The 56687-nt window shown below is 64.3% G+C and carries 51 protein-coding genes, 2 pseudogenes and 1 riboswitch (2 of these 54 only partly in view); of the genes and pseudogenes, 21 read left to right on the top strand and 32 right to left on the bottom strand.

Annotation, left to right across the window (positions count from 1 at the left end; all coding sequences use genetic code 11):
* Nucleotides 1-1152, bottom strand: the 5' portion of a protein-coding gene (locus RCF34_RS01030; protein WP_308706489.1) for a sugar ABC transporter substrate-binding protein. It extends 156 nt beyond the left edge of the window; 1152 of the gene's 1308 nt are visible here — the first part of the coding sequence; its start codon is at nucleotides 1150-1152; its stop codon lies off the left edge, out of view.
* A 248-nt stretch (nucleotides 1153-1400) separates the two neighbouring features.
* On the opposite strand from RCF34_RS01030, the gene RCF34_RS01025 reads away from it, so the two are divergent.
* Nucleotides 1401-2315 carry an AraC family transcriptional regulator gene (locus RCF34_RS01025; RefSeq protein ID WP_308706488.1) on the top strand — a complete coding sequence of 305 codons (915 nt, stop codon included), beginning with the start codon at nucleotides 1401-1403 and terminating at the stop codon, nucleotides 2313-2315.
* 92 nt (nucleotides 2316-2407) lie between these two features.
* Here the strand turns inward: RCF34_RS01025 and mgrA are convergent, their stop codons facing one another.
* From mgrA to RCF34_RS00985, 8 genes and pseudogenes are all read right to left on the bottom strand, one after another.
* Nucleotides 2408-3445, bottom strand: coding sequence for an L-glyceraldehyde 3-phosphate reductase (mgrA, locus tag RCF34_RS01020; protein ID WP_308706487.1), 1038 nt, complete (start codon nucleotides 3443-3445; stop codon nucleotides 2408-2410).
* 499 nt (nucleotides 3446-3944) lie between these two features.
* Nucleotides 3945-4106 (bottom strand): annotated as a pseudogene (locus RCF34_RS01015) (allophanate hydrolase); the annotation flags it as partial.
* A gap of 295 nt (nucleotides 4107-4401) precedes the next feature.
* Nucleotides 4402-4554: a hypothetical protein gene (locus tag RCF34_RS01010; RefSeq protein ID WP_308706486.1), complete on the bottom strand. Its 153-nt coding sequence runs from the start codon at nucleotides 4552-4554 to the stop codon at nucleotides 4402-4404.
* 235 nt (nucleotides 4555-4789) lie between these two features.
* Nucleotides 4790-5287 (bottom strand): hypothetical protein, encoded by a 498-nt coding sequence (locus RCF34_RS01005; RefSeq protein ID WP_308706485.1) that lies wholly within the window; start codon nucleotides 5285-5287, stop codon nucleotides 4790-4792.
* Nucleotides 5288-6132: 845 nt separating this feature from the next.
* Complete coding sequence (locus RCF34_RS01000; RefSeq protein WP_308706484.1) at nucleotides 6133-6501, bottom strand: hypothetical protein; 369 nt, start codon at nucleotides 6499-6501, stop codon at nucleotides 6133-6135.
* 189 nt (nucleotides 6502-6690) lie between these two features.
* Entirely contained in the window at nucleotides 6691-8022 is a 1332-nt protein-coding gene (locus tag RCF34_RS00995) for an MFS transporter (RefSeq protein WP_308706483.1), read from the bottom strand.
* Between the two features lie 106 nt (nucleotides 8023-8128).
* Nucleotides 8129-9469, bottom strand: a complete 1341-nt coding sequence (locus RCF34_RS00990; protein WP_308706482.1) for an amidase — start codon at nucleotides 9467-9469, stop codon at nucleotides 8129-8131.
* A 5-nt stretch (nucleotides 9470-9474) separates the two neighbouring features.
* On the bottom strand, nucleotides 9475-10152 hold the full coding sequence (locus RCF34_RS00985; protein ID WP_308706481.1) for a DUF2848 domain-containing protein: 678 nt from the start codon (nucleotides 10150-10152) through the stop codon (nucleotides 9475-9477).
* Between the two features lie 320 nt (nucleotides 10153-10472).
* Here RCF34_RS00985 and RCF34_RS00980 point away from each other — a divergent pair, with 320 nt between their 5' ends.
* The gene (locus RCF34_RS00980; protein WP_308706480.1) at nucleotides 10473-11141 is read left to right on the top strand and encodes a GntR family transcriptional regulator; all 669 of its coding nucleotides are present in this window, start codon (nucleotides 10473-10475) and stop codon (nucleotides 11139-11141) included.
* Nucleotides 11142-11643: 502 nt separating this feature from the next.
* Nucleotides 11644-13098, top strand: a complete 1455-nt coding sequence (locus RCF34_RS00975; RefSeq protein ID WP_308706479.1) for a mechanosensitive ion channel family protein — start codon at nucleotides 11644-11646, stop codon at nucleotides 13096-13098.
* Nucleotides 13099-13466: 368 nt separating this feature from the next.
* Here RCF34_RS00975 and RCF34_RS00970 read toward each other — a convergent pair whose 3' ends face one another.
* Nucleotides 13467-14372 carry a LysR family transcriptional regulator gene (locus RCF34_RS00970; protein ID WP_308707499.1) on the bottom strand — a complete coding sequence of 302 codons (906 nt, stop codon included), beginning with the start codon at nucleotides 14370-14372 and terminating at the stop codon, nucleotides 13467-13469.
* 160 nt (nucleotides 14373-14532) lie between these two features.
* Between RCF34_RS00970 and RCF34_RS00965 the strand changes: the two genes are divergently transcribed.
* Together RCF34_RS00965 and RCF34_RS00960 are read left to right on the top strand one after the other, a co-directional pair.
* Complete coding sequence (locus tag RCF34_RS00965) at nucleotides 14533-15282, top strand: SDR family oxidoreductase (protein ID WP_308706478.1); 750 nt, start codon at nucleotides 14533-14535, stop codon at nucleotides 15280-15282.
* 112 nt (nucleotides 15283-15394) lie between these two features.
* Nucleotides 15395-16357 (top strand): quinone oxidoreductase, encoded by a 963-nt coding sequence (locus RCF34_RS00960; protein WP_308706477.1) that lies wholly within the window; start codon nucleotides 15395-15397, stop codon nucleotides 16355-16357.
* A 150-nt stretch (nucleotides 16358-16507) separates the two neighbouring features.
* Here RCF34_RS00960 and RCF34_RS00955 read toward each other — a convergent pair whose 3' ends face one another.
* The 5 genes and pseudogenes from RCF34_RS00955 to RCF34_RS00935 form a co-directional block, all read right to left on the bottom strand.
* Entirely contained in the window at nucleotides 16508-16846 is a 339-nt protein-coding gene (locus RCF34_RS00955) for a hypothetical protein (protein ID WP_308706476.1), read from the bottom strand.
* A gap of 246 nt (nucleotides 16847-17092) precedes the next feature.
* Nucleotides 17093-17245 carry a hypothetical protein gene (locus tag RCF34_RS00950; RefSeq protein ID WP_308706475.1) on the bottom strand — a complete coding sequence of 51 codons (153 nt, stop codon included), beginning with the start codon at nucleotides 17243-17245 and terminating at the stop codon, nucleotides 17093-17095.
* A 156-nt stretch (nucleotides 17246-17401) separates the two neighbouring features.
* A pseudogene (locus RCF34_RS00945) lies at nucleotides 17402-18132 on the bottom strand (methyl-accepting chemotaxis protein); the annotation flags it as partial.
* Between the two features lie 128 nt (nucleotides 18133-18260).
* Complete coding sequence (locus RCF34_RS00940) at nucleotides 18261-19154, bottom strand: DUF1932 domain-containing protein (protein WP_308706474.1); 894 nt, start codon at nucleotides 19152-19154, stop codon at nucleotides 18261-18263.
* A complete protein-coding gene (locus tag RCF34_RS00935; protein ID WP_308706473.1) occupies nucleotides 19151-20467 on the bottom strand; it encodes a cation:dicarboxylate symporter family transporter in 1317 nt (438 codons plus the stop codon). The genes RCF34_RS00940 and RCF34_RS00935 overlap by 4 nt, the downstream gene beginning before the upstream one ends.
* A 577-nt stretch (nucleotides 20468-21044) precedes the next feature.
* Here RCF34_RS00935 and RCF34_RS00930 point away from each other — a divergent pair.
* Together RCF34_RS00930 and RCF34_RS00925 are read left to right on the top strand one after the other, a co-directional pair.
* Nucleotides 21045-22382, top strand: coding sequence for an aromatic acid/H+ symport family MFS transporter (locus RCF34_RS00930; RefSeq protein ID WP_308706472.1), 1338 nt, complete (start codon nucleotides 21045-21047; stop codon nucleotides 22380-22382).
* A 20-nt stretch (nucleotides 22383-22402) separates the two neighbouring features.
* Nucleotides 22403-23662, top strand: coding sequence for a gallate dioxygenase (locus RCF34_RS00925; RefSeq protein WP_308706471.1), 1260 nt, complete (start codon nucleotides 22403-22405; stop codon nucleotides 23660-23662).
* A 422-nt stretch (nucleotides 23663-24084) separates the two neighbouring features.
* On the opposite strand, the gene RCF34_RS00920 is transcribed toward RCF34_RS00925, so the two are convergent.
* The 3 genes from RCF34_RS00920 to galB are packed head-to-tail and all read right to left on the bottom strand — an operon-like array spanning nucleotide 24085 to nucleotide 26626.
* Nucleotides 24085-25173 (bottom strand): 4-oxalomesaconate tautomerase, encoded by a 1089-nt coding sequence (locus RCF34_RS00920; protein ID WP_308706470.1) that lies wholly within the window; start codon nucleotides 25171-25173, stop codon nucleotides 24085-24087.
* Nucleotides 25174-25175: 2 nt separating this feature from the next.
* Nucleotides 25176-25892 carry a 4-carboxy-4-hydroxy-2-oxoadipate aldolase/oxaloacetate decarboxylase gene (locus RCF34_RS00915; protein ID WP_308706469.1) on the bottom strand — a complete coding sequence of 239 codons (717 nt, stop codon included), beginning with the start codon at nucleotides 25890-25892 and terminating at the stop codon, nucleotides 25176-25178.
* Nucleotides 25889-26626, bottom strand: a complete 738-nt coding sequence (gene galB / locus RCF34_RS00910; RefSeq protein ID WP_308706468.1) for a 4-oxalmesaconate hydratase — start codon at nucleotides 26624-26626, stop codon at nucleotides 25889-25891. Before galB ends, RCF34_RS00915 begins: the two co-directional genes overlap by 4 nt.
* Nucleotides 26627-26764: 138 nt before the next feature.
* Between galB and RCF34_RS00905 the strand changes: the two genes are divergently transcribed.
* Nucleotides 26765-27985 carry a LysR family transcriptional regulator gene (locus RCF34_RS00905; protein WP_308706467.1) on the top strand — a complete coding sequence of 407 codons (1221 nt, stop codon included), beginning with the start codon at nucleotides 26765-26767 and terminating at the stop codon, nucleotides 27983-27985.
* Here the strand turns inward: RCF34_RS00905 and RCF34_RS00900 are convergent.
* Entirely contained in the window at nucleotides 27930-28391 is a 462-nt protein-coding gene (locus tag RCF34_RS00900) for an RES family NAD+ phosphorylase (RefSeq protein ID WP_308707498.1), read from the bottom strand. The two genes, RCF34_RS00905 and RCF34_RS00900, sit on opposite strands and share 56 nt — an antisense overlap.
* Before the next feature lie 117 nt (nucleotides 28392-28508).
* Between RCF34_RS00900 and RCF34_RS00895 the strand changes: the two genes are divergently transcribed.
* Together RCF34_RS00895 and RCF34_RS00890 are read left to right on the top strand one after the other, a co-directional pair.
* Nucleotides 28509-28760, top strand: coding sequence for a helix-turn-helix domain-containing protein (locus RCF34_RS00895; RefSeq protein WP_308706466.1), 252 nt, complete (start codon nucleotides 28509-28511; stop codon nucleotides 28758-28760).
* Nucleotides 28757-30043, top strand: coding sequence for a HipA domain-containing protein (locus RCF34_RS00890; RefSeq protein ID WP_308706465.1), 1287 nt, complete (start codon nucleotides 28757-28759; stop codon nucleotides 30041-30043). Before RCF34_RS00895 ends, RCF34_RS00890 begins: the two co-directional genes overlap by 4 nt.
* Nucleotides 30044-30052: 9 nt before the next feature.
* Here RCF34_RS00890 and RCF34_RS00885 read toward each other — a convergent pair whose 3' ends face one another.
* A complete protein-coding gene (locus RCF34_RS00885) occupies nucleotides 30053-30451 on the bottom strand; it encodes a hypothetical protein (RefSeq protein WP_308706464.1) in 399 nt (132 codons plus the stop codon).
* A gap of 35 nt (nucleotides 30452-30486) precedes the next feature.
* Entirely contained in the window at nucleotides 30487-31500 is a 1014-nt protein-coding gene (locus RCF34_RS00880) for a 1-aminocyclopropane-1-carboxylate deaminase (protein WP_308706463.1), read from the bottom strand.
* Nucleotides 31501-31659: 159 nt separating this feature from the next.
* Here RCF34_RS00880 and RCF34_RS00875 point away from each other — a divergent pair, with 159 nt between their 5' ends.
* Nucleotides 31660-32130 (top strand): Lrp/AsnC family transcriptional regulator, encoded by a 471-nt coding sequence (locus tag RCF34_RS00875; protein WP_308706462.1) that lies wholly within the window; start codon nucleotides 31660-31662, stop codon nucleotides 32128-32130.
* Nucleotides 32131-32179: 49 nt separating this feature from the next.
* Here RCF34_RS00875 and RCF34_RS00870 read toward each other — a convergent pair whose 3' ends face one another.
* From RCF34_RS00870 to RCF34_RS00840, 7 genes are read right to left on the bottom strand one after another with little or no spacing between them, the layout of a single operon-like run.
* The gene (locus RCF34_RS00870; RefSeq protein ID WP_308706461.1) at nucleotides 32180-33334 is read right to left on the bottom strand and encodes a M20 family metallopeptidase; all 1155 of its coding nucleotides are present in this window, start codon (nucleotides 33332-33334) and stop codon (nucleotides 32180-32182) included.
* A complete protein-coding gene (locus RCF34_RS00865) occupies nucleotides 33334-34728 on the bottom strand; it encodes a M20 family metallopeptidase (RefSeq protein WP_308706460.1) in 1395 nt (464 codons plus the stop codon). The genes RCF34_RS00870 and RCF34_RS00865 overlap by 1 nt, the downstream gene beginning before the upstream one ends.
* Before the next feature lie 14 nt (nucleotides 34729-34742).
* Entirely contained in the window at nucleotides 34743-35705 is a 963-nt protein-coding gene (locus RCF34_RS00860) for an oligopeptide/dipeptide ABC transporter ATP-binding protein (protein WP_308706459.1), read from the bottom strand.
* Nucleotides 35702-36697 carry an ABC transporter ATP-binding protein gene (locus RCF34_RS00855; protein WP_308706458.1) on the bottom strand — a complete coding sequence of 332 codons (996 nt, stop codon included), beginning with the start codon at nucleotides 36695-36697 and terminating at the stop codon, nucleotides 35702-35704. The genes RCF34_RS00860 and RCF34_RS00855 overlap by 4 nt, the downstream gene beginning before the upstream one ends.
* A 14-nt stretch (nucleotides 36698-36711) precedes the next feature.
* Complete coding sequence (locus RCF34_RS00850; RefSeq protein ID WP_308706457.1) at nucleotides 36712-37614, bottom strand: ABC transporter permease; 903 nt, start codon at nucleotides 37612-37614, stop codon at nucleotides 36712-36714.
* Between the two features lie 8 nt (nucleotides 37615-37622).
* A complete protein-coding gene (locus RCF34_RS00845; protein ID WP_183630022.1) occupies nucleotides 37623-38540 on the bottom strand; it encodes an ABC transporter permease in 918 nt (305 codons plus the stop codon).
* Between the two features lie 48 nt (nucleotides 38541-38588).
* Nucleotides 38589-40109: an ABC transporter substrate-binding protein gene (locus RCF34_RS00840; RefSeq protein ID WP_308706456.1), complete on the bottom strand. Its 1521-nt coding sequence runs from the start codon at nucleotides 40107-40109 to the stop codon at nucleotides 38589-38591.
* 173 nt (nucleotides 40110-40282) lie between these two features.
* Here RCF34_RS00840 and RCF34_RS00835 point away from each other — a divergent pair, with 173 nt between their 5' ends.
* The 8 genes from RCF34_RS00835 to atzF all read left to right on the top strand — a co-directional run bounded on the left by RCF34_RS00835 (nucleotide 40283) and on the right by atzF (nucleotide 51148).
* Nucleotides 40283-41188 carry a LysR family transcriptional regulator gene (locus RCF34_RS00835; RefSeq protein ID WP_308706455.1) on the top strand — a complete coding sequence of 302 codons (906 nt, stop codon included), beginning with the start codon at nucleotides 40283-40285 and terminating at the stop codon, nucleotides 41186-41188.
* Between the two features lie 178 nt (nucleotides 41189-41366).
* Nucleotides 41367-41466: riboswitch (guanidine-I (ykkC/yxkD leader) on the top strand.
* Between the two features lie 51 nt (nucleotides 41467-41517).
* Nucleotides 41518-42582 carry a putative urea ABC transporter substrate-binding protein gene (locus tag RCF34_RS00830; protein ID WP_308706454.1) on the top strand — a complete coding sequence of 355 codons (1065 nt, stop codon included), beginning with the start codon at nucleotides 41518-41520 and terminating at the stop codon, nucleotides 42580-42582.
* A 23-nt stretch (nucleotides 42583-42605) separates the two neighbouring features.
* A complete protein-coding gene (locus RCF34_RS00825) occupies nucleotides 42606-43421 on the top strand; it encodes an ABC transporter permease (protein WP_308706453.1) in 816 nt (271 codons plus the stop codon).
* Nucleotides 43418-44176 (top strand): ABC transporter ATP-binding protein, encoded by a 759-nt coding sequence (locus RCF34_RS00820; protein ID WP_374941129.1) that lies wholly within the window; start codon nucleotides 43418-43420, stop codon nucleotides 44174-44176. The genes RCF34_RS00825 and RCF34_RS00820 overlap by 4 nt, the downstream gene beginning before the upstream one ends.
* 11 nt (nucleotides 44177-44187) lie before the next feature.
* Complete coding sequence (locus RCF34_RS00815; RefSeq protein ID WP_308706451.1) at nucleotides 44188-44898, top strand: urea amidolyase associated protein UAAP1; 711 nt, start codon at nucleotides 44188-44190, stop codon at nucleotides 44896-44898.
* A 9-nt stretch (nucleotides 44899-44907) separates the two neighbouring features.
* The gene (locus tag RCF34_RS00810; protein WP_308706450.1) at nucleotides 44908-45543 is read left to right on the top strand and encodes an urea amidolyase associated protein UAAP2; all 636 of its coding nucleotides are present in this window, start codon (nucleotides 44908-44910) and stop codon (nucleotides 45541-45543) included.
* A 191-nt stretch (nucleotides 45544-45734) separates the two neighbouring features.
* The gene (uca, locus tag RCF34_RS00805; RefSeq protein WP_308706449.1) at nucleotides 45735-49334 is read left to right on the top strand and encodes an urea carboxylase; all 3600 of its coding nucleotides are present in this window, start codon (nucleotides 45735-45737) and stop codon (nucleotides 49332-49334) included.
* Nucleotides 49335-49345: 11 nt separating this feature from the next.
* Entirely contained in the window at nucleotides 49346-51148 is a 1803-nt protein-coding gene (gene atzF / locus RCF34_RS00800) for an allophanate hydrolase (RefSeq protein ID WP_308706448.1), read from the top strand.
* A gap of 54 nt (nucleotides 51149-51202) precedes the next feature.
* On the opposite strand, the gene RCF34_RS00795 is transcribed toward atzF, so the two are convergent.
* From RCF34_RS00795 to fmdA, 4 genes are read right to left on the bottom strand one after another with little or no spacing between them, the layout of a single operon-like run.
* Nucleotides 51203-52237 carry an AAA family ATPase gene (locus tag RCF34_RS00795; RefSeq protein ID WP_308706447.1) on the bottom strand — a complete coding sequence of 345 codons (1035 nt, stop codon included), beginning with the start codon at nucleotides 52235-52237 and terminating at the stop codon, nucleotides 51203-51205.
* 24 nt (nucleotides 52238-52261) lie between these two features.
* Entirely contained in the window at nucleotides 52262-53305 is a 1044-nt protein-coding gene (locus tag RCF34_RS00790) for an aliphatic amidase (RefSeq protein ID WP_308706446.1), read from the bottom strand.
* 33 nt (nucleotides 53306-53338) lie between these two features.
* Nucleotides 53339-53686 carry a zinc ribbon domain-containing protein gene (locus RCF34_RS00785; protein WP_308706445.1) on the bottom strand — a complete coding sequence of 116 codons (348 nt, stop codon included), beginning with the start codon at nucleotides 53684-53686 and terminating at the stop codon, nucleotides 53339-53341.
* Nucleotides 53687-53734: 48 nt separating this feature from the next.
* Nucleotides 53735-54964: a formamidase gene (gene fmdA, locus RCF34_RS00780; protein ID WP_308706444.1), complete on the bottom strand. Its 1230-nt coding sequence runs from the start codon at nucleotides 54962-54964 to the stop codon at nucleotides 53735-53737.
* 257 nt (nucleotides 54965-55221) lie between these two features.
* Between fmdA and RCF34_RS00775 the strand changes: the two genes are divergently transcribed.
* Both RCF34_RS00775 and RCF34_RS00770 read left to right on the top strand, forming a co-directional pair.
* Nucleotides 55222-56013, top strand: a complete 792-nt coding sequence (locus RCF34_RS00775; RefSeq protein WP_308706443.1) for an IclR family transcriptional regulator — start codon at nucleotides 55222-55224, stop codon at nucleotides 56011-56013.
* Between the two features lie 203 nt (nucleotides 56014-56216).
* On the top strand, nucleotides 56217-56687 hold the beginning of the coding sequence (locus RCF34_RS00770; protein WP_308706442.1) for an ABC transporter substrate-binding protein. The gene runs 1203 nt beyond the window's last position; only the first 471 of its 1674 coding nucleotides appear in the window; it begins with the start codon at nucleotides 56217-56219; the stop codon falls past the right edge of the window.

The following is a 56687-nucleotide window of genomic DNA, read 5'->3' as shown; positions in this document are numbered from 1 at the left end:
GATGCCGACATAGGGCACCGGCTTGGCCGAGGGATGGGCCGGGTCCGCGTGCTGCATCATCTCCAGGGTGATCCTGGCGAAGGGCGCAGCGCTCAGGTAGGCCTGGCTGTAGGTGGACTGGCGAGTGCCCGGCGGTACATTGGAGATGCCATCCTGATCGGCCACCAGCTGGATGTATTCCTTGGAGGTCGCCCAGGTGATGAAGGTCTTGGCAGCCTCCTTGTGCTTGGCGCTCGCCGGGATCGCCAGCGACCAGGCATACAGCCAGGACGAGCCCTTGTCGGTGACCTCATGGGGCGAGGCGGCGAAGCCGACCTCGTCGGCGACCTTGCTCTGGCTCTTGTCGGTGGTAAAGGAGCCGGCGACGCTGGCATCCACCCAGAGGGCGCACTTGCCGCTGTTGAACAGTGCCAGGTTCTCGTTGAAACCGTTGCTCGAGGCCCCCGGTGGGCCATACTTCTTCATGTTGTCGACGTAGAAGTTGGCCGCTGCCGTCCACTCGGGGCTGGTCAGCTCGGGATGCCACTGCTCGTCGAACCAGCGTGCGCCGAAGGCATTACCCATCAGGCTGAGCAGCGCGACGTTTTCACCCCAGCCGGCCTTGCCTCTCAGGCAGAGACCGTATTGCTCCTTGTCCGGCTGGTTGAGCTGGCTGGCGAACGCGGCGAGTTGCGACCAGGTCGGCTTGTGGGGCATCTGCAGGCCGGCAGCCTTGAACAGGTCCTTGCGGTAGTAGGTCACGGTGCTTTCGCCATAGAACGGCAGGGCATAGAGATGGTTGTTGACCGACAGCCCCTGGCGAACCGCCGGAAAGATGTCCTCGATGTCATAGCTGGCAGGCAGGTTGTCGAGCGGCTCCAGCCAGTTCTTGGCCCCCCAGAGCGGTGTTTCGTAGGTGCCGATGGTCAGCACGTCGAATTGGCCACCGCCGGTGGTGATGTCGGTGGTCAGCCGTTGCCGCAGCACGTTTTCTTCGAGCACCACCCAGTTGAGCTTGATATCGGGGTGCTGTTTTTCGAAGACCTGGGACAGGCGCTGCATGCGCACCATGTCGCTGTTGTTGACGGTGGCAACGGTGACCGATTCGACGGCCTGGGCAATACCGGTCAACCCGAGACCGGCCAACAGCAGCAACGCGATAGGGCGCTTCATCTTCTTCTCTCCGTGACTGCCACGGCGGGCAGCTTGTTGTTGTTATGAATGACTGGCCGCCGATATAAATCTGATCTCGACAGAGCAGCTGGAGAGGATTACAACAGCAGGGCCAAGCCGCTGGCTAACCTGGCATTGACCAGGTGCCGATACATTTTTGACCTGGATCGCTCAGCGCACCGAGGTCAAAAAAGCATCGATAGCCAGGCCTGTGGATGCGGCCCTACAAGAACAAGCAGAGGTACATCATGAAGGCAACCGCCTTCCTCGAAGCGCGGCCAGCAGAGCTGGAAGTGATCCTTGCCGCACCCGACCAGAGCTTTCGCTGGTACGAGCACGACTATCCCTACGCCTTGGCGCGCTGGAATCATCACCCCGAATACGAGATCCACCTGATCCGCCAGGGCAGCGGACGGCTGCTGGCCGGCGACTATGTCGGGCCCTTTGCGGCAGGTCATGTAGCCATGATCGGGCCGGATCTGCCGCATGACTGGATCGGTGATCTGCCATTCGGCGAGGTGCTCACCGGCCGCGATGTGGTCATCCAGTTCAATGGTGAACTGCTGCGCTCGCTGAGCGCTCTGGCGCCGGAGCTGGGTGATTATCTGCCGTTGCTGGAACAGGCTCGACGCGGCCTGGAGTTCAGCGGCGACACGGCCCTGCAGGCGGCTGAATTGATCGAGGCGATCGGCCAGGCCCGGGGCGCCGAGCGCCTGCTCAAGCTGTTCGCCTTGCTAGGCGCGCTGTCGCGGGCGCCGGAAAGCGAAAGCAGCGTTTTGGCCAGTGCCTGTTATGCGCCGGCGCTGGATGCCCGCCGTTCCGCACGGGTGCATCAGGCCTTCGACTACCTGCTGAGCGAACTCACGGAGGATATCCGGCTACCGGTGATCGCCCGTCGCGTCGGTATGAGCGAGGCAGGCTTTTCGCGCTTCTTCAAGAAGGTCACCGGCCATGGCTTCATCGAACTGGCGCGCAAGCTGCGCATCCAGCGGGCCTGTCGTCTGCTGCTGCAGGCGGAGCTGTCCATCGCCGCCATCTGTTTCGAGGTGGGCTATTCCAATCTGTCCAATTTCAACCGGCATTTCCGCAACGAGACAGGACAGACGCCCAGCCAGTATCGCCAGGAGCAGATCGGGACCCGGCGTCAGCAGCCGAATGGGTGAGGGCGGGCGAGGGTGGTTGTGCCCTGGACCGGCCAGATCTTGTAGAGGTAGGCGTACCTGACCCTGGAAAGCCAGGTACGCCGAACGGAGCCTTATTCCGCGCTGGACGGCTTGGCCCAGAGGTTGATAGCGCCTTCGACCGCATGGGTGTCGATCTCGGCCAGTTCCTCGGCGGTAAAGGTCAGGTTATCCAGGGCCGCCACGTTTTCCACGATCTGTTCGGGCCGGCTGGCGCCGATCAGGGCGCTGGTGATGCGCGGATCGCGCAGGGTCCAGGCCAGGGCCAACTGCGCCAGGCTCTGGCCGCGGCGCTTGGCGATGGCATCCAGGGCGCGTACCCGGGCCAGGTTCTCGGCAGACAGATGACCTTGCTGCAGCGACTGGCCACCGGGCTGATTGACCCGGGCCTCGGCCGGAACGCCATTGAGGTACTTGTCGGTCAGCAACCCCTGGGCCAGTGGCGTAAAGGCGATCACGCCACTGCCGATGTCCTCGGTCGCATCCAGCAGATCCTTTTCGATCCAGCGATTGAGCAGGTTGTAGGCTGGCTGATGGATCAGCAGCGGGATCTTCCAGTCGGCCAGCAACTTGGCCATTTCCCGGGTCTTGGTCCCTGAATAGGAGCTGATGCCGATATAGAGCGCCTTGCCTTGCTGGACCGCCGTGGCCAGGGCACTGGCGGTTTCTTCCAGTGGCGTGTGCTCGTCGAAACGATGCGAATAGAAGATGTCGACGTAATCCAGGCCCAGGCGCTTGAGGCTCTGGTCAAGGCTCGCCAGGACGTATTTGCGCGAGCCGCCACCTTGGCCATAGGGGCCGGGCCACATGTCCCAGCCGGCCTTGCTGGAGATGATGAGCTCGTCGCGGTAGGCGGCGAAGTCTTCGCGCAGCAGCCGACCGAAATTGATCTCGGCGCTGCCATAGGGTGGCCCGTAGTTGTTGGCCAGGTCGAAGTGATTGATGCCAAGATCGAAGGCGGTGCGCAGCAAGGCGCGCTGACGATCCAGCGGCGTGGTATCGCCGAAGTTGTGCCACAGGCCCAGCGACAGCGCCGGCAGCACGAGACCGCTGCGACCCACGCGGCGGTAAGGAATACGGTCATAGCGATCGGAAGCGGCTTGATAAGCCATGCAAAACTCCTCGGGATGGAATACTTGTTGAAAACCCAGGGCGCCAGAGCGAGACCCGGCGAAAAGACGCCATCCGATTAAAGCCGCCAGCAACGTCTTGTACAAACGGGTACTGCGGAATTTGCGGTGCAGGTGTGTGGCAAGCGGCGATCTGAATCCTCGAAGCCGTAATGTCAGGCAAACTGGCCAGATCACAGGAAATGGGAGAAAGCAGCCAGCGTGAAAAAGCAGGCGCTCGGTGCAGCGCTCCATAACCATAACTTCGCATAATGTATATTATGTTAAATGAGATATGGGCTTAGGCTAACAACTGCCCTTTGCCATCCCTCCAGTCTTTGACCTTATCCCTAATCCGGTCACCTGCTTCGACTCCGGCTTCCCTACCCTGGCCCTGTTGATCAGCGATCAGGATCTCCTTGCATGACGATCCTAAAAACGCGTCCGTTACGAACGACGTCTCCAGGATCTCTCGATTGGTCACCTGCTTGGCAACGGGTCCCTAGCTCGCCAGGACCTGCTCCAGTCGCTGCAGACGTTCCCGGTACACACGCCGTGCGGCCAGCGCGTCTTCCAGGGTCACGGCGACGAACCGCGCTTTCTGGTTTGGCTGCAGCTGGCCGATCAGATCCAGGTCACTGCTGATGACGGTGCCGACCACAGAGGCTTCCTTCTCTTGAAAGTGTCAGAAACTGCCAGATACTTCTGACACTTAGGAGATCTCTCATCATGCAGACTCTCGCCAGACAGGTGCTGGAGCACGCCGCAGGATTGCCCTGCTGATGCGCCCTTCCCTCCGTGCTTCAGGCCGCGGCCAAGGCGACCCAGGCGCCGCACTTGGCGCAATTGCTTGAATGCGTGCGAGGGGGACCGCCTCGAAGTGGCCGATAGCCACACGCGCCGCCTCTGCAAAGCTCGCGATGGACTGTGCCACCCAGAAGAGGTGCGGCTCGGCCTCATCATCCAGATAATCGACGGACACCGCGTAGGCGGCGCCCCAGGCGGTAGAGATCCTGGATCTGGATGCGTGTTGGTTTGCCGCAATGCTGAAGCACGAACTCGGGATCGCTGGTATCGGTCCCGGTTCGTTTCTTGAAGCTGTAGCTGGTCATATAGTCGTCCGCTAGTTGGGGGAAGCTGTGTGCTTCAGCAGAACATATCCGACTCTTTAGGAATGCAACTCCGGCTACGGCGCTAAGCACTCAAGCGAGCGCCTCGCTCGCCCCTGACCACATAGGCGATGCCGCGGTCCGATCAGTTGAGGGTGTGAGGAGCGCGGCTTGGTCGTCCTCCTGCGGTGGAGGGCTGTTGATAGGCAGGTAGAGGTTGCGCGCCCAGCCCTCGCCTTCACATTACCCGCTGGCGGCTGCAAGCGGCACGATCGAAGTCACGTAGCGCAGAAACCTGTGCTTCTGCGTCGCCAGCGGGCACGCACAACGGCAGGTTAGCCTTGACGATGGCGTCCCACTTCTCGCCGCGCTCCCCGAACCAGAGCGTGCAGCGGGTGCGGTTGTGCTTGATCAGCACCTTGTCGTCCGCGAGCTTCGCGAGCGTGCGCAGATCCTGGTAATCGGGCGTGTGCTCGATCGGTAATCCCTGCCGCTGCGCCCTACTCTCGTCATGCGCCTGCAGCTGCTCGCGCGCGGTGGCCACCGGTACCTGCTCGTTGCTTATCGTGTGGCCACCCCAGGTGAACTTGATCCGCCGCGGCGCACCGTCGAAGGCGTGGATGGTGCGCTGCAGTTGCTTGGTGGTGACGTCGGCGCCGAGGGCGACGCGAAACGCCTCGATCTCGTCGGTGACCACCTGCTTACTCGCATTGATGGCCGACACCTGCGGCAGCACGCTGGCCTGCGCATGAAGCTGTCGGCAGCGCCGGCAACGAGCGTCGCGGTCCCCCTGGTGCAGGGGCGCACCGCTGCTTCACTTTCCTCCGTGGTCGCCTCGGCAATGTTGTCTCTGGGCAGCCAGGTCTTCAGGTGGGTACGCTTTGCTCGGAGGGCCCTAGGGAACCAAGCGGCGCCTCCGGAAACGTTCGGATTTTCATCGAAGCGCTGCTGCAGCGGGCGCATTTGCCATCTGGGGCGCTTTGAAGCAGCGAAAGGAAGCCAGTGTGTTGACGAATCAAGAGATCAAATGGGCCGCGCTGCTCGTAGTAGTCGTGAGCTTTGCGAGGGTGCAGTTGCGAAAGCGATGGCCTGATCAGATGCGACGGTGGGAGCACCCGATCGATCTGTTGATCTTGGTGACGGTGATTTTTTTGATGATGGCAGCGCTTACCAATTTAGGTAGGGAGCCGGGCAGACCTATGCCGGCAGGGCCGACCAGGATTGCCTCCGTTACGCTGACGGCTATCTCACTCGAAAAGCACATCTGAGCCCAGGCGCTAGACCGGCGACTCGTAGGTGATGCCGCCCAGCCGATAGGTCGAAGGATCTTGAGCGGTACCCGATCACCCTCCTCCATATCCATCCGCTGGCCGCGGTGGGCAGGTAGAGTTTCCGCTCTGCCCATACCTCAGCCCGGGCCTTCACGTCGCCGCGCTGGCGGCCGCGGGCGGCACGATCGAAGCAGTGCAGCGGCGAAACCTTGGCCTTGATGATGGCGTCCCACTTCTCGCCGCGCCCCCGAACCAGAGCGTGCAGTGTGCAGTGTGCAGTGTGGAGGCGGAGCCGCAACCCTGTGCTTGATCAGGACTGGTCATTCGCCAGGTTCGCGCTCGTGCGAAGATCCTGGTACTCGGGCGTCTGCTCTATGAGGACCCCTTGCTGCTGCGCCCTACTCTCGGCCTCCGCCTGCAGCTGCTCGCGCACGGTGGCCACCGGTATCCGCTGGTTGCCGGTGGTGTGGCCAGCCCAGGTGAACGATATCCGCCGCGGCGCGCCGTCGAAGGCGTGGATGGTGCGCTGCAGCTGCTTGGTGGTGACGCCGACGCACAGGGCTCGCCGCAACAGCCGCGGCAGCACCTCGGGGATGTAGCCCAGGGCGACCTGGAGCGCCCAGAGCCCGTCGGTGATCGTCTGGTTGGAGGCGCTGATGGCGAACGCCAGCGGTTGCACATTGGTTAGGAGGCAAGTAGACGCTCGTCATGTCGGATGTCGGCCTTGCGGCGAAGACCGATGTCGAGGTGGCAAGCCTGGTTACTGCTGCCCAGTGGTGAAAAGCAAAGATAGCGCTGGCGCGATTGAGCTCAGCCAACCGGTTTGAACCCCCGGTCGGCTGAGCGCACGTCTCCGCGCCAAGCGGTACTAGGTGCTTTTGCCGACCCTGACGTCCTTGAACAGTAGGAACAACATCGCGGCCGCCAGAATCTCCAAAGCTGCTACGAAATACAGACCCGCTGAGAGACTGCCGGTCAGGGTGCGTAGGAAACCGATCATATAGGGCGCGACGAAGCCCGCCAGATTGCCGATGCAGTTGATCAGAGCGATCCCACCGGCTGCGGCGGTACCCGCCAGGAACGCGCCCGGGATTGACCAAAACACGGGGAAGGCAGCCAGGATGCCGGCCGCTGCCACGGTCAGGGCGATCAGCGCCAGGGTGGCGTTACCCAGGCACAGGCCGGTAGCTATCAGGCCCAGACCGGCCAAGAGCGCAGCGATCGCGCAATGGGCGCGCCGCTCGCCGGTTTGGTCGGAATGGTGGCCGTTCCAGAGCATCGCTAGCGTTCCAATAATGAACGGAATGGCGGCCAGCAGTCCGATAGTCATGTTGTTATCGATGCCCAATGACTTGATCACCGAGGGGGTCCAGAAAGCGATGGTGGCGTTGCCCGAGACAATGCAGAAGTACACCAGCGCGCAGAGCCATACCTTGGGATTGCGGACCAGACTTTTCAGATCGCTATGTTTTTCCGGGGCGGCATCTTCCTGAGCAATCACCCGGCTGACGTGATCGCGCTCTGCCTGGGTCAGCCACTTGGCTTGGGCCGGCTTTTCAGGCAAATAGCGCAACACGGCAATACCGGCCAGTACCGAGGGAATGCCCTCGATGATGAACAGCCATTGCCAGTTGGCCAGACTGCCGACCCCTACCATGCGGCTCATGATGAAGCCTGCGATAGGACCGCCTACCACCCCGGCGATCGCAAACGAGGTCATGAACATACCGTTGATGCGTGCCCGCTGCGCCGCTGGAAACCAGTAGGTGAGATACAACACCACGCCTGGAAAGAAGCCAGCTTCGAACGCACCCAGCAGAAAGCGCAGGACGTAGAAGGACATCGGACTTTCCACATAGGCCATTGCCACCGAGGTAAGTCCCCAAAGGATTGTGATGCGGGCCAACGTACGCCGTGCGCCAATCTTTTCCAGGAGCAGGTTGCTCGGCACCTCGAAGAGGAAGTAGCCGATGAAGAAAATGCCTGCGCCGAGGCCGTAGACCGCTTCACTGAAGCCCAAGTCATCGAGCATCGCCAGTTTGGCGAAGCCGACGTTTACCCTATCGATCCATGCCAGGACGAAGAGGAATACGAGGAAAGGCAGTAGACGCCAGGCGATCTTGCGATAGGTTGCGGCTGCAGCGGTACTGTGCGGGTTCGCGCCTTCGGAATCGGCGGTCAGGACGGGATTCTGATTCATACTGCATCTCCATCGATTCGGCGCCGAGGAAGACCCGGCGGGCCGTCGGGGCGTCAAGGATTCAAAGAGGGCAGCGCTCGCGTTGCTTTGCGAGCGCTAGATTTCGTCAGCTGCTGCGCAACAAGGCCTCGACGCTGCGGGCCACTTGCAGGACGCGCGCGTCTTGGCGGTTGAGCCCGGCGATCGACAGGCCCACAGGCAACTCATCGCCGCGGTGGCATGGCAGGCTCAACGCACAGCCGTCGAGAAAGTTGATTACGCTGGTATTGCGCAGTACCAGGCCATTGGTAGCGAAGAATTGTTCATCGTCCTGCTCCAGGGCGGACAGGACCGGCGGAACGACGGCCACACTGGGCAGCAGCCAGGCATCGGCATCACCCAGGCGCGATTTAGCGGCGGCAATCATAATGTGGCGCTGAGCTTGCAAATGCAGATAGTCGGCTGCGCTCAGGGCTTGGCCACGGCGAATCCTTTGGGCCACGCGCGGGTCGTAGTCGGAAGCCTGGCTACCACTTAGCCACTGACGGTGCAGATACCAGGCCTCAGCAGCGGTAAGGCCTCCCGAGGCATTTATCGTCGGCAGCTGATGAAGTTCAGGGAAGTCGAACCAGCTAATCACCGCCCCGGCATCCCTCAGGTGCTCCAAGCTGCGTTCGAAGGCGCGAGTTACGGTGTCATCCAGGCCATCCAGAACGAAGTCGCGGGTTACTGCGAGGCGCAGTCCGGCAAGAGAGGCTGGGCGGGTGTCGAGCGTCTCGCCTGAAAGAATTTCGTCGAGCAGGATGCTGTCGGCTACCGTCCCAGTGAGTGCGCCGACGGAGTCCAGGCTAGTGGCCAGGGGCAGAGCGCCCTGGAGCGACACTCGTTGTGCGCTGGGCTTGAAGCCCACCAGTGCGCAGAACGCCGCCGGGATGCGTAGCGATCCACCGGTATCGGTACCGAGGCCAGCCACAGCCATACCCCCGGCCACGCTTACCGCGGCGCCAGAACTTGAGCCGCCGGCGATACGCCCTTCGGCCACCGGGCTGGTAGGCGAGCCGTAGTGGGGATTTAGGCCCAGGCCGGAAAAGGCGAATTCGCTCATGTTGGTCCGGCCCAGCAAGATTGCACCAGCGCCGCGCAGGCGATTCACGACGGTCGCGTCGCTACTGGCCGGCTCGGCGTGAGTCAACACCTTGGAGCCGGCGGCCGTGATTTGCCCGCGCACGTCGAATAGGTCCTTGATCGACACCGGCAGACCGGCCAGAGGTGAGGGAACGTAGCCAGCAGCGCGAGACTGGTCGCTAGCTCGTGCGGCCTGCAGCGCCGCCTGGACGTCCACATTGATGTAGCCATGACCGCCCGCGGTGCGGTGCGCCTCAATGCGCTCCAGCGCGTGCGTTACCAGCGCCTCACTGGTGGTTGAACCCAGGGCAAGCTCCCGCGCCAACTCATTGATCGATTTCATCCGAATCACCCCGCTACCGGTAGTGGCTCGACGCTGTAGGCATGGGTCAGGCTGCGGCCAAGCACTGGATCGAACAGTTCCATCTCGAAGGATTCGCCATATCCCAGCTCGCCTATCACCGGCTGGGTGCCGCAGAACATCGCGGTACCGGGCGGCAAGGCGGCGCTGTCGTTGAGCTTGGCCAGCAAGGTGGCAGGCGTCAGCAGCGACGTCACAGGCCCTTCCTGATAGAGGGCACGGATGCCGCCGCGATCACGCCAGGTACGCATTACCAACTGATCCCAGTGCCCCTCGACGTCGGCAAAGCGCCAGGCAGTGGTAGCGATAGGCTTGTCACACATCTGCTTGGACACGGTTACGTCAAAGGCTTCGACCTTGCGGTCGGTGTGGTCTGAGCCCAGGCCCACCAACAATCCGGCGGGGCTAGGAATCAGTACGATTTCGGTCTCGCCGGAAGAATCCTTTCCGGGCACCTGGATGCTGGGCGCCGGATTTAGCAGGCTCGCCGCCACGCGGTAAAAGCAAGGAATTTGGGTTGGGCGGCGCACTCCCAGGGCTTCCAGTTCGCCGATGTGGTGCTCGACTGCAGCGCTATCGCGGCCGGCCCACCCGGCGATGATCAGATGGTCAATATCGACGCGAACTTCACCGTGGCCGATCACTTGTAGGTTGAGTTGAGTCATCGTTTGATCCTTTGACGAGGAGGCATGGTAGCTAGAGGTTGTTACTGATGATCTTCTGATATATCACAGTGATTTCAGTAGGCAACGCGTGTGCCAGTTCGTTGGCAATCTAAAAAATCGCCACGGATCAGTGGGTTGCAATAGGCCTTCGCGGAACCGAGGGAGGCGTGCCGATGCTTGTTGTTACCTTTCTGCACCGTTTGAGCGCACGAATTGCACGCTATTGGCTCGGTATGGCCAAGGCATGGCGAAGCGTGGGGCGACAGATGAAGCCTTTTTTCATACAGTGATATATCAGCAATGCCTCGAGGACATCTTCCTTGCTCGATACCACCGACGCGTCTCGTCCTGTCAAAGGGGCCGCCAGCCTGCGCGAACAGGCCTATGAGCAGATCAAGCGGCGCATCATTACTTGCCAGCTACGTCCGGGTGACGCCATCAATGAAGCGCAACTCACCCAATTGCTAGGATTAGGCCGCACACCGGTGCATCAGGCCCTGCATAGGCTGGAGATGGAGGGAATGGTGACCATCCTGCCGCGCAAGGGTGTGATGGTCACCGCTATCTCGCTCAACGATGTCCTCGACATGATTGATGTGCGGATCTGCAACGAGCAGCTGTGCGTAAAGTTAGCGCTTGAACGCGCGCAGGAAAGTGATTTCAGCGCCATGCGTACCATCATCGATCGGACCCCGGCGCTGCTCAAACAGCGGGACGTTACTGGGTTGATGGAAGTGGACCTGCAATTCCACCTGGCTATTTCGGCGGCCGCGCGTAATCGGGTACTCGCCGAGCTACTTCGCAACTTGCATGAAAAGCAGGCTCGATTTTGGTTCCTGACCATGTCGGAGATGCACCATAGCGAACGCATCTACGAAGAGCATCTACAGATCCTCGCTGCCATGGAAAGCCGTGACAGCGAAGTAGCCTTACACGCCATCCATCATCACATCGACGACTTCCGCCGCGCGATCATTCGCACGTTGTGAAGCTCAGCTACAGGCCGTCCGCCAGGTTCGTGTCTTGCGCAGGTCCTAGTTTGGGGTGTCTACGCGAGCGGTATCCTAAGCTGCGCGCCCTACTTTTCACCTACGCATGCAATGGCTCACGAACGGTGGCCCCGGCACCCGCTGGTTGCTCATGCTGTGGCTAGCCTAGGGGAAGGAGATGCGCCGGGGCGCTCCGTCGAATGCGAGGATCGTGCACTAATGCTATTTGGTGTTCATCCTTCAGCTTCCAGGACACGCCGCAATAGCGGTGGCGGCTTCTCGGCGGTGTAGCTGAGCCCGCAGCGTTCGCTGCGCATGTAGCGTCTTTATAGGGGTATGTCATCAAGGCGTCCCTACTCATTGATAGCCGTTCGGGCGCATGGAGTGTGCGTTACGGTTTCCTGTAATGTGGCTCATCTCGCTAACGCCGGAGGCTACTGCAGCTGCGTCCTTCGGGCGAAATGTGTACTGACCAAGGTTACAGGCGTAAGGGTCCCTGAACATGCTGATCGGTCCGCTTGAGACAATAGCGTTAGGTTTCACTGCGTTCGTCACCGACCTCTCTGTATGGCGGTTGAACAGACGACGTCCGTTGACAGTTCGCGTAGGAATACGAGTACTGCTGTTCGTACTCTATAGCGCCATCTTGTTCCACGGCGGGATCAGTCCTCTGCAAGCAGCCCCATGGCCCCAAAACACCTCCCTTCATATGTCATCGCTCGCGTTGGCAATCATTTGGTGGCTTCTTGGTGCCCGCACGCTTAGCGAGGTACTTGGCGCCCTCCTCGATCGGAGGATCGGTCATAACGGACGCTTGCTAAAAGATGTCGTCGGCGCACTGACATTTCTAGCAGCGGTGGTCGCGGCGGCAGGGTACGTGATAGAGCTTCCTGTAAAAGGTCTGCTCGCGACTTCTGGCGCTTTGGCGATCATCGTCGGTCTTGCATTGCAGAGCACGCTGAGCGACTTGTTTTCGGGGATTGTGCTCAACGCCACCAAGCCGTACCAGGTGGATGACCAAGTGGCAATTGATGGCGCTGAGGGCAAAGTGCTCGACATAAACTGGCGCGCTACCCAGTTACTTACCGGTTCCGGCGCGCTCGCGGTCATTCCTAACTCAGTAGCCGCAAAAGCCAAGATCACCAATTTCAGTAGGCCGGCGCATAGGCATGGCGTTTCAATCACCTTGTCCATACCAAATCATGTGCGTCCCGGAACAGTGCTTGACGCGTTGGAGCGTGCGTTACGCGGTACTCATGCCCTCTTGACCGATCCACCGCCTGGCGCTTCGGTGAAGGACGCTAGCGCGGAGACCACGCAATACGTTGCCAGCGGGTACATCACTGATCTTGAACGCAAGGCCAAGGTCCGCAACCAGATGTTCGACCTAGCCTACCGCCATCTCGAAGCCGCGGGCGTTGCGTGGTCTGGCGAGGTCAACCGCAAGGCTTCTTGGACCCGCAGCCTACTGGATGAGGTGAGGGTCCTCCGAAGCCTGTCTTCGGCTGAAAAGGATCGCTTTGTCGAATCACTCGTGGTCCGAGAGGTGTCGTCGGGCGCCGTGATTCTCGATGTCGGAGAAGTCCCTGAAGAATTGGTCATCATAGCCTCTGGCGTCGTCAGCGTGACGATCCCTGACGGTGACGGTCCTGAGCGTCCCTTTATCGAGGCTGGTCGGATGGGACCGGCTGAGGTACTAGGAGAGCAGAGCGTCTTGGACGATTGCCCAAGCGGTGGTCGCTTTACGGCAATGACCACCTGCCAATTGCTCACGATCTCCAGACCGGCCATCCGCGCGTGTATCGCGGATAGGGCAGAGATCGGCCAAGCCATAGGGAAACTTCACGCCTACCGCGTTGAGAGCAGTCGATCATTGCTCACGAAGCCTGCCAAGACGGCGGAGGCGAAGGTAGGTTTTCTAGCCTGGCTACAGCGACACAGCGGCCACGGGGCCTAAAAGAGGTCGGTATCAGTTTACCCGGGCGATCGTGTCCTACGGTGAGGGATCCGGAAAGATGCAGGTCCGGTAGCCTGCGTAGACCTTAACGTAGGAGCTATCCGTGAGGCTCGCCGGCCATAGCTCTTCAGCCACGAACGATTCTGCAGCACAGTTGCCAATGTGCGGCGCCAGCCGACCTCAGTCGGCGCGTAGGTCGAGCAGATGTCTATATCGTTTCCAGAGGCCGCGGTCTCGGCTACTACATTGATAAGGCTCAGGATGCTTCACAAGGTCCAATGGCGGCTTTGCGAGCATATCCGGGACAGTGGCAAGGAAGGCAACCTTTGAGTTTAAGGGTCGTCAGTGCGATGCCCTTATCAGCACCGTCAACGCAATCCCTTCGCTTCAAACAGCTCTACAAGCCATTCCACGAAAACCCTGACGCGTGCACTGAGGTGCCGATTCGGCGAGTAAACGATGTAGATCGGATTCGGCTCCATTGACCACTCCTCAAGCAGGGGCGTCAGGGCGCCGGATTTGAAATGTGGTTCCGCCATGAACAGCAATGTCTGCAATACGCCCATCCCTGCAAGAGCGGCAGCGAGCAGGGCGTTTGAGTCGTTCACCGAAACGAAGTAGCTCGCGTCTACTGCGATACGCTCCTCCCCTCTGCTGAATTCCACGGGCAAACGCCGATTGGTCCCCGCGAAAAAGTAGCGAACCATCTGGTGGTCTGATTCCAGATCGGTCGGGTGAAGCGGCGTCCCATGCTTGGCAAGGTACTCAGGCGTTGCGCAGGTGACGAACTTGAGGCTGCCCAACCGCCTGGCGATCAGCGATGGATCGTTTAGGGTGCCACCCCGAATGACGCAGTCGACCCGATCGCTAAGCAGATCCACAGGCCGGTCGCTTACGCCTATGTCCAGCTGTAATCCTGGGTAGCGTTTCTGAAAATCCGGCAAGGCGGGTAAGACCAGCATCGTGGCCATCGTCGAGCCCATGTCAACTCGCAGGCGTCCGTGCGGCCGTGCTTGAGCAGTGGCCAGGTCTGATTCGGCTTCCAGCCAATGGTCCACCACACGCACCATGCGTTCGTAGTACGCGGATCCATCGTTGGTGAGTGAAATGCGCCGAGTTGTGCGGTTTAGCAATTTCACCCGTAGATGACTTTCCAGCGACTGGATGTGCTTGGTAACGGTATTGCGCGGGAGGTTTAGCGCTTGTGCCGCCTTCACAAAACTACCGGCCTCGACCACTTGGAGGAATGCTTTGACTGCCGCGAAGTAATCCACGTTATAGCCCATTCAACAATATCAACCCCTAGACATTAGCCCGTCTCTGGGAACAGTGGTGTTGTTTTTAACCGATTTATCCCTTTGTTACTACCTTTTAGAGTGATCTCACCCAAACGAAGCCTCTCCATACCGGAAGGCTCAAGAGGAGATCACAAAGATGACTAAGCAACTTCAAGGCAAAGTGGCACTGGTAACTGGCGGCTCCCGTGGCATCGGGGCGGCAATCGCAAAGCGTCTCGCGGCAGACGGTGCATACGTCGCCTTCAGCTATGCAAAATCGCCAGACCAGGCCCAGAAGGTCGTCGCTGAAATTGAGCTTCACGGTGTACAGGCCTTGGCTATCCAGGCAGACCAAGGGAACACGGCGCAGGTGATCGCGCTCGTCAGACAGGTTCATCAACACTTCGGCCGGTTGGACATACTGGTCAACAGCGCGGGCGTTTTTGTCACTGGTCCTGTTGATGCGCCGGATGCCGACATCTCAGCGTTCGATCGTCAGCAGGCGGTCAACGTAGGTGGTGTCGTCACCGCAGTGCGTACGGCGGTTGGTCTGATGAATGATGGGGGACGAATCATTTCGTTGGGCACGACCGGCGCTGATCACGTGCCATTCCCAGGTGCAGCCGACTATGTTGCAACCAAAGCTGCCGTCGCTGCCTACACACGCGGGTGGGCGCGTGACCTTGGGCCACGCAATATCACCGTGAATGTCATTCAACCCGGGGCTATCAATACCGAGATGAACCCCGAGACTGCCGATCATGCGCCGTTCCTTGCGGGCTTGGCGGCGTTGGGTCGCTATGGTCAGCCAGAAGACATCGCCGCCGCCGTGTCTTTTCTAGCGGGCCCTGAGGCGTCTTACATCACTGGTGCCACGCTGAACGTCGACGGTGGCCAGAGCGCCTGATCGATACCACATCCTTCAGCCCGACCGGCGATGCCGAGCATTAACTGCTTGGCATGCCCTCCCTTCGCGGTTCAGGTTTTTGTAGACGACATTTCTAATCACCGAGGCGGCCATGAGTCAGCGCATCCGGATCTACCAGCAAGGAACACCCGCTGTACTCCGTTATGAAACCTTTGACCTGGAATCACCCACCCGTGAGCAGGTACTGATACGGCACGAAGCCATCGGAGTGAATTTCGTAGACACGATGTTCAGGGATGGCACCTTCAAGGTTCCGTTACCGTTCAGCATGGGCGTGGAGGCCGCGGGCATCGTGGAAGCTGTTGGCGCTCATGTGCAGCACCTGAAAGTAGGTGATCGAGTAGGCTATTTCTTTGCACTCGGCGCCTACGCGGATCGTCGGGTAATTGATTCTAGCGCGCTGATAAAACTGCCCGACGACATCTGTAGCGAACAGGCCGCCGGGCTGTTATCAAAGGGCCTTACAGCGTGGGCTTTGGTTAAACAGGCCCATAGAATTCAGGCCGGTGAAACTATCGTCGTGCATGGCGCTTCCGGCGGAGTAGGTAGCCTGCTCACGCGTTGGGCAAAGTCGTTGGGTGCCACCGTCATAGCCTCTGTCGGCTCCGCCGACAAAGCTCGAATCGTTGGGGGCTGGGGACTTGATCACGTACTGCGGTCTGACGATTCGGACTTGGCCAGCCGAATCATAGCCGCGAATAGCGGAATCGGTGTCGACGTCGTGTACGACCTGGTCGGGTGGGATACGCTGGATGCCTCGATCAGGTCGCTACGCGCTGGTGGCGAGCTGATTCACGTTGGCAACGCCTCAGGCGGCGTCACTGTGGATCCCTTGCTCCTAGCAGCGCGCGGCGTCAGATACGTTCAGCCGTCGACTCCCCAATACGTCAACGCGCAAAACCAGCATATGGCGGCATCGGAGCTATTTGAGCGCTTCCGGGAAGGCGCACTCGGGGAGCTGGAGCTCGCACGCTATAAACTGGAAGAAGCAGCTTTGGCTCATCAGGCCATCGCGGCACGCAAGCACACCGGGTCAGTTCTCCTGATTCCCTGATCGCCTAGCCCCGGTTCTATGCTGTCTATCAGGCTTTAGAGCCCCTTCACGATGATCGACTCGCTCCTCGAAGACGTTGTAGCAGCCGGCAGGCTTATTCGGCCTTCCACTGGTTCGCTATTAACCAGCGTGCTGTCGAGCCGGAGTTATCTAGCGCTGTGTCAGATAAGTAATGCCACCGATGCGATAGGTCGAAGGCGTCTTGAGCGATACCCGATCACCCTCCTCCACATCCATCCGCTGGCCGCCGGTGGGCAGGTAGAGGTTGCGCTCTGCCCACACCTCCGCCCGTGCCTTCACATCCCCGCGCTGGCGGCCGCGGGCGGCACGATCGAAGTCGCGCAGCGCGGACATCTTCGGTACGGCCTCGCCGGCGAGCACGAACACTGGCAGGTTGGCCTTGATGATGGCGTCCCACTTCTCGCCGCGCTCACCGAACCAGAGCGTGCAGCGAGGATGTGGCGCCACGACCTTGTGCTTGATCAACACCTGGTCGTCCGCCAGGTTCGCGATCGTGCGCAGGTCCTGGTACTCAGGCGTCTGCTCGATCGGTAACCCCTCCTGCTGCGCCCTACTCTCGGCCTACGCCTGCAGCTAACCGCGCGTGGTGGCCACCGGTACCCGCTGGTTGCTGGTGGTGTGGCCAGCCCAGGTGAACGAGATCCGCCGCGGCGCACCGTCGAAGGCGTGGATGGTGCGTTGCAGCTGCTTGGTGGTGACGCCGGCACCCAGGGCTCACCGCAACAGCCGCGGCCGCATCTCGGGGGTGTAGCCCAGGGCAACGCGAAGCGCCTCGATCTCGTCGGTGACCACCTGCTTGCTCGCATTGATGGCCAACACCTGTGGCAGCACGCTCGTCTGCAGGCGGAAGTAACCCGGCAGGCGCATGACGGTGCCGGCGGCTTGGCCAACGTCGCGCTGCAGAGGGGTGATTGGAGGGTTCGGGGTGTGAAGGGGTGGTATATTTTTCTAGTAGGATTCGATTAAACCTATGGCGATGAAGCCGGTAGCGACCAGCACCTATCAAGTTTTGCTCGCATAGCCTCATCTCGTTGAAATGAGGCTATGCCGAATGAAAGCCATTAGTCTCGGAGGCGGCTCGCTAGCTTCACTGGCACTCTGGGTACGTTGTAGGTCCTCTTCATTGTGTCGGGCGACGGTAACGATCTCCGCCAGGTTGCGGGCTATGTCCTTGGCCACCGAGGTCTGCTCCTCAGCCGCGGTGGCGATCTGCCGATTCATGTCGCGAATAGCTTCCACGGCCAGGGTGATGCTGCGCAGCCGCTCGCCCGAAGGCACTATCTGATCGCGTCCGGCGCTGCTTTCTGCGGCGCCCGAACGCACCGCTTCGGCGGCTTCGTGGGCGGCGCCCTGCAGCGTCGCGATCAGCTGATGGATCTCGCTGATGGAGCTGGCCGTGCGCACCGCCAGGCTGCGCACCTCATCGGCCACCATGGCGAGGGCGCGTCCGGCGTCCCTGCCCGAGCGGCCTCGAGGGCGGCATTAAGCGCCAGCAGGTTGGTCTGGTCGGCGATGCCGCGAATCACTTCCAGGACACTGCCGATACGCTCGCTGTCGTGCTCCAGGCGGGCGATGACGGCGGCGGTGCGGGTGATTTCAGCATGCATCCGCTCGATGGTGGCGATGGTCTGGGTCATGCCCGTCTCGCCTTCCTGGGCAGCACGATTCGCATCGTTGGCCGCCGAGGCGGCGCTGCCAGCGTGACGGGTTACCTCTTGCGCCGTGGCGTTCATCTCGTGCATGGCGGTGGCCACCATGAGCACGGGGCGCCGCGCCTCGGCGCTCAGGGCTTCGGCTTGGCTGTTGGCACGCGCGTGCAACGCGATTGCCGGGTAGCTGGCTTCATCCCGTACAAAGCCTCTATGCTATCAAAAGGGACACCTCAGCGCGTCGCAAGCTGGTCTATCAGGCTGGTCCAATCGAAGGGCTCGGCATAAGGGATGTCCAGATCCACCATGCGCTCCACCAGATCACGCTGAGACGCGCTGATCGCCAGACTCATGCGTGGCTCCAGGCCCGCATCGGCGACGGTCTTGGCAACCTCTTCCATTTCTTCCGCCCGGCGCAGACCATGCTCCGCCACGCGGCTGATCAGATAGTGCGGCTGGCGAGCATCCCACCCCATGTGCGGGAAGCTTGCGTGCAGTGACGCGAGCACCCTTTCTTCCGCGCCATAATGGCGGGCGGCCGACAGACATTCAGTCGTAAGCGCTTCCAGTCCCTTGATCATCACGCTGCGACACATCTTGATGGCGGAAGCCACGCCTACCTCTTCGGCCACGACCTTCACGTTGAAGCCAAGCTCGCCTAGCGTTTCGGCAAGGGTGGCAGCGTTGGTGCCGCCCAGGAGCAGCGGCGTAGCCAGGCGCTGAGGCGGCACCGGTGCCATAACGGCGACATCCAGGTAACCGGCGCCACTCCTTGTTACAGCGCTTTCACCAGCCTTCTTGGTCGCCGGCGCTACGGAATTCAGGTCAAGAAAGTATTGTCCAGGTATCAGTTGCATGCTTGCTTCCGTCGCGACCTCCCACGCGGATCCAGCGGTCACCGTGGAGAACACCAGGTCAGTGTCCACGAGAGCGTCACTGAGGGTGCGGCACAGTTCGACACCGGCCATCCGAGCCTTTTCCATGAGTCGCTGGCCGCCTTCGAGATCAGCAACCAACAGGTCATACGCCTTGACCGCAATGCCTCGCGAAGCGAGGTCTGCAGCCAGGATTCCACCGGCTTCGCCATAGCCGATAAAGGCCACGCGTGGCAAGGAAACAGAGGTCATTTAGTAGGCTCCAGCTGGGATGAGGAGGCGGTCGCTGCCGCGTCCGGAGTGGATTGAGAGGGATCGCGAAGACAGGCGTCGAAGGCGCTTCGATCGAACAGGCCTTCCCACCGCGAAATGACGAACACGGCAACGCTATTGCCGATCACATTAGTGGTCGAGGTCGCGATGGCCAGCACTCGATCGATGCCAAACAGCAGGCCGAGGCTACCCAGCGGCAGCACCCGGATCGATTCCAGGGTGGCAGCCAGTTTGATGACTGCCCCACCCGCGGCACCAGCCCCACCTTTCGACGTCAGCAGCATCACACCGAGCAGGGTGATCACCTGCGAGGGACTGAGCGCCGTATCCGTCGCTTGCGAAAGAAAGCCCAGGCCGCACGCCATGTACAGGCAGGCACCGTCGATATTGAAGCTATAGCCAGCCGGCAGCACGAAGCCCACCACGGCCTTGTCGCACCCGGCGCGCGCCAGCTTTTCCACCAGCTTGGGAAAGGCCGCCTCGCTCGAGGCTGTGCCCATGGCGATGATGGCCTCTTCCTTGATGACGCGCAGGATGGCGAACAGCGACAAACCGGCCATCGCGCAAACCGCGCCCAAGATCACCAGGATGAAGGTCAGCACGCTCGCGTAATAAGTCAGGATGTAGCCCAGCAGGTAGAGCAGCGTGGCCGAGCCGAAACTGCCGACCGCTGCGGCCATGGCGCCAAAGGCGCCCAGGGGCGACAGCCGCATGATGTAACCAAGCAACTTGAAGGTCAGCGTCTGTCCTTCTTCCAGCAAGCGCAGGGCCAGCCAATCTGGCTTGGCACAATGAGCGAGCGCGACACCAACCAGGATAGAGACGAACAACACAGGCAGGATGTCGCCCGTGGTGAAGGCTGAAGCCAGGGTCTTGGGAATGATGGAAAGCAGGAAATGCTCGAGGCTGAAGCCGCCGCCGGCCAGGGCGCCTTCAACGGCCTGCGCCTGGTTGGCGGCGAGGCTGTCACCCATCTGCGCGTGAAGGCCTTCTCCAGGGCGCACCAGACTGACCACGACGAACCCAACCACCATCGCCAGGGTACTGACCACCTCGAAGTAGATCAGTGTCTTGATTCCGATCCGGCCAAGACGGCGGAAGTCACGGATATGGGCGATGCCCGAGACGACCGTAAAGAAGATCACCGGCCCGAGCAGCATCTTGAGCAAGGAGATGAACGCCGTGCCCAACGGCTTCATACGCTGCGCCAATGCAGGGTCGATTAGTCCCAGCAGGATGGCCAGAAAGATAGCGATGAGCACCTGCACATAGAGTTTGCCCAGTAGCTTCACGGTGGCCTCTTCGATTTGTTGTTATTTGTCTTACTTAACGCTGCCAGCGGCCCACCGCCCAGGACAATGCATTCAGGCGGCACCGGCATACGTTTTTTTTATCGAGAGCTTTAGCCATCGCGGCTTGCCAGCGTGATCGGAGCACACCGGCTGACTAAAAGCGCCTTTCGTTGACGCGTCAGGCACTCCGCTGATCGAGCGGCGCGTACGTGAGCTGTGCCGTATCCGGCTTGCGTTCCTCACCTAACGAGAGCCGCCTGCAACGGCTTTCCGCAGTGTCCGTCACTGAGCAGCTCCACAGCCAACTTTGTTCCGCCGACGGTGCTGCCAGAAGCGCAAGGCTAGCCTGGCAGATCCGCCATCATCACGAGAAGACCCAGCGCGCCTGACGGGCTGTGACCCCGTGGACAGCACTGAGGCAAGAGCATGGCCACAAAAAAAAACAGATACCTCGTTAATGATTTGGCTGAGGTGTCCAACAGCCTTCCTCTCTACATTGGGCGTGCCGCAAAGGCGGAAATAGGTCCTGTGTCGCACTGCAACCGGATCGCCACCAATAAAAAAATAGGGTACTCCCATGAGCCTCAACGCTCCCGTCGATGTGAAGGGCTGGATCGACCAGCAACCCATCACCCGCTACCAGTGGGTCATCCTCGTTCTCTGCTTCTTGATCGTCATGTTCGATGGCTTCGACGTTGCGGTAATGGGCTTCATTGCCCCCTCGCTGATGCAGGAGTGGGGACTGTCGCGCGCGGCCTTCGGCCCCGTGATGACCGCCGCCATGATTGGTCTCGCGGTAGGTGCCTTGACGGCAGGCCCCTACGCTGATCGGTTTGGTCGGAAGGCGGTCCTGCTGGTCGCGGTTAGCGGATTCGCCATCCTGAGTCTGGCCTGCGCCTTCGCAAGGACACCTCTGGAGCTGGGGATCCTGCGCTTTCTCTGCGGTATCGCTTTGGGCGCTGCGATGCCCAATTGCACTACCCTGCTCGCCGAATACCTTCCCGAGCGCCGGCGTGCCCTTCTCATCACCCTGATGTTCACCGGCTTCAACCTGGGCTCTGGCGGCGGCGGCTTCCTCGCGGCCTACCTCATCCCCAACTTCGGCTGGAAGGCAGTGCTGGTCGCTGGCGGCGTCCTGCCCTTGGCGCTGCTGCCTTTTCTCTGGTTGCTATTGCCGGAATCGGCGCGATTCATGGCGAATAAAGGCTTCCCCTCTGCCCGCATCGCGTCTGCCCTCAACAAGCTGGGCGGCCACTTCACCGCGTCGACGCGCTTCCTCGCTCACGCGGTGGACACCCAGTCGAAAGCACCCGTGGGCCAATTGTTCGGCGAGCATTACCGGCTGGGTACCTTCGCGCTGTGGATCACCTACTTCATGGGATTGTTGGTGATCTACCTGACCATGGGCTGGCTGCCCACCCTGCTGCGCGATAGCGGTCTTTCGATCGAGCGCGCTGCGACCATCACCGGCCTGTTCCAGCTCGGCGGAACGGTAGGTGCGCTGGTGGTGGGCTGGGTAATGGATCGTCGCGATCCCAACCGGGTCATTGCCCTCGCCTACGCACTCGGCGGTGCCTGCATCCTGCTGCTGGGCAGTTTCGGCCTGGAGTCCGGTTTACTGGCCGTGGGCGTGGCCTTGGCCGGCTTCTGCATGAGTGGCGCTCAGACGGGCCTCAATGCCTTCGCACCGGGGTATTACCCGACCGCCTTCCGCGCAACCGGGGTGAGCTGGATGCTGGGCATCGGTCGCTTCGGCGCCATTTTCGGCTCCCTGATCGGAGGGACAGTCCTCAGCCTTGGCCTATCAACGGCCACCCTGTTCATCTTGCTTGGCTTGCCGGCCTTCCTGGCCACCCTTGCCATCCTCGCCAATGGCATCGCCAGGCGCCAAGCTGCTCCGGCCCTGGCGCCTTGACCTTTTAAAAGGACCTTCAAATGGCTCGTATTCTTGGCGGTCTCGCCGTCTCCCACACCCCTACCATCGGTTTCGCCGTGGATCATGACAAGCGAAACGAAGCCTCCTGGGCGCCGATTTTCGAGGGGTTCGCCCCGGTCCAGGCCTGGCTCGAAGAGCAACGTCCGGATGTCCTGTTCTACATCTTCAATGATCACATCACCTCGTTCTTCTTCGACCATTACAGTCCCTTCGCGCTGGGCGTGGATGATCGCTACGAGGTCGCCGATGAGGGCGGCAATCCTCGCACCCTCCCGGCCGTGGGCGGGCATGCGGTGCTCTCGCGGCATATCGCTGAAAGCCTCATGGCGGACGAGTTCGATATCAGTGTCTTCCGCGACCGGCCGCTGGACCATGGCTTCTTCTCACCGATGTCGGCCCTGCTCCCCCACGAGAACGGCTGGCCGGTCGAAATCGTTCCGCTCCAGCTGGGTGTGCTGCAGTTTCCCATCCCCAGCGCTCGACGCTGCTACAACCTCGGCAAGGCCTTACGACGGGCTATCGAAAGCTTCCCAGAAGACCTGAAGGTCGTGGTGGTTGCCACAGGTGGCCTGTCGCATCAGGTCCATGGGGAACGCTGTGGCTTCAACAACCCAGAGTGGGACGATCAATTCGTCGATCTCCTAGTCAACGATCCGGAGCAGCTGGCACGCCTGACCCTTGCCGAGTACGCCACCCTGGGCGGTATGGAAGGTTCTGAAGTGATCGCCTGGCTGGTGATGCGCGGCGCGCTCTCCGCAACGGTGAGCCTCAAGCACCAGGACTACTACCTACCGTCGATGACCGGTATCGCCACGGTACTGCTGGAGAATCATGCGCGCCCGGTTCCCAGCGATCTACACGATCAGCACCGGTGGCACATGGCGCATCAGCTGGCGGGTATCGAGCAACTGGAGGGGACCTATCCGTTCACCCTGGAAAGGAGTGCTCGTGGCTATCGCCTGAACAAATTCCTTCACCAACTGATCGAGCCACAGTGGCGCGAGCGCTTTCTCAGTGAGCCTGAGGTGTTGTTTGCAGAGGCCGCGCTGAGCGAGGAAGAACGGGCACTGGTCCGTGAACGGGATTGGCGCGGATTGATTCGCTATGGCGTCATCTTCTTCCTGCTGGAAAAGCTGGGCGCCGTGGTTGGCGTACCCAACCTCGTGATCTATGCCGCCATGCGCGGTCAGTCCCTGGAAGACTTCCAGAAGACCCGCAATCAGCAGGTCACCTATTCGGTGGCTGGCAAGAAGGATTAGAGGGTTTCAACAATCTGAACGCTGTCCAGTGAGTGGCCGCTGGGATATGTCCCAGCGGCCACTTGCTTTTCAGCTGGAAGGTCTGTCTGCAAGGCGATGCCTGCCGGAGGGACTGAAGCCGAAAGGTGAACCGCGGTGATATGGCCATGCGGTGATCTCTGCCGGCCCTAGGTCTGTGACCGACTAACGCGCTCGTGCGGCAGTGGTCAGACAGCAGCCTGGGGGGATTGAGCGAGAAATGTAACAAGAGCTGCCCAAAGTCCGATTCCTACGCTGGGTGCCTATGCCCGTCTGGCTACCAGCAAAGGCAGGCTTCGGCGCTAAGCGCGGTGCGCGTCTGCAGATACGGGCGCGCCATCTGTTACTCACTGATGCGTTATGCGCCAGCATCAGGCAGCACATGGCGGCAGGATAGTCCGACGCTAGGATTCGAGAGGACCGCGCCAGATGTCCGAAGGTATCTGCACCTTTCCTTCGAATAGCAGCCGTGCTGTGCGCACCAGGCCACAACCAACGACCTGGCCGCCGGCGCGACGGATTTCGACGGTGAACTCCCCGGTAGGGTGCTCGACCGACAGCCGAAGGTGCTCGCCTGATGGCACTTCTGCAACCTCGGCCGCAACAGACCCTTCGAGTAGGCAAGCCGTGGCCACGCTCACGGCACCAAACACACCGATGGCGGTATGGCAGCGATGCGGGATGAAGGTACGGGTGGCCAAGGCGCCCCCAGCTTTCGGCGCAGCGATCAAACTCAACTTAGGCACGCTACGTTCCCGCACATCGCCCAGGTGCATGCGGGGTCCGACTTGCAGGCGGATGGCTTCCAGCCGGTCTTTGAGATCCGTATCCGCATCCAGCTGCGCGGGGCTTTCCTCGCCGGTAAGCCCGAGGTCAGCCGCCTTGATCAGCACGACCGGCATACCGTTATCGATGCACGTCACGGCGATGCCACCGATCTCATCGCGGACCGCCCCTGTCGGAAGCAGCGCACCGCAGCTGGAGCCGGCGATATCGGCGAACTCGATCACCAGCGAAGCGGCACTTCCAGGGACACCGTCGATGCGTGCATCTCCGGCATACTCGACCTGCCCATCGGGCGTAGGGACATGGGCTACGGCGAGTTGTCCGGTGTTCTCCATGAAAATGCGAACCGGTGTAACCGGGCCGCTGGCGCCGATGAGGCCCCGCTCGATAGCGAACGGGCCTACCCCGGCGAGAATGTTGCCGCAATTCTGGCCGTAGTCGACCCGCGGCTCGTCCACGACGACTTGGGCGAACAGATAGTCGACGTCAGCGTCTGGACGCTGCGAGGGGCGAACGATGGCCACCTTGCTGGTAAGGGAGTCGCCCCCACCAATCCCATCGATCTGGCGGCGATCCGGCGAACCCAGCGCCGCCAGCAGTACCCGGTCCCGTTGATCCCGCTCTTCAGGCAGGTCAGCCGCCAGGAAAAAGGCCCCCTTGGACGTGCCCCCTCGTATGAGCATGCAAGGTATCCGAGTCTGCGGCATCCTTAGTCCTCCAGATCAGCCAGGTGATCCACATACCGCAAGCCTTTTTCAGCCAGACGGGGGCGCATGGCGTAGATGTCCAGCCCGAGCTCCCCGGCGGCCAGGCGCCGGCGCTTTTCCTCTTCTGCCGCAGCGCGGCGATCGGCAGCCGCCAGTACGGTATCTGCCTCCAGGCGTCTGACCACGACGACGCCATCGTCGTCGGCGATGATGGCGTCACCCGGCTGGATCAGTTGACCACCGCAGAGCAGCGGCACGTTTACCGATCCCAGCGTTTCCTTGACTGTGCCTTGGGCATTGATGGCGCTCGACCAGACGGCGAAGCCCATTTCGCGCAGGGTTCGGGTATCCCGAACGCCCGCATCGACCACCAGGCCCCGAACGCCGCGAGCCTGCAACGAGGTTGCCAGCAGATCGCCGAAGTAGCCGTCATGACAGGTGGAGCTGGGTGCCACCACGAGAATATCGCCTGGCTGACACTGCTCTACGGCAACGTGAAACATCCAGTTGTCTCCCGGCGCCACGAGTACCGTCACTGCGCTGCCCGCGATCCCGACGTCGCGCTGGATCGGGCGCAATCCGGGATTCAACAGCCCCTTGCGACCCTGGGCTTCGTGCACGGTAGCGACCCCGTGGAGAGACAGCCGATCCAGCACATTCGACGCGGCGCGCTCGATATGGCGTACCACAACGCCCGTCCTGCCTACCAGGCTGCTCACGACAGATTCTCCGTCACGCGCGGGAAGATGCTCTGATATCCCTCACCGTAGACAATGTTCTTGGACGAGGTGATGCCGACGTTGCGCTTGGCCTGCACACCGCGCTGCAGGGCGACCCGAGTGTAGTACTCCCAGAGGTGTTCCTGTCCTGCCATGCACTGGATAGCGGCGAACTTCTTGTCCCAGACGTCGGTGATATCGAGCAGAACGTCAGGGCGCCACTCGCATTGCTCAGGCTGATGCGGCTCGAACTGATAGACCGGCGGAGCCCCGATGATGGGCTCACCAGGGCGATAGCCCTCGGCCTGAGCGATGATCCGCGCTTCCTGCGCCAGGTGCGCGGCCAACGGGTGATCGTAGTTGTACGGATCTTTCAACGAGTGGGTCAGGACGAACTCGGGCTGCACGCGACGGAAGACGTCGGCCAGGCGAAAGAGCACCTCCTTGTCTGCCCGCATGGGGTAGTCCCCGATATCGAAGAACTCGATGCTGGCACCAAGAATCTCCGCTGCAGCCTGCGCCTCTTCACGGCGAGCGGCCTTGACCCGCGCTTCAGTCATCTCGCCCTTGCGCCACAGTTTGGCGGACTCACCACGCTCGCCGAAGGACAGGCAAACGACGTGCGCCTGATAGCCTTGCTGCGCGTGCAAGGCGATAGCGCCGCCAGCACGCCAGACGAAGTCGGCAGAGTGGGCGCTAACGACCAGTGCTGTTCGGGGGGAACTCGAGTTCATGGGACGTACTCCTGTTGTTTCGCTAGAGGCTCGCATGGGGCTGGCGTCCGGCCTACTGCGATTGAGCACAGGGGGTATACGTTTTACTTATGTCACTGAGCGAGACATAGTGGGCTCCGGTCTCAGAGGCAGACGCTGATGCGTGAGCTCCCTAACCTGATGCAATTACGTGCCTTTCTCCGCGTTGCGCAGCACGAAAGCGTGTCCCGTGCGGCCGATACGCTCTATCGCGCTCAATCCGTGGTCACCCGAGCCATCCGAGATCTGGAGCTACGTCTGGGCGCGCCACTGTTCGAAAGACATGCGAACGGTATGCGTCTCACTGCTCAGGGCGTCTGCATACGTCCGCGCGCTCAGCGCGCCCTGGATGAACTCAATCGGGTTCCGTCATTGCTCGATGTGTCGCACAAGGTCGCTGTCGAACCGCTGTACCTCTTGCATACCAGGCGCTTGGAAATCTTCATAAAGCTCTGCGATACGCACCATATGCAGACGGTCGCCAGCCTTTTCGGTCTGACGCAGCCGGCCATAAGCGCGGCGATCAAGGTGCTTGAAGGAGGGACAGGAACGCTGCTGTTCGAGCGCTCGCCTAAAGGCTTGCTGCCTACACGTGCCGGTCGTGAAATTTCGGTGTCAGTTCGTCGAGCAGTCAACGAACTGCGTCACCTGGATAGCGATCTCGCCGCCTTGAACGGCCAACTTGAAGGTCGGGTAGCGGTTGGCGCCCTCCCGCTCTGCCGCACGACGATCCTGCCGGATGCCGTCCTGCGTCTGATATCCGCACATCCCAAGGTTCAGGTCGTAACCAACGAAAGTGCCTTCGAAACGCTCGCAACGGATTTACGCTATGGCGATCTTGATTTCATCCTGGGTGCATTGCGGCCCAGCGGGTATGCCAGTGACCTGTACGGCGAGACGCTACTCATCGAGGAGCTGTTGGTCGTAGCACGCGCTGGCCATCCATTGTCCGACCGGAAGCTGGCCATGGAAGATCTCCACGACGCGCAATGGATACTGCCTCGCACAGGGTCGCCCTCTCGTGAGCTATTCGATCAGCATCTCGCTCAGGCCGGACAGACGCTTCCTCGCGCCGCAGTGGAGACCGGAGATCTAGCCGTCATAAGAGGACTTCTTATGAATTCCGATCTGCTAGCCGTCGTTTCAGCGCACCAGATGGATTACGAGCTGGCCAGCCACGCACTCGCGCCTCTCGATATTCCGCTAACGGGTACGAAGAGATCCATCGGCCTGATTCAACGTAACGGTGCCCTGCCTTCGCCAGCAGCATTAGCGCTGATGACGGCTATTCGCTCTGTAGCCTTTGGGCTACCGAACAGCGCAAGTGACACCCGAGATTAGAGCGCGCTCTGATCTCAGAGCCGGCCTTCTGACGCTGCTTGCGTAGCGGCACGCTAGATAGGTCGACGACCTGCAGAGCCGCTTCCAAGCGAACAGTAGAGTGAACCTGTCCGTTGAGCTTTGCTTTGTCGAAGCTTTTGAAGCCGGCTGTATGAGGAACGTCGTGAAAGACGGTTTCCATAAGTGCGCAAGGTAATATCGTGCCTGCGTACAGTGTCGGTATCGCTTTTCCCTTCTCATCCTGGATAGGACTGAAACGGGCATTGCCACGTACTCCAGGATTGAACTGATCAGCCTGGTACTCACTCAGGTGCACTCGGTGGAGCACGGTACCCAGGGCGATCTCGGTGAGCGCTACATGCAGATGCCCCGCCGGCTCGGGCGTGGCAAGGATAGAAATCCTCATGATCGAAAGGATTTCGTATACGCAACGTTCTTGATGGCTCAAATCCTCACGATCTTGAGGATTGCGCTGCGTTTCCCTTTGGCGTTAGCCTGATCCCCACGCTCGTGAGGATAGATCATGCAGGTGATACTCAAGAATGCCGCCGACCTCGGGGCCCTCGTCCGCCAGGCGCGCAAGGCCCAGTCGCTGCGCCAGGACGATGCCGCCGGTAGCCTCGGCGTCAGTGAAAACTTTCTCGGCAAGGTCGAGCGCGGCGGCGAAACCGTCCAGTGGGGCAAGCTGTTCCAGGTATTGGAAGGCCTAGGCGTGCGCCTGATCGTGGATCTGCCCCCCGAGGTGGAAGCCCAGCCGGATACCCGGGCACTATGAGGCGTGAACTCCTGGCCTGGATCGACGACCAACTGGTGGGTCGGCTGGCTGACGAGAACGGTATCTGGTCATTCCAGTACGAAAGCGACTGGCAGGCCTTCGGGCTTTGTCCGCAATTGCCCTTGCAGCGCGAGCCGCTGATCGATGGCAGTTCGCAGCGACCGGTGCAATGGTACTTCGACAACCTGCTGCCCGAGGAAGGCCAGCGGCAACTGCTCGCCCAGGATGCGCGCCTGGATGCCGCCGATGCCTTCGCCCTGCTGGGCTGGTACGGCGCCGAATCCGCCGGCTCCCTCACCTTGCTCGGCGAAGGTCAGCGCCTGCCGCCGGGGGATCGCCGCCCCCTGAGCGATGCCGACCTCTCCCGGCGAATCCGGGCCATGCCGCAGCTGCCGCTGACCCACGAGGCGCACAAGCGCATGTCGCTGGCCGGCGCCCAGCACAAGCTGGCGGTGATCCTCGATGACCAGGGGCTGCAGGAACCCGTGGGCGCCCTGCCCTCCACCCATATCCTCAAGCCGGACCATCCCCATAAGGCCTTCGCCCATTCGGTGATCAACGAGTGGTTCACCATGCGCCTGGCCGGTATGGCTGGGCTGATCGTTCCCGCCGTCGAGCGCCGCTACGTACCCGAGCCGGTCTATCTGATCGAGCGCTTCGACCGCGTCCGTACCCCGGGCGGCTGGCAGCGACGCCATGGCATCGACGCCTGCCAGGTGCTGGGGCTGGATCGTCATTTCAAGTACCAGGCGGGTAGCGTGGAGCGCCTGGCCGAATTGGCCCGGCTGTGCGAAGCGCCCGCCGTGACCCGGACGCGGATGTTCAACTGGCTGGCCTTCAACGTGCTGGTGGGCAATACCGATGCCCATCTGAAGAATCTGGGCTTTCTGGTCTCACCCCGGGGGCTCGCCCTCGCGCCCTGCTATGACCTGCTCTGCACCGCCGTATACGAGAGCCGCGCCTTCGATCAGCAGCGCTGGCCGGACGCGACCACCCTCGCCTGGCCGATCCTGGGTGAAAACCGGCTGGTGGCCATCGACCGCGAGCGACTGCTGGATGCCGCCGAGGTGCTGGGTATCAAGCGCGCGCCGGCCGCCGCCCAGTTGCAACGCATGCGCCAGCGTCTGCCCTCCCAGGCTCAGCAGTTGCTGGAACAGACCGAGCGAGAAAATCAGACCCTGGCCGGCGCGCGACCGGAGCTGCGGGCGGTCTTCGCCGGCGAGTTGCGCTGTCTGCGCGCGATCAGGGCGCTGATCGCCGAACAGGTCGAGCGGCTGGCCTGACGGCCACGCTCAAAGCGGCAACACCGCCAGCAGGCGTTCGCGTCTGAGCTGCTGCAGGCGGACGATCAGCTCCCGCGTGGGCGTGCCGCTCGTGAACTGTTGCAGCCGTTGACCGGCGACCGATCCCAGCCATTCCAGCTCGTTCGAGCCCGCCGGCTCGACCGCCAGCAGCAGGCAGTCACCGCCCAGCCGGGACAACAGCCGTACGATCCGGCTTTGCGGACCTTGGGTGAGCCACTCCTCGTGCAGCCCGCCGAGGTCCTCCAGCTGCAGCACCGGGAGGTCGCTGCAGCCGGGCAAGCCGCTGCGCAATTCCGCCGTTACCGCGGGGTCGAGATCGCCATGCAGGATGACCAGCGCCACGGCCGGTCGGAGGTCGTCTACCGCTGTCCAGAATTGGCTCGTCATGCGGGACCTCCTGGTGATCGGTCGTGGTTTTGGGTTCAGGCGAAGGCGTTGTGGTAGGCGTTGAGCGCCGGGGCACCCCCGAGGTGAACATAGAGTACCCGGCTGCCCTTGGCGATCTCGCCACTGCGCGCCATGGCGATCAGCCCGGCCATGGATTTGCCCTCGTAGACCGGGTCGGTGAGCATCCCCTCCATCTGCGCGGTGTAGCGGATGGCTTCTACGGTGGGGCCATCCGGCAGACCGTAGTCCGGTCCGCAGAAGCGTGGCTCGATGATGACATCCTCTTCGCGGATCTCCTGTTTCAGGCCAATCATCTCGGCGGTATTGCGCGCGATCTTGGTCACCGCGGCGCGGGTCATCTCGGCGTCCGCCGCCGTGTCGATGCCGATCAGGCGGCGTTCCCGCTCCTGGGCGCGAAAGCCCACCACCATGCCGCCCTGGGTAGAACCGGTACAGGTGGCCGTCACCACGGTATCGAAGAAGAGGCCCTGGTCGCGCTCCTGCGCCGCCAGTTCATCGGCAAAATGGGCATAGCCGAGCCCACCCAGGGGATGGTCCGAGGCGCCAGCGGGAATGGCGTAGGGCTTGCCGCCCTCACGACGCACTTCGTCCAGGGCGCGCTCCCAGGTGGCTTTCACCGCGGTGGAGTAGCCCTCGCCTTCCAGCAGCGTCTGGGCACCCATCAGGCGCGACAGCAGGATGTTGCCGACCTTGTCGTAGACCGGGTCTTCCCACTTGGTCCATTCCTCCTGGACCAGGCGGCACTTCATGCCCAGCACCGCGGCGACGGCGGCTACCTGGCGCGTGTGGTTGGACTGGATGTTGCCGATGGACACCAGGGTATCGCAGCCCTGCGCCAGGGCTTCGGCGGCCAGCCATTCCAGCTTGCGTACCTTGTTGCCGCCATAGGCGAGACCGGAGGAGACGTCGTCGCGCTTGGCCCAGAGTTCGATACCGAGGTCCTTGGACATGCGCTCCAGCTTGTGCAGGGGCGACGGGAAATAACCGAGCTTGACGCGGGGAAAACGCTTTTCGAGATCCAGGGACATAGCAGCGACTCCAAGGGTGAGAGAACGCCTTCAATGCTAGGGAAAACCCTGAAAAAGGTGCTTTCGAATGAGCGGTACGAAATCTGCTTTCCTTTTGACCGATTCCCAGAATCCGCGTGGATGTTCCTCCAACAACCGCCTTACAAGGAGAATCTTTCGATGAGCGAAGCTGCGGAACTTACCCTGGTAGAACGCAAGATCCTGCGCGCTCTGCAGCAGGACGGCCGGCTGAGCAATGCCGAGCTGGCGCGCCAGGTTGCCCTGAGCCCGAGCGCCTGTTGGAACCACACGCGCAAGCTGTTCGAGAGCGGCGTCATCACCAGCGTCAGGGCCCATGTGGACCCCAAGGCGGTGCAACGGGAAACCGCGGTACTGGTGGGCGTGGTGCTGGACAGGTCGACCCCGGATTCCTTCCAGGCCTTCGAAGCGGCCGCCCGCGCCCTGCCCCCGGTGCTGGAGTGCTACCTGGTGGCCGGCGACGTCGACTACTTCATCAAGCTCAGGGTCAAGGACATCGCCGCCTTCAATCGGCTGCACAGCGAGCGGCTGATCGCCCTGCCCGGCGTGCGCCAGGTGCGCACCTTTTTCGTGCTGAACGAAGTCAAGACCGAGGGGCTGTTGCCTATCTGAACAGGCGGGGAACGCGGGCGCCGAGCGGCGCCCGGTCGCTGCGCGGGGGTCAGGCCGTGGCGGCGAGCGCGAGGATGGTCGCCACCAGTGCCTGGGTGCGCGGAACCAGGGTGTCGAGCACCAGGAATTCAGCCTCGGTATGCGCCTTGGCGCCGACCGGACCCAGGCCACAGAGGGTGGGCACGCCCAGGCTGGCGGTGAACCCGGAGTCGGCGCAGCCGCCGGTGAATTCGCCCTCGACGCTGAAACCGAGGTCCTGCGCTTCGCGCTGGTAGAGCGCCAGCAGGTCGTGGCTCAGGTGCGCCTCCATCGGCAGGAACAGGCAGGTAGGCTCGACGCGGGCGGTCGTCCCCGGTACCTCCACCTCGGCGACGATGGCCTCGATGCGCGCCTGCAGCGCGGGCCAGTCGGCCAGGGCGACGAAGCGCACGTCCAGGCGCGCTATGGCGCTGGGCGCGACGGTATTGCTGGAGGTGCCGCCCTCGATGAGGCCGACGTTGGTGGTGATGCCGCGCTCGTAGTCGGTCAGGGCGTGCAACTTGACCACCTTGAGCGCCAAGGCCTGGATGGCACTGGCGCCCTCGGCGTGATTGACGCCAGCATGGGCGGCGCGGCCGCTCACGCTGATGGCCAGGGTGGCGCCGCCCTTGCGCGCCTTGACCACGTTGCCACTGACCCGGCCGGGTTCGCAGTTCAGTACGGCGCGGGCGCCGCGTGCCGCCGCTTCCAGGTGCGGGCGAGCCGTGCCGGAACCGATCTCCTCATCACCGGTGTAGAGCACCCGTACCGGAAACGGCAACTCACCGGCGCGCTTGAGCGCGCGCAGCGCGAAGCAACTCGCCACCAGTCCGCCCTTCATGTCCGCGACGCCGGGGCCATAGGCCTGGCTGGCATCGCGGGTGAAGCCACGGCTGGCCACGGTACCCGGCGGAAAGACGGTGTCGCGATGGCCCAACAGCAACACCGCAGCGCCGGTGGCGGGCCCCACCTGGGCGGCGAGGACGTCACCGAAGTCGGCCACCGGCGTCCGGGCGACCTCGATGCCGTCTTCGGCCAGGGCAGCGGTGAGCACGGCACCGACGGCATCGACGCCGGCCTTGTCGTAGCTGTTGGAATCGGTATCGACCAGGCGTTGCAGGAGACGGGTCATCGGCTCGCGCTGGGTGGCGAGCCACTCCAGGGCGGTGGTCTTGGCAAGGGACATCAGCTGCGGCTCCAGCGATCGCCCAGGTCCCAGAAGAGCCCGGCCATGAGTTGCAGCCCCTGCCGCACGACCGGGGCCAGGAGATGCTCGTTGGGCGCGTGCTGGGAGCAGGCAGGATAGGAATGGGGTACCCAGAGGGTGGGCAACTCGAGGATGTCGGCAAAGATGTCATTGGGCAAGCCGCCGCCGAAGTTGGGTAGCAAGGCCGGCTTTTCGCCCAGGGTGCGGGTCAGGGAAGTCATGGCCCAGTCCACCCAGGGATTCTCCGGGTCCAGCCGCGAGGCGTGCAGGATCTCGTCCTTGGTACGGGAAACGCGCACCGCGGCGAACCCCCGTTCGGCCAGGTGCGCCTCGATCAGCGGAATGAACGTCGTGCAGTCGCAGCCGGCGACGAAGCGGATCTGGCAGTGGGCACGGGCGCTGCCGGGAATGGCATTCACCGGTGCCTCGGGATTGCCGGTGGTGAAGGCCAGCAGCTCAAGGGTATTCCAGCCATAGACGCGCTCGGCCGGGGTCAGGCCGGGCTCGCCCCAGTGGGGATCGATAGCCGGATCCCCCGGCGCGCCGCCCACCTCGATGTCGGCCAGGGCACGGCGCACCGGAGCGGGCAGCTCGGTGGGCTTGAGCCCCGCGACCTGGATCTGGCCCTGGGCATCCACCAGGCTGGCCAGGGCATGGGCGAGGATGATGCCGGGATTGGCCAGCAGACCGCCCCAGTTGCCGGAGTGATGGCCGCCTTCGCGCAGGTCCAGGTGCAGGTCGAAATTGAAGGTGCCGCGGGCACCCAGGAACAGCGTTGGCCGGGATGCCGAGACCCGCGGACCGTCGGAGGCGAGGAACAGGTCGGCGGCCAGGGCCTGGCGCTGCTCCTGGCAGAAGGCGCGCAGGCCGACCGAGCCGATCTCCTCGCCCATTTCCAGCAGCAGCTTGACGTTGTAGCCCAGGCGTCCGCCGCGCGCGGCGATCACCTGCTCCAGCGCCGCTAGGTTGAGCAGGTGCTGGCCCTTGTTGTCGGCGGTGCCGCGGCCGTACCAGCGCTCGCCCTGCTCCACCAGCGTCCAGGGCGCGAGACCTTCACGCCAGCGGCTGCCATCGCCGCGCACCACGTCGCCGTGGCCATAGCTGAGCAGGGTCGGCAGCGTCGGGTCCTCGATCCGCTCGGCGATCAGCAAGGGCCCCTTGCCGGCGACCGGGTTATCCAGCCGCCGGCTACTGAAGCCGAGACTGGCGACATAGGGAGCGATGAAGTCATCCAGGTAGCGCTGCAGCTCCGCCTGGCGCTCGGGTTCCTGGCTTTCGGTGGGATGGGCCACGGCGGTGGCGAGCCGCGTACGAAAGGCGCCGCTGTCGAAGTGCGCGGCGGCAAGCTCAAGGGCATGGGTACGGCTGGTCATGGCGGACTCCGGGGTCAGGCGGGTTCGGGCAGGTGGCAGCGCTTGCTGCCGCCAGGGATGGTTTCGCGTTCCGGATAGCGCTCGGCGCAGGGGCCGAAGCAGCGCGGACAGCGCGGATGGAAGGCGCAGCCGCTGGGCGGCGAGATGGGATTGGGAAAGCTGCCGCCCAGGCCCAGCGCCGGGAGCCCTAGCGCTGGATCAGGGGTGAGCACCGCATCCAGCAGCGCCCGGGTATAGGGATGCGCCGGCTGGGCGAACAGCGCCGCCCGCTCCCGCTCCTCGACGATCTTGCCGAGGTACATCACCGCCACCCGGTCGGCCAGGTGTTCCACCACCGCCAGGTTGTGGCTGATGAGCAGATAGGTCAGGCCGAATTCACGCTTGAGCTCCAGCAGCAGGTTGAGGATCTGCGCCTGCACCGAGACGTCCAGCGCCGAAGTGGGTTCGTCGCAGATCAGCACGTCCGGGCGCATCACCAGGGCGCGAGCGATGGCCACCCGCTGGCGCTGGCCGCCACTGAGCTGGCCGGGATGGCTGTCGGCGGCGCGCCGTGGCAAGCCGACCACGTCGAGCATCTCCGCGACCCGCCGCTGCTGCTCGGCGGGCGTGCCCAGGCCATGCACCTTGAGCGGCAGCGCCACGATCTCGCGCACCGTCTTGCGCGGATTGAGCGATGAATAAGGATCCTGGAAGATCGGCTGGATGTGCCGGGCCATGCGCTTGCGATCCACCCCGCGCAGGTGCTCGCCACCTACCAGGATGTCGCCGCTGGTGGGCGCCAGCAGCCCCAGCAGCAGCTTGGCCAGGGTACTCTTGCCGCACCCCGATTCCCCCACCAGACCCAGGGTCTCGCCGCGATAGAGCCGCAGGGAAATGCCATCCACCGCCTGGAGGGTGGCCGGCGGGCGGAACAGGCCGCGACCCAGGGTGAATTCGCGGCGGATGTCGCACAGCTCCAGGGCGATCTCGCGGCTCATCGCACACCTCCGACCCGGCGCAGGGGTTCGCCGGGCAGGGCGAAATGGCAACGCGCCAGGTGCGTGCCCTCCTCCAGCAAGGGTACGCTGTCGGCGCAGGCCGCCACCGCCTGCGGGCATCTATTGCGAAAGGCGCAGCCGTGCTGCTCGCCGACCAGGCTGGGGACCAGGCCGGGAATGGCGCCCAGCGGCTGCCCGGGCTGGGTCCGGCCCGGTACCGGGATGCTCGCCAGCAGCCCACGGGTATAGGGGTGTCGGGGGGCGGCGAACAGCTCGGCGGCCGGTGCCTGCTCGACGATCTGGCCGGCGTACATCACCGCTACCCGGTCGGCGATGCGCGCCACCAGCCCCAGGTCGTGGGTGATGAAGACGATGGCCGTGCCGAATTCCCGCTGCAGGTCGCGCAACAGGTGCAGGATCTGCGCCTGGATGGTGACGTCCAGCGCCGTGGTGGGTTCGTCGGCGATGATGAGGTCCGGCTCGCAGAGCAGCGCCATGGCGATGACCACCCGCTGGCGCAACCCGCCACTGAGCTGGTGCGGATACTGGCGCAGGCGCTCGCCGGCGTTGCTGATGCCGACCTTTTCCAGCATGGCCTCGGCGCGGGTCCAGGCGGCCTTGCGGTCCAGCTTGCGGTGGCGACGCAGCACCTCGGCGAGCTGGGCGCCGATGCTGTAGGCCGGATTGAGGGCGGTCATGGGCTCCTGGAAGATCATCGCCAGGCGATTGCCGCGCAGGTCGCGCATGCCCTTTTCGCCCAGGGTCAGCAGGTCGTGTTCGCCCAGCATCAGGCGCGCCGCCTGGCGCCGGGCCTGGCGCGGCAGGAGGTTCATCAGCGCCAGGGAGGTGAGCGACTTGCCGCAGCCGGATTCGCCCACCAGGCAGAGCATCTCGCCCCGCTCCACCTGCAGATCCAGGCCGCGCACGGCGTTCAGGGTGTCGTCCCCCAGGGGGATGTCGATGCGCAGGTCTTTAACGTCGAGCAGTGCCATGGTCAGTCCTCCGCTTAGTTGCGCCCGCTGGGCGCGGCCAGATCCCGGATGCCGTCGCCCACCAGGTTGATGGCCAGCACCAGCAGCATCAGGGCGACGCCGGGGATGGCGATCACCCAGGGCGAAAAGAACATGTAGGGCTTGCCTTCGGCGATCATCAGTCCCCAGGACGGCAACGGTGGCTGCACGCCCACGCCGAGGAAGGACAGGGTCGCTTCCAGCAGGATGGCGTGGGCCATCTCCAGCGTGATCACCACGATCAGCGCCCCCAGCACGTTGGGCAGGATCTCGCCGACGATGACGCGCCAGGCCGAACAGCCCAGCGCCTGGGCGGCGGCGACGTATTCGGCGTCGCGGATCTGCTGCACGGCGGCGCGCACCACCACGGCGAAGCGATCCCACAGCAGGCAGCCGAGCAGGATCACCACCACCTGCAGCGATCCACCCACCAGGGAGGCGGCGGCCAGGGCCACCATCACCACCGGCAAGGCCAGGCGGGTGGTCACCAGGTAGCTCACCAGGGCATCGACCTTGCCGCCGTAGTAGCCGGCGAGCACCCCGAGCAAGGTGCCGATGGCGCCGGAGATGAGCGCCGCGGCGAGACCGATGAACAGCGAGATGCGCGCGCCATAGAGCAGCCGGGAGAGATAGTCGCGGCCGAGCTTGTCAGTGCCCAGCGGATGGGCCCAGGTCCCCTTGGCCATCCATACCGGTGGTTTCATCCGCTGCATCACGTCCTGGGCATAGGGGTCGTGGGGCGCCAGCCAGGGCGCGGCCAGGGCGGCGAAGACGATGACGACGAGCAGCATGGCGCCAAGGGCGAAACCGCGGTGGCCGAACCAGCGGCGCAGCTGGCGGCCCAGGGTCGGGCGCGGCGGGAGATAGTCGTCGAGCACGAAGGGATTGGCGACGGTCATGGAGCCTCCTAGCGCACGCGAATGCGCGGGTCGAGCAAGGCGTTGAGCAGATCGGCCACCAGCGTCAGCACGATGTAGATCAACGCGATCAAGAGGACGATGGCCTGCACTACCGGAAAGTCGTTGCGGGCGATGGCGTCCCAGGCCAGCTGGCCGATGCCCTGCAGGGAGAACACCGCCTCGATCACCACCGAACCGCCCAGCATGAAGCCGAACTCCACCGCGGCCAGGGCCACCACCGGGATCAGTGCATTGCGCAAGGCGTGCTTGAACAGCACCCGCGCCGGACTCAGGCCCTTGGCCCGGGCGGTGCGGATGTAGTCGGCGCCCAGCACATCGAGCATCCCGGCACGGGTCAGGCGCATCAGCGAGGGGGTGGCGTAGTAGCCCAGGGCGATCGCCGGCAGGATGAAGTGCTGCCAGCTGGTATTGCCGGACACCGGTAGCCATTTCAGGGTGACGGCGAAGATGACGATCAGCACGAGGGCGAACCAGAAGCTGGGCATCGCCTGGCCGAAGGTCGCCAGGGTCAGCGCCAGGCGGTCGATCCAGGTATCGCGTCGGACTGCGGCCAGCACCCCGAGCGGGATGGCGATGAGCAGCGCCACCAGCAGCGCGATGGCGCCCAGGGTCAGGGTGATGGGCAAGCGGCTGGCGATGAGGTCTCGCACCGATTCCTGGAAGAAGAACGACTGCCCCAGGTCCAGCCGCAGCAACTGCCCGATCCACTCGACGTACTGTGTCGCCAGGGGCTTGTCGAGCCCGTGTTGATGACGCACCACCTCGATCTGTTCGGCGGTGGCCTCGGGTCCGGCGATGGCGGTGGCCAGGTCGCCGGACAGGTGCAGCAGGAAGAAACTGATGAGGGAAACGGTAAAGGCCACGGCCAGGGCGATACCCAGGCGGCGCAGGAGGTATGCGGACATGCTCGGCTCCTCGGCAAGAGACGCCCCCGTGGGGGGCGCCGGGACGGATCAGTTCCAGTGGGCCAGGGCGAAGCGCGGCAATTCGTCCGGATAGGGCTGGAAGGCCAGGTCCGAGGTGAAGGCATAGTTGATGGAATAGTTGAACACCGGTGCCCAGTAGGCCTGCTCGGCGATCCGCTGCAGCGCCTTGCGGTAGTTCTCCTTGCGCACGGCCGGGTCCATGGCGGTGTCGGCCAACTTGAGCCAGTCGATCACCTGGGGATCCTTGGCCACGTCGTCGGCATTGCCCTTGAAATAGACGCCCGTGGCCGCCGAGGCATCGGCGATGGAGAAGGAGCCCCAGGCGAGAAAGGCCATGGGCACCTTGCCGGCGCGCTGCTGGTCACGCAGGGCGGCGTATTTCAGATAGCGCAGCTTGGCGTCGATGCCCACCGCACGCAGGTCTCCGATCAGCGCCTCGACCACGTCGCGGTCGCGGTAGGCGAAGATCTCGGTGCTGAAACCGTTGGGGTAGCCGGCGGCCTTGAGCAGCGCCTTGGCCTTGGCCGGGTCGTAGGCGTAACCCGGCACCGCCTTGGCATCGCAGCCGAACTGCTCCGGATAGCAGGCCACCTGTAGCGGCTGGCTGCCGCCCCCCATGAGTTGACTGGCGATGGCCTGGCGATTGATGGCGTAGTTGACCGCCTGGCGCACCTCGGCCTTGGCAAAGGGCGAATCCGGGCTGGAGGCGCCTTGGGCATCCATGCTGAGGAAGCCGATCCTCATGCTGGCGCCACTCTCCACGGTGAGGTTGGGCGCGGCCTTGAGTTGCTCGGCCTGGTCCGGCGCCACGCGCCAGGCCCAGTCGATGCCGCCGGTCATGAGTTCGGCGAGCCGGGTCTCGGCGTCGGGAATGACCCGGAACCGGATATGGCCGATGCGCGGCTGCCCCTGGGGGCTGTCCTTGAAATAGTCTGGATTGCGCTCCAGCGTGACCCCCTGGCCGCTGGTGACCGCGACGATGCGATAGGGTCCGGTACCCACCGGCTTCTGCGCGAAGCCCGCCAGGCCCACCTTCTGGAAATACTTGCCGGGATAGATGGGCAAGGGATTGGCCAGGTATTCCAGCGCGGCTGGAAACGGCTGCTTGAGGTGCAGGCGGACCTTGTATTCGCCCAGCTTCTCGGCGCTCTTGATCCAGTTGACGTTCTGCTGGGTGACCACCTTGCCCTCGGGCGAGGCCACGTAGTTGAAGGTGAAGACCACGTCGTCGGCGGTGAAGGGATCGCCGTTGTGGAAGGTCACGCCCTGGCGCAGATCGAAGTCGAGAGTCACCGGATCGACCTGCTGCCAGTGGGTGGCCAGCATCGGCTTGTATTCGCCGGTCCGGGGGTCGCGATAGATCAGGGTGTCCCAGGCCAGGTGGGCGAGGATGACGCCTTCACGGGCATCGTTGTGATAGGGGCTGACGTTTTCGGGTTCGGTGTCGGAGGCGTAGACCAGGGTGTCGTCGGCCTTGCCGGCGAAGGCCTGGCCCTGGGCCAGGAAGAGGGAAAACGCGATGCCACAAGCGAAACCTTTGAGTCCCATGCCGTCTGTCTCCGGGGCGTTGGTTGGTCAAAGGCAGGTCCGCGAAGCGCGGGGAAAGGGGGAACAGCTGACACCTGTTATTTGGTCTCTTGGCCCGACTCTAGGTCTTGCCATCCCATGCCACAAGCAGAATATTTAGATGCGAGCCATGCCTTTTCGGCAAAGGAGGCCCCATGCAGCCCTACGGAATCCAGTCGACCGCCCTGCGCTATTTCCTCGAGGTGGTGCGGTGCGGCTCCATCAGCGAAGCCTCCCAACGGCTCAATGTCGCGGCCAGTGCCGTGAGTCGCCAGATCGCCAAACTGGAACGCGAACTGGAGACGCCGCTGCTCGAACGCCGCGCCCGGGGCGTGGTGCCCAGCGCCGCCGGTGAACGCCTGGCGGTGCATGCGCGCAAGGCGCAGCTGGCCAGCGAGCAGGTGGCGGCCGAACTGCGTGGCCTGGCCGACCTGCGGCGTGGCCAGGTACGCCTGGCCACCACCGAAGGCTTTTCGCTGGACTTCCTGCCCGAGGTCATCGCCGCCTTTCGCCAGGGCTATGCCGGCATCCACTTTTCCCTGGAGGTCTGCGCCCCCGCCGTGGTGACCCGCCGCGTCCAGGAAGGCGATGCCGACCTGGGGCTGACCTTCAGCCTGAGACCCGAGCCGGATATCCGCGTCGAGGCCGCCCTCAGCGGCGCGATCAAGGCGATCGTCGTACCCGACCATCCGCTCGCCAGCCGCACCGGCCTGGCCCTGGTCGATCTGCAGCCCTATCCCCTGGCGCTGCCCACGCCGGACACCACGATCCGCCAGCTGTTCGACATCTGCTGTGGCGTCCAGGGCCTGTCCTTCGAGCCGGTGCTGGTGAGCAACAACATGCAGGCGCTCTATCGCTTCGCCGCGCTGGGCGCCGGCGTGGGCCTGTTCAGTGAGTTGAGCCTGCGCAGCCGGCTGCGCGAAGGCCAGCTGGTGGCCCTGCCCCTGCTGGACGAGGGCCTGGCGGCGCGGCGGATCGAATTGCAGAGCATGGCGGGCCGCGAATTGCCCCCGGCGGTCAATGCCTTTCGCCGCGCACTGATCGCCGCGCTGGGGCGCTGAGTCAAAGCGGTGCACCCTGCCGTCCCGAACGCACTGCAACGGGGCGGAGCGGTGATTGCGGCTTCATCTTCCCGGCGATAAATCCGCGTGGCACGGGGCCTGACGGCAACTGGCACGCATCTGGCAAAAGCCACAGCGTGCAGGAGCACCGGTCAGCCGGTTTGATGCACCACAATCTGCAATGGATGACTAGGGTTCCGACTCGCTCGTGCGGGTGTCTGGTCCGAGAGTCGTCGACCTCTGATGGGGTTACACGGCGGGACAAAAGCCCGGGAGACACAGCGCCAGTCGCGTGCTCCTGTCCCGTCGTCCATCCTATTGGAGGTCCCATGCGCCATCCCCTGCTCGCCTCGCTCGTTCTCGGTTGTTCCCTGCTGCTTGGTGCCACCGCTCAGGCGGCGCCGCGCGACGACTTCAAGGTGTGCTGGACGATCTATGCCGGCTGGATGCCCTGGGGCGAAGCCCAGGCCCAGGGCATCATCGACAAGTGGGCCAAGAAATACGGCATCCACGTCGAGGTCGTGCAGCTCAACGACTACGTCGAATCCATCAATCAATACACCACCGGCCAGTTCGACGGCTGCGCCATGACCAACATGGACGCCCTGACCATTCCGGCCGCCGGTGGCGTGGACAGCACGGCGCTGATCGTCAGCGACTACTCCAACGGCAACGACGGCGTGGTGATGAAGGGCAAGGGCAAGACCCTGGCCGACCTCAAGGGCCAGCAGGTCAACCTGGTGCAGTTCTCCGTCTCCCACTACCTGCTAGCGCGGGCGCTGCAGAGCGTGGGTCTGAGCGAGAGGGACCTGACCACCGTCAACACCTCGGATGCCGATATGGTGGCCGCCTTCCAGACCGCCGACGTGCGCAACGTGGTGACCTGGAATCCGCTGCTGGCCGAGATCAAGGCCCAGCCCGACACCTCCGAGGTGTTCGACTCCAGCAAGATTCCCGGCGAGATCCTCGACATGCTGGTGGTGAACACCGCCACGCTCAAGGACAACCCGGCCCTGGGCAAGGCGCTGACCGGTGCCTGGTTCGAGATGCTGGCGCTGATGCAGTCGGGCGACGCCAAGGGCAAGGCGGCCCTGGAGGCCATGGCCAAGGCCTCGGGTACCGATCTCGCCGGCTTCCAGGCGCAACTGGACAAGACCCGGCTGTTCGCCACGCCCGCCGAGGCCCTGGCATTCGTCAAGGATCCCGCGCTGCCGACCACCATGCAGCGAATCGCCCACTTCTCCTTCGAGCACGGCCTGCTGGGCCAGGGTGCCCCCAGCGCCGAGGCCATCGGCATCGCCTATCCGGGCGGCAAGACCAGCGGGGACGCCGGCAATCTCAAGCTGCGCTTCGATCCGACCTTCGTCCAGCTGGCCGCCGACGGCAAGCTCTGAGCCCCGCCGCGAGGACGACGCCCATGCGCTTCATCAATCGGCATCCCGATCGAGGCGGCCGGCTCCTGCTGGTCCTGCTGCCCTTCGCCCTGCTCGCCCTGCTCTATCTGGTGGGCTCGGCCACCCGGCTGGCGGAGAACCCCAACGACAAGCTGCTGCCCAGCGTGGCGCAGATGGCCGATGCCGTGCAGCGCCTGGCCTTTACCGCCGACGTGCGCACCGGGGGCTATCCATTCTGGCAGGACACCCTGGCCAGCCTGCAACGCCTGGGGCTGGGCCTGGGGATCGCCGCGCTGATCGCCCTGGTGGTGGGCATCGCCGCGGGCAGCCTGCCCCTGGTCGGCGCGCCGCTGTCGCCCCTGGTGACGGTACTCTCGATGATCCCGCCGCTGGCGATCCTGCCGATCCTCTTCATCGTCTTCGGCCTGGGCGAACTGGCCAAGGTGATGCTGATCGTGGTGGGCGTCACCCCGGTGCTGATCCGCGAGCTGGACCAGCGTGCCCGGGAGCTGCCCCGCGAACTGCTGATCAAGGCCCAGACCCTGGGCGCCAACAGCTGGACGGTGATCCTGCGTCTGGTGCTGCCGCAACTGCTGCCGCGCCTGCTCATCGCCCTGCGGCTGCAGCTGGGTGCCGCCTGGCTGTTTCTCATCGCCGCCGAGGCCATCGCCGCCACCGATGGCCTGGGCTACCGCATCTTCCTGGTGCGGCGCTACCTGGCCATGGACGTGATCCTGCCCTATGTGGCCTGGATCACCCTGCTGGCCTGGCTGCTGGACGCTGGCCTGCGCCTGCTGACGCGACGCGCCTTTCCCTGGTACGGGGAGGGTCGCCGATGATCGAGGTTCGCAATCTCTGGCAACGCTATGGCGAGCAGGTGGTGCTCGAAGACCTCAATCTGCAGGTGCGCGAAGGCGAATTCTGCGCCCTGGTCGGTGCCTCCGGCTGTGGCAAGTCCACCTTCCTGCGCCTGCTGCTCGGCCAGGAGCGCCCCAGCCGCGGCGAGATCCGCATCGATGGTCAGCCCCTGTCGGCGGAACCGGATCCCGAGCGTGGCGTGGTCTTTCAGCGCTATTCGGTGTTTCCCCACCTGAGCGTGCTCGACAACGTCGCCCTGGGCCTGGAATTGCCCAGGTCCCCGCTGCTCGGCCGGCTGCTGGGCACGGCCAAGCGCCAGGCCCGGGAACAGGCCGCCGCCCTGCTCGAGCGCGTCGGCCTGGGCCAGGCGCTGGGCAAGTACCCGGGGCAGCTGTCCGGCGGCATGCAGCAGCGCCTCGCCATCGCCCAGGCGCTGATCGTCCGACCGCGCATCCTGCTCCTGGACGAGCCTTTCGGCGCCCTCGATCCCGGCATCCGCAAGGACATGCACGCCCTGCTGCTGGAGCTCTGGCACGAGCGGCCGCTCACGGTGTTCATGGTCACCCATGACCTGCACGAGGGCTTCAGCCTGGCCACCCGGGTGCTGGTGTTCGACAAGGTCCGTCAGGACCCGCAAGCCCCCGGCGCCTATGGCGCCCGCATCACCTACGACCTGCCCCTAACCGCCAAGACCCGGCCCGTGCATGCGGCTGGGAATCGGCCGGCCCTTATCTGACGAGGTTGCCCATGACTGACGAACTGCTCTACCAGGAACGCGTCCCCGGCGGCGGTACCGCCTCCTTCATCCTGCGCCGCGGCCAGACCCTGCGCCTGACCGACGTGGAAGGCGGCGCCAATGTCAGCCTGCTGCTGTTCAATGCCGATGACCGCAGCGAACGGCTGAACCTCCCCGATACCCTCAAGGGCCAGCACACCGCCCGCCTCACCGCCGGACATTGCCTCTATTCCGACATGGGGCGGGTGCTGGCGGCCGTGGTGCGCGACACCTGCGGCTGGCACGACAGCTTCGGCGGCGTGGCCAATGCCGCCGAGGTGATGGAGAAGTACGGCACCGGTCGCTACCAGGAGCTACGCAACGGCTTCCACCGCAACGGCACCGACAACCTGCTGGTTGAACTGGCCAAGTGGGGTCTTGGGCTGGAAGACCTGCTGATGACCCTCAACCTGTTCAGTCGGGTGGACGTGGATGCCGAGGGCGCCTTCGCCTTCGTGCCCGGCAACTCCCGCGCCGGCGATCTGGTCGAGCTGCATGCGCCCATGAACACCCTGGTGGTGCTGACCGCCCTGCAGCATCCGCTGGACCCGGATCCGGTCTATGCGCCGCGCCCGGTCGATCTCGCCCAGTTGCGCGCCGCGCCCGAGGTGGCCGAACGCTGCCGCACCTCGCGCCCGGAAAACGAGCGCGCCTTCCAGAACACCGCCCGCTACTTCCTCTGAGGCCCCGCCATGACCCTGATCGCCAGCACCAAACGCCCGGAAGATGCCAGCTACCGCGCCCTCCTGCCGGCCGGAGCGCCCTACCTCAAGGAGGTCAAGGCCGGCCAGACCCTGCGCATCCATGACCTAGAAGGCAACCAGGCGGTGGACACCCTCTTCTACGCCGCCGCCAATCCCCAGGAACGCTACGATCCCCAGCGCACCCTGAGACGCCAGGGCCGGGTCTATCTGTCGACCGGCAGCGTGCTCTATTCCAACCTGGGCAATCCACTGCTGACTATCGTCGCCGACACCTGCGGCCGCCACGACACCCTGGGCGGCGCCTGCTCCCAGGAAAGCAATACGGTGCGCTACGCCCTGGATCGCCGGCAGATGCACAGCTGCCGCGACAACTTCCTCTGCGCCGGTGGCCATGACGGGCGCCTGGGCAAGCGCAATATCGGCGCCAACATCAACTTCTTCATGAACGTGCCAGTGACCGCGGACGGCGGCCTGACCTTCGCCGATGGCATCTCCGGCGCCGGCAAGTATGTGGAGTTGCGTGCCGAGACCGATGTCATCCTGCTGATCTCCAACTGCCCGCAACTCAACAACCCCTGCAACGGCTGGAATCCTACCCCGGCGGAGGTGCTGCTATGGGACTGACCCGCGCGCGTCAGCTCTGGCAGTGGCTGCGGCCCCGTCTCTATCGGCTGTGCGAAGTCCGCGCCGGACGCTACAGCTACCGCGGCAAGCGCTAGACACTGACTGACCTACCGCCCTCGCGCGGCCTCTTGGGGACGACCCCGAGAGCTTTTATCTGGCGGGACGGCCCGCCGCCGTCGAGGACGCCTCGAATGTTCACCACCCTGCTCATCGCCAACCGTGGCGCCATCAGCTGCCGCATCCAGCGCACCCTGCGCGACCTGGGCGTCGCCGCGGTCGCCGTCTACAGCGAAGCCGATCGTGCCAGCCGCCATGTCAGCGAGGCCGACCTGGCCTTCAGCCTGGGCGAAGGCGCCGCTGCGGCCACCTACCTGGACACCGCCAAGCTGCTCGAGGTCGCGCGCCAGAGCGGCGCCCAGGCCATCCACCCCGGTTATGGCTTCCTCTCCGAGAACGCCGCCTTCGCCGAAGCCTGCGAAGCCGCAGGCATCGCCTTCGTCGGCCCCACTCCCGAGCAACTGCGCACCTTTGGTCTCAAGCACACGGCGCGGGCCCTCGCCCGGGCCCAGGGCGTACCGCTGCTGGAGGGCACCGAGCTACTGGATACCCCGCAAGCGGCACTGGCGGCCGCGCAGCGGATCGGCTATCCGGTGATGCTCAAGAGCACCGCCGGTGGTGGCGGCATCGGCATGCGCGTGTGCCGCACGGACCCTGAACTCGCCGAGGCCTTCGACGCCGTGCGCCGGCTGGGCCAGAACAACTTCAGCGACGCAGGCGTCTTCCTGGAGAAGTACATCGAACGCGCGCGGCACCTGGAGGTGCAGGTGTTCGGCGATGGCCAGGGCGAGGTCCTGGCCCTGGGCGTGCGCGACTGCTCGGTGCAGCGGCGCAACCAGAAGGTGCTGGAGGAAACCCCGGCGCCCAACCTGCCGGCCGGCATGGCCGAGGCGCTCTGCGCCGCCGCTCTGGAGCTGGCACGCGCGGTACGCTATCGCAGCGCCGGCACCGTGGAGTTCGTCTACGACAGCGCCGCCGACCGCTTCTACTTCCTCGAAGTGAACACCCGGCTGCAGGTCGAGCACGGCGTCACCGAGCAGGTCTGGGGCGTGGACCTGGTGCGCTGGATGATCGAACTGGCCGCTGGCGAACTGCCGCCGCTGGCCGCGCTCGCCGCGGGGCTGCAGCCCCAGGGCCATGCCATCCAGGCGCGACTCTATGCCGAAGACCCGGGCCGCGACTTCCAGCCCAGCCCCGGCCTGCTGACCCAGGTCGACTTTCCACCTGCGGATGGCCGGGCGCTGCGCCTGGACACCTGGGTCGAGGCCGGCTGCGAGATCCCGCCCTATTTCGATCCCCTGGTGGCCAAGGTCATCGCCTGGGCCCCCGACCGCAACGCCGCCCGGCAAGGACTCGACCAGGCCCTGGCGGCTACCCGGCTCTATGGCGTGGAAACCAATGGCGACTATTTGCGGCAGATCCTCGCCGCCGCGCCCTTCGCCTCGGGCCAGCCCTGGACGCGCTGCCTGGAGGGGCTGACCTACCAGGCCACCACCCTGGAGGTGCTCAGCGCCGGCACCCAGACCACGGTGCAGGACGCCCCCGGGCGCCTCGGCTACTGGTCGGTGGGCATTCCCCCTTCCGGCCCCATGGACGACCGCGCCCTGCGCCTGGGCAATCGCCTGCTCGGCAACGACGGCCGCGCGGCCGCCCTGGAAATCACCCTGGCCGGCCCCACCCTGAGATTCAACACCGAGGCCGTGGTGGCGGTCACCGGCGCGGCGCTGCCGATCCTGCTGGATGACCAGCTCCAGGCCATGGACAGCGTCTTTCGCGTACCCGCGGGTGCCATCCTGCACCTGGGCGCCATCACCGGCGCGGGCGCGCGCAGCTATCTCTGCCTGAGAGGCGGCCTGGACCTGCCCGACTACCTGGGCAGTCGCAGCACCTTCACCCTTGGCCAGTTCGGCGGTCACGGCGGCCGCGCCCTGCGCGCCGGCGACGTGCTGCACCTGCATCCGCTGACCGACGCACGCGCGGAGGCCCGGCTGCCCGCCGCCCTGACCACCCGATTGCCCGAGACCCGCACCCTGCGCGTCATCTATGGGCCGCACGGCGCGCCGGACTATTTCACCCCGGCCTATCTGGACCTCTTTCTCGCCACCGACTGGGAGGTGCACTTCAATTCCAGTCGTACCGGCGTGCGACTGATCGGGCCCAAGCCGGAATGGACCCGGGAAGACGGCGGCGAAGCCGGTCTGCATCCCTCCAACATCCATGACAATCCCTATGCGGTCGGCGCCGTGGACTTCACTGGCGACATGCCGGTCATCCTCGGCCCCGACGGCCCCAGCCTGGGCGGCTTCGTCTGCCCGGTCACGGTGATCGAAGCCGATCTCTGGCAACTGGGCCAGCTCAAGGCCGGTGACCGGCTGCGCTTCCTGCCGGTGGACCTGGCGACCGGGCGGCGTCTGCAGCAGGCACGGCTGGCCGAGGAGCTCAGTCTGCAACCGCAGGCGGAAATTACCGTTACCCCCGAGCGCGGCGATCCCGTGGTGCTGGACCTGGGCCAGGGCGCCGAGCGACTGGTGGCGCGGCTCTCCGGGGATACCCATCTGCTGCTGGAGATCGGCCCACCGGAGCTGGACCTGGCCTTGCGCTTTCGCGGCCATGGGCTGATGCAGGCGCTGGCCGCCCTGGCGCTGCCGGGGCTGTGCGAGCTCACCCCCGGCATCCGCTCGCTGCAGGTACACTACCAGCCCGAGACACTGCCCCTGGCAGAGCTGCTGGCGGCGGTCAGTCGCTGCTGGCAGGCGCTGGGCGATGCCCAGGACCTGCGGGTGCCCTCGCGCATCGTCCACCTGCCACTGTCGTGGGACGATCCGGCCTGCCGCCTGGCCATCGAGAAATACACCACCACGGTGCGCAAGGACGCGCCCTGGTGCCCGAGCAACCTGGAGTTCATCCGCCGGGTGAATGACCTGGAGTCCTTGGAGGCGGTCAAGCGCATCGTCTTCGACGCCAGTTACCTGGTGATGGGCCTCGGCGACGTCTATCTGGGTGCGCCGGTGGCCACCCCCCTCGATCCGCGCCACCGGCTGGTGACCACCAAGTACAACCCGGCGCGCACCTGGACCGCGGAAAACTCGGTGGGCATCGGTGGCGCCTATCTGTGCGTCTATGGCATGGAAGGCCCCGGCGGCTACCAGTTCGTCGGTCGCACCCTGCAGATGTGGAATCGCTACCGTGACGTGGAAGCCTTCCACGGCCAGCCCTATCTGCTGCGCTTTTTCGATCAGATCCGCTTCCATGAGGTGTCGGCGGACGAGCTGCTGCGCATCCGCGCCGACTTCCCCCTGGGTCGCATGCCGCTGCGCATCGAAGAGAGCGAACTGTCACTGTCCGCCTACCAGGCCTTCCTGGCGCGGGAAGCCGAGGACATCGCCACCTTCCGTGGGCGCCAGCAGAGCGCCTTCGCTGCCGAGCGGCAACGCTGGATCGACTCCGGCCAGGCGCATTTCGACAGCCAGGAAGCCGCCGTCGAAGCCACCGAGGATGCCCCCCTCGCCAGCCATCAGCTTGCGCTGGAAAGCCCGGTGGCCGGCAATCTCTGGCAGGCCCAGGTACAGCCGGGCGACCAGGTGGAAGCCGGCCAGCCGCTGCTGATCCTGGAGTCCATGAAGATGGAAATCCCGTTGCTCGCCCCTTGCAGCGGCCGGATCCACGACCTGCAGGTCCAGCCCGGCTCGCCGATCCGCGCCGGCCAGCGCCTGCTGGTCATCGACAAGACGTGAAGGAAGCCACCATGACATTCGATCTGCGCCTCTCCACCCTGAACGCCGCCTATGCCGCCGGGACCCTGACCCCGCGCGCGCTCATCGCCGAACTGCGGGAACAGGCCGCGGGCCTCAACCCCGAGTACCGGCTGTTCATCCACCTGCTGACCCCGGCCGAGCTGGAGCCCTATCTCGCCGCCCTGGACGACCGCGATCCCGCCGAGCTGCCGCTCTATGGCATCCCCTTCGCCATCAAGGACAATATCGACCTCGCCGGCATCCCTACCACGGCAGCCTGCCCGGCCTTTGCCTATGTGCCCGAGCGCTCGGCGACCCTGGTGGAGCAGCTGGTCGCCCTGGGCGCCGTGCCCCTGGGCAAGTGCAATCTCGACCAGTTCGCCACCGGCCTCAACGGCACCCGTTCGCCCTATGGCGCCTGCCGCAACAGCGTCCACCCGGACTATCCTTCCGGCGGCTCCAGCGCCGGTTCGGCCCTGGCCGTGGCTCTGGGTGTCGCCAGCTTCGCCCTGGGCACCGATACCGCCGGTTCCGGTCGCGTGCCCGCGGGGCTGAACAACCTGGTGGGTCTCAAGGGCAGCAAGGGGCTGCTGTCCACCGCCGGCGTGGTGCCCGCCTGCCAGACCCTGGACTGCGTGACCTTCTTTACCGCCACCGCTGCCGAAGCCAGCATGCTGCTGGCGCTCACCGCCCGCCTCGATCCACGCGACCCCTACAGCCGCGCCAATCCGCAGTGGAACGACGCCAGCGCCTTCGGCAGGCCGCGGCCCTTCCGCTTCGGCGTCCCGACCCAGCTGGAATTCCTCGGCTGCCCGGAAAGCCCGGCGCTGTTCGCGACGGCCAAGGCCCGCCTGGAAGCCCTGGGGGGCGAAGCCGTGCCGCTGGACCTCGCGCCCTTCCTGGAAGCCGCGCGCCTGCTCTATGAAGGCCCCTGGGTGGCCGAGCGCTACAGCGTGGCCGGCGCCCTGATCGAGGCCGAGCCGGACGCGGTGCTGCCGGTGATCCGCGCCGTGCTGGACAAGGCGCCCGGCACCACGGCAGTGGACGCCTTTCGCGCCGGCTACCGACTGCAGGCGCTGAAAGCCCAGTGCGATGCCCTGCTGGCCGAACTGGATTGCGTGCTCACCCCCACCTATCCGCGCCCGGTGACCTTGGCGGAACTGGCCGCCGAACCGGTCGCCCGCAACGCCGACCTGGGCTACTACACCAACTTCATGAATCTGCTGGACTACGCCGCCGTGGCCGTGCCGGCTGGCGTCATGGCCAGCGGACTGCCCTGGGGCGTGACGCTGTTCGGCCGGGTCTTCACCGACCAGTACCTGCTGAGCCTGGCCGCGGCCCTGCAGGAAGCCCAGGGCCTGCCGCTGGTCGGCGGCGCCCTGCCGAGCGCCAGCCTGCCGGCGCGTCCCGCCCGCCATGACCGTACCCGCCTGGTGGTCTGCGGTGCCCACCTGCAGGGGCTGCCCCTCAACGGCCAGTTGCTCGCCCGCGGTGCCCGGCGCCTCGCCCTGACCCGGAGCGCGCCGCACTATCGCCTCCACGTCCTGGCCGGTGGTCCGCCGCTACGCCCGGGCATGGTCCGGGTCGCCGAAGACGGCGCCGGCATCGAGGTGGAGGTCTGGGAACTGCCCAGCGGCGAACTGGGCAGCTTTCTCACCGGCATCCCCGCCCCGCTCGGCCTGGGCAAGGTGGAACTGGCCGATGGCAGCTGGGAAACCGGCTTCATCTGCGAGCCCTATGGCCTGGCCGGTGCCGAGGACATCACGGTGCATGGTGGGTGGCGGGCGTGGTTGGCGAGGCGCAGCGCCCACTAGCGTAATCCCCAGGCTCGGGAATCCGGATTGGGTCCCGAGTCCTGTGGGAAGCCATCAGCCGGCGTCCACCTCGCGCACCACCAGACGCTCCCCCTCCTGAATCGCCAGGAGCCGGACAGCCGTCGGCTGCGCCAGCAGACAGTCGGCCACCGCCGGTTCCAATAGCCGTCGCAGGCGCCGGACCAGATCGCGAGCGCCGAAGCGGGCATCGTGGCCACGCGTCAGGAAGGCCCTGGCACTGTCGTGCAATTCCAGGCTTTTTCCCCGACGGCCCAGACGCTGATTGAGCTTGTCCAGCTCGATGGCGAGCAGTCCGGGTAGCCAGTCTTGGTCGACGCGCTCGAAGGCTAGGATCCGCTCGATACGATTGAGAAATTCCGGATCGAAATGCGCGTGGAGCGCCTCTTCCAGGATAGGTCCAGGATCCGCCGACAGCTTGAGCCAGCGCCGCCAGCCGCGCACGAAGCGCGCACGCTGTTGCTGGACGGCGCGGGCACCCAGGTTGCTGGTCATGAAGATGAGGCTGTTGCGAAAATCCAGGCGCTTGCTGCCAGCGCTGAGCACCAGCTGGCCGCTGTCGAGCACGTTCAACAGGGTACGGATGACCTGGCGATCGGCCTTTTCCAGCTCGTCGAGCAGCACGATGCCAGGGCGGCCGTAGCTGCCGGCGATGGCCTCGGCATCGAACAGCGTGCTGCCTTCCTTGCTGCCCACATAACCGGGCGGCGCCCCGGCCAGGGCCGCGGCGTAGTGTTCCTGGGCCAGGGTGTTCATGTCGATGCGGCACAGGGCGTCTGCCCGACCATGAATGGCCTGGGCCAGCAGACGCACGATCTCGGTCTTGCCGACCCCGGTGGGGCCGAGGAACAGACTGACGCCCAGGGGTCTTTCGGGATCACCGATGTCGGCCTTGATCACCTTGAGCAGGGCTTCCACCTCATCGAGCACCCTGGCCTGGCCGAGGATGCGCGCTCGCAGCAGTGCCATGACCACTGCCGGCTCGAATAGGAAGCGGGAGGGCAAAGGCGCCTGCCCCTCGCATGCGAGCTGGCTACGGTTATGCTCGATCAGGTCATTGACGAAAGGCATGGGCCGCTCCTCGCGCCACCGGCGCTAACCCAGCTGACGTTCCTGATCGGGATGCGGCAACTCGCCCACCGGACAATCCCCTACACCCAGGATAGAGCGGGTCATTCGTTCGACATCGACCTGGGCCTTCTGGGCATCCAGCACCCAGGTGCGGTAGAAGTCGAAGGGGCAGTCGGCCACGCCCTTGTCGCCGTCGCCGGAGTTGTAGACCCCGGTGTAGCCGCGATGCAGCAGCTTGAACAGGTGATTCTGCGACTGGTCGTTGGCGCGGGCGTCGCGAATCTGCGAGACCGATAGCTGGGCGTACTGGATGCCCATCTCCTCCTCGCCGCACTCGCCCAGGGTGCGGCCATCGAAACCGATCAGCGCCGAATGGCCAAAGTAGCTATACACCCCGTCGAAACCGGTGGCGTTGGCGACCGCCACATAGCAGTTGTTGGCCCAGGCCATGGTCTTGGCCATCAGCACCTGCTGCTCCTTGGCCGGGTACATGTAACCCTGGCAACGCACGATCAGCTCGGCACCCTTCATGGCACAGTCGCGCCAGATTTCCGGGTAGTTGCCGTCATCGCAGATGATCAGGCTGATCTTCAGGCCCTTGGGACCTTCGCTGACATAGGTGCGGTCACCGGGATACCAGCCTTCGATGGGGCACCAGGGAATGCACTTGCGATACTTCTGCACGATCTCGCCCTGGTCGTCGATCAGCACCAGGGTGTTGTAGGGCGCCTTGTGCGGATGTTCCTCATGGCGCTCGCCGGTGAGCGAAAAGATCCCCCAGGTTCTGGCCTCACGGCAGGCGGCGGCGAAGATCGCCGTCTCCTCGCCCGGGATGGTCGCGGCGGTGGCCATCATCTCGTCACGGTCATACATGATTCCCATGGTGCTGTACTCGGGGAATACCACCAGATCCATACCCGGCAGGCCGAGCTTCATGCCCTTGATCATCGCGGCAATCTGCTGGGCGTTGGCCAGCACCTCCGCCTTGCTGTGCAGGCGTGGCATCCGGTAGTTGACGACAGCGACGCCGACGGTATCGGGGCTGCTGGAAATATCGCCATGGCGCATGGAGTGGCTCCTTTGAAAGGGCTGGACCGGGAATCAGTGGCTGATCATCCAGGGGCGGGTTGACGGACTGGTCTTCAGGCCATGGGGATTGGCCTTGCTGCGCGCGGCCGGCTTGCTTGGCGCGCAGCAGCTACAACCGGCGCCATGACTGCGCTTGGCCTGGTATTCCTCAAGGGATTGGGGCACGTGGCGCGAACGCTCATTGGTCTCCTGGGCGCGACGCGCGCCGCCCGCCAGGGTCGCCAGGCCAGGGGCACTGAGGATTACCCGGGGGCTGGGCGTGGCACAGACGGGACAGCTGCAGGGATCGTCGCGCTGGGCCATGGGCCGCAGCAGGGTGAAATCCCCGCAGTCGGGGCAGTCGTATTCGTAGATCGGCATGACGGGCTCCTGGCGGCGGGGCGCGACCGGCGGCCGCACCCGGGCGGCTCACTTGTCGTAGGCGATGGGCATGTCGATGTTGCCGTCCAGGTAGCGGGTCGGTCCGGCGGCAGTGGGATTGATGTCGAATTCGAAGATATCCGTCGGCAGCCAGAGGGTGGCGCAGGCGTTGGGAATGTCGACCACCCCGCTGATATGGCCCTGCACCGGTGCCGAGCCCAGCAGCGAATAGCCCTGGGCGCCGCTGTAGCCGAATTTCTTCAGGTACTCGATGGCATTCAGGCAGGCCTGCTGGTACGCCAGGTTGACGTCCAGGTAGTGCTGCTTGCCGGCGTCATCCACCGAGATGCCTTCGAAGATCAGGAAGTTGTTGTAGGTGGGCACGATGGGGCTGGGTTTGAAGATGGGATTCTTGATGCCGTACTTGGCCATGCCACCCTTGATCAGCTCGACCTTCATGTGCACCCAGCCGGCCATCTCGATGGCGCCGCAAAAGGTGATCTCGCCGTCGCCCTGGCTGAAGTGCAGGTCACCCACGGAGAGGCCAGCCCCTTCCACGTACACCGGGAAGAAGATCTTCGAGCCACGCGACAAGTCCTTGATGTCGCAGTTGCCGCCATGCTCGCGGGGCGGCACGGTGCGCGCGCCGCTAGCGGCTGCCGCGTCACGGGCCGCGCCGGTGAGCTTGCCCATATGGGCGGTCGCGGCGAACGGCGGATTGGCCAGGGGCGGTACCCGGGTCGGGTTGCTGTCGATCAGCTCCTGCTCGCGGGCATTCCAGTTGGCCAGCAGCTTGGGGTCCGGCAGGCAACCGATCAGCCCAGGATGGATGAGCCCGGCGAAACGCACCCCCGGGATGTGCCGGCTCTTGGTAAACATGCCCTCGAAGTCCCAGATGGATTTCTGCGCCGAGGGAAAGTAATCGGTGAGAAAGCCGCCGCCGTTCTGCTTCGAGAAGAAGCCGTTGAAGCCCCACTGAGACTCGGCCTTGGCGCCGATATCGAGCAGATCGACCACCAGCAGGTCGCCCGGCTCGGCGCCCTTCACGCCCACCGGTCCGGACAGGTAGTGCACGGTGGAGAGGTCAACATCGCGCACGTCGCTGGCATCGTCGTCGTTCTTGATCGCGCCACCGGTCCAGTCGTAGGTTTCCAGGATGAAGTCATCCCCCGGCTTGACCCAGCAGACCATGGGGATGTCCGGGTGCCAGCGGTTGTGGACGTTCTCGTTGTCGGTGGCGGCCTGGGTGAGGTCGACCTTGATCAGGGTGTCGGTCATGACGAAGCTCCTTGGACCTGGTGGGTAGCCCGCGCATCGAGGCCGGGGTGGGTGCCGGGGGCTAGTCTTGATGTAAGGACAAAAGGGGGAAATACGTTGGATGACGTAGCGACCGTCTCAAGGAGCCCCGCATCTGCAGGTTGCAGGTGGCCACGCCCTTCGGATCGGTGAGTGCGCTACAGTTCACCGGCGGCGCCCCGCCGGCCCTCATCGCCAACCCGAGGTTGGTGCAACCCGCTCATGCCTGGACCCCGTCGATGAGTGCAGAAGACTCCACCCCGCGCACCCCCTCCGACCCACTATTCAACCAATCCCTGGGCAAAGGCTTGCAGGTCCTGCAGACCTTCATGGCGCAGCGCACCCTGACGCTCGGCGAGATTGCGCGCCTGACCGACATGAACAAAGCCTCCGCGCAGCGCGCCGTGCACACTCTCGAAGTGCTGGGCTACGTCGGTCGGGATACCCGTACCCGGCGCTTTCGGCTGCTGCCGAAGGTCATCGAACTAGGGTTCAACTACCTGGCGGGTCATTCCCTAGTGCGGCTGGCGCATCCCTACCTAGCCCAGCTCGCCCAGGCCTCCGGCGAGACCGCCAGCCTTACCGAGCCGGTCGACCAGAGCATGGTCTACATCGCCCAGATCATGACGACCCAGACCATCCCCGTGCTCACGCCAGTGGGGATGCGCATTCCCATGTACTGCACGAGTTCCGGACGAGCCTATCTAGGGTGCCTGGACGACGCCGAAGTACGAACAATGCTGGCCGTCGGGTCGCGCGAGGCCCGCACCCCCAGCACCCTGACCGATGTCGAGGCCATCCTCACCCGTATTCAGACCGCTCGCCACCTGGGCTACGCCATCAATTGCGAAGAGTTGTTCCCTGGCGACATGGGCATCGCCGCTCCCATCGTCGACCGGCACGGCGTGCCGGCAGGCGCCGTGCACCTGTCGCCGCCGACCAGCCGCTGGACCCTGGAAGAGGCGACGCAGCGCCTCGCGCCCCTGGTGCGCGACTGCGCCCGCAGCATTTCCGAGTCCCTCGCGCACTAAGGGCGCACGGTCCGCGGGTCTGCGCACCGTTTTGACTGGGGCCAGGCCGGCGGGACGTGCGCCCGGTTGGTCCTACGGAAGGCCTGGCCCGCCGTCCAGCCACAGGCAACTCCCAAATTGAATCGATAATCGATACCGATCTATCGATTGGCACGTGCGTTGCTTTTTTACCCTCAGCCAACTTAAACCAATGAGGGATACAGATGAGCGATGACACGAACCGTTCCGCGCCGATTGCCCGGCTTGCCGGTCTGACCCTCGCCCTGGCCTGTGCCCTGGGCAGCAGCGGTCTGGCTGAGGCGCAGGAGAAGACCCTGCGCATCGCCATGACCGCCGGCGACATCCCACGTACCCTGGGCCAGCCGGATCAGGGTTACGAAGGTAATCGCTTCACCGGCATCACCCTCTACGATAGCCTGACCCAGTGGGACCTCAGCGCGGCGGACAAACCCAGTGTGCTCATTCCCGACCTGGCGGAATCCTGGTCGATCGATCCGAGCGACCACACCAAGTGGATCTTCAAGCTGCGCCAGGGCGTCACCTTCCACGATGGCTCACCCTTCGATGCCAAGGCGGTGGTGTGGAACGTCGACAAGGTGCTGAACAAGGCGGCGCCGCAATACGATCCCTCGCAGATCGGCGTCACGGCCTCGCGCATGCCGACCCTGAGGTCC

This window comes from Pseudomonas sp. 102515, from assembly GCF_031085165.1.
In the GTDB taxonomy this organism is placed as follows: domain Bacteria; phylum Pseudomonadota; class Gammaproteobacteria; order Pseudomonadales; family Pseudomonadaceae; genus Chryseomonas.
This window is presented reverse-complemented; position numbering and strand designations above follow the sequence as displayed.

Coding starts and splice junctions, on each gene's coding strand:
- RCF34_RS00840 (WP_308706456.1), bottom strand. CDS start 40,109: ATGGGACTCAAAGGTTTCGCTTGTGGCATCGCGTTTTCCCTCTTCCTG.
- RCF34_RS00985 (WP_308706481.1), bottom strand. CDS start 10,152: ATGACTCAACTCAACCTACAAGTGATCGGCCACGGTGAAGTTCGCGTC.
- RCF34_RS00965 (WP_308706478.1), top strand. CDS start 14,533: ATGACTAAGCAACTTCAAGGCAAAGTGGCACTGGTAACTGGCGGCTCC.
- RCF34_RS00900 (WP_308707498.1), bottom strand. CDS start 28,391: ATGAGGATTTCTATCCTTGCCACGCCCGAGCCGGCGGGGCATCTGCAT.
- RCF34_RS00960 (WP_308706477.1), top strand. CDS start 15,395: ATGAGTCAGCGCATCCGGATCTACCAGCAAGGAACACCCGCTGTACTC.
- RCF34_RS00940 (WP_308706474.1), bottom strand. CDS start 19,154: ATGACCTCTGTTTCCTTGCCACGCGTGGCCTTTATCGGCTATGGCGAA.
- RCF34_RS00795 (WP_308706447.1), bottom strand. CDS start 52,237: ATGCCTTTCGTCAATGACCTGATCGAGCATAACCGTAGCCAGCTCGCA.
- RCF34_RS00790 (WP_308706446.1), bottom strand. CDS start 53,305: ATGCGCCATGGCGATATTTCCAGCAGCCCCGATACCGTCGGCGTCGCT.
- RCF34_RS00835 (WP_308706455.1), top strand. CDS start 40,283: ATGCAGCCCTACGGAATCCAGTCGACCGCCCTGCGCTATTTCCTCGAG.
- RCF34_RS00975 (WP_308706479.1), top strand. CDS start 11,644: ATGCTGATCGGTCCGCTTGAGACAATAGCGTTAGGTTTCACTGCGTTC.
- RCF34_RS00775 (WP_308706443.1), top strand. CDS start 55,222: ATGAGTGCAGAAGACTCCACCCCGCGCACCCCCTCCGACCCACTATTC.
- atzF (WP_308706448.1), top strand. CDS start 49,346: ATGACATTCGATCTGCGCCTCTCCACCCTGAACGCCGCCTATGCCGCC.
- RCF34_RS01010 (WP_308706486.1), bottom strand. CDS start 4,554: ATGACCAGCTACAGCTTCAAGAAACGAACCGGGACCGATACCAGCGAT.
- RCF34_RS00855 (WP_308706458.1), bottom strand. CDS start 36,697: ATGGCACTGCTCGACGTTAAAGACCTGCGCATCGACATCCCCCTGGGG.
- RCF34_RS00850 (WP_308706457.1), bottom strand. CDS start 37,614: ATGACCGTCGCCAATCCCTTCGTGCTCGACGACTATCTCCCGCCGCGC.
- RCF34_RS00820 (WP_374941129.1), top strand. CDS start 43,418: ATGATCGAGGTTCGCAATCTCTGGCAACGCTATGGCGAGCAGGTGGTG.
- RCF34_RS00990 (WP_308706482.1), bottom strand. CDS start 9,469: ATGAAATCGATCAATGAGTTGGCGCGGGAGCTTGCCCTGGGTTCAACC.
- RCF34_RS00880 (WP_308706463.1), bottom strand. CDS start 31,500: ATGTCCCTGGATCTCGAAAAGCGTTTTCCCCGCGTCAAGCTCGGTTAT.
- RCF34_RS00870 (WP_308706461.1), bottom strand. CDS start 33,334: ATGTCCCTTGCCAAGACCACCGCCCTGGAGTGGCTCGCCACCCAGCGC.
- RCF34_RS00845 (WP_183630022.1), bottom strand. CDS start 38,540: ATGTCCGCATACCTCCTGCGCCGCCTGGGTATCGCCCTGGCCGTGGCC.
- RCF34_RS00920 (WP_308706470.1), bottom strand. CDS start 25,173: ATGCCGCAGACTCGGATACCTTGCATGCTCATACGAGGGGGCACGTCC.
- RCF34_RS01025 (WP_308706488.1), top strand. CDS start 1,401: ATGAAGGCAACCGCCTTCCTCGAAGCGCGGCCAGCAGAGCTGGAAGTG.
- fmdA (WP_308706444.1), bottom strand. CDS start 54,964: ATGACCGACACCCTGATCAAGGTCGACCTCACCCAGGCCGCCACCGAC.
- RCF34_RS00885 (WP_308706464.1), bottom strand. CDS start 30,451: ATGACGAGCCAATTCTGGACAGCGGTAGACGACCTCCGACCGGCCGTG.
- RCF34_RS00865 (WP_308706460.1), bottom strand. CDS start 34,728: ATGACCAGCCGTACCCATGCCCTTGAGCTTGCCGCCGCGCACTTCGAC.
- RCF34_RS00905 (WP_308706467.1), top strand. CDS start 26,765: ATGCGTGAGCTCCCTAACCTGATGCAATTACGTGCCTTTCTCCGCGTT.
- RCF34_RS00875 (WP_308706462.1), top strand. CDS start 31,660: ATGAGCGAAGCTGCGGAACTTACCCTGGTAGAACGCAAGATCCTGCGC.
- RCF34_RS00895 (WP_308706466.1), top strand. CDS start 28,509: ATGCAGGTGATACTCAAGAATGCCGCCGACCTCGGGGCCCTCGTCCGC.
- RCF34_RS00785 (WP_308706445.1), bottom strand. CDS start 53,686: ATGCCGATCTACGAATACGACTGCCCCGACTGCGGGGATTTCACCCTG.
- mgrA (WP_308706487.1), bottom strand. CDS start 3,445: ATGGCTTATCAAGCCGCTTCCGATCGCTATGACCGTATTCCTTACCGC.
- RCF34_RS00825 (WP_308706453.1), top strand. CDS start 42,606: ATGCGCTTCATCAATCGGCATCCCGATCGAGGCGGCCGGCTCCTGCTG.
- RCF34_RS00995 (WP_308706483.1), bottom strand. CDS start 8,022: ATGAATCAGAATCCCGTCCTGACCGCCGATTCCGAAGGCGCGAACCCG.
- RCF34_RS00925 (WP_308706471.1), top strand. CDS start 22,403: ATGGCTCGTATTCTTGGCGGTCTCGCCGTCTCCCACACCCCTACCATC.
- RCF34_RS00950 (WP_308706475.1), bottom strand. CDS start 17,245: ATGCGCCTGCCGGGTTACTTCCGCCTGCAGACGAGCGTGCTGCCACAG.
- uca (WP_308706449.1), top strand. CDS start 45,735: ATGTTCACCACCCTGCTCATCGCCAACCGTGGCGCCATCAGCTGCCGC.
- galB (WP_308706468.1), bottom strand. CDS start 26,626: ATGAACTCGAGTTCCCCCCGAACAGCACTGGTCGTTAGCGCCCACTCT.
- RCF34_RS00890 (WP_308706465.1), top strand. CDS start 28,757: ATGAGGCGTGAACTCCTGGCCTGGATCGACGACCAACTGGTGGGTCGG.
- RCF34_RS00930 (WP_308706472.1), top strand. CDS start 21,045: ATGAGCCTCAACGCTCCCGTCGATGTGAAGGGCTGGATCGACCAGCAA.
- RCF34_RS00815 (WP_308706451.1), top strand. CDS start 44,188: ATGACTGACGAACTGCTCTACCAGGAACGCGTCCCCGGCGGCGGTACC.
- RCF34_RS00810 (WP_308706450.1), top strand. CDS start 44,908: ATGACCCTGATCGCCAGCACCAAACGCCCGGAAGATGCCAGCTACCGC.
- RCF34_RS00830 (WP_308706454.1), top strand. CDS start 41,518: ATGCGCCATCCCCTGCTCGCCTCGCTCGTTCTCGGTTGTTCCCTGCTG.
- RCF34_RS00860 (WP_308706459.1), bottom strand. CDS start 35,705: ATGAGCCGCGAGATCGCCCTGGAGCTGTGCGACATCCGCCGCGAATTC.